The organism is Propionivibrio sp., from assembly GCF_049316945.1.
Taxonomy (GTDB): Bacteria; Pseudomonadota; Gammaproteobacteria; order Burkholderiales; family Rhodocyclaceae; genus Propionivibrio.
Map to the genome: position 1 here is coordinate 1 of NZ_JBMOJE010000024.1, position 49070 is coordinate 49070.

45 protein-coding genes are annotated in these 49070 nt (G+C 58.3%); 32 read left to right on the plus strand and 13 right to left on the minus strand.

Annotated features, from left to right (window positions below; genetic code table 11):
* Positions 1 to 221 precede the first annotated feature (221 nt).
* The 4 genes from ACOYNV_RS07725 to ACOYNV_RS07740 all read left to right on the plus strand — a co-directional run bounded on the left by ACOYNV_RS07725 (position 222) and on the right by ACOYNV_RS07740 (position 6236).
* Positions 222 to 4145, plus strand: a complete 3924-nt coding sequence (locus tag ACOYNV_RS07725; protein WP_422899179.1) for a CHASE domain-containing protein — start codon at positions 222 to 224, stop codon at positions 4143 to 4145.
* 291 nt (positions 4146 to 4436) lie between these two features.
* Positions 4437 to 4751 (plus strand): hypothetical protein, encoded by a 315-nt coding sequence (locus ACOYNV_RS07730; RefSeq protein WP_422899180.1) that lies wholly within the window; start codon positions 4437 to 4439, stop codon positions 4749 to 4751.
* A gap of 492 nt (positions 4752 to 5243) precedes the next feature.
* The gene (locus tag ACOYNV_RS07735) at positions 5244 to 6056 is read left to right on the plus strand and encodes an ATP-binding protein (protein WP_422899181.1); all 813 of its coding nucleotides are present in this window, start codon (positions 5244 to 5246) and stop codon (positions 6054 to 6056) included.
* A gap of 6 nt (positions 6057 to 6062) precedes the next feature.
* On the plus strand, positions 6063 to 6236 hold the full coding sequence (locus tag ACOYNV_RS07740) for a hypothetical protein (protein ID WP_422899182.1): 174 nt from the start codon (positions 6063 to 6065) through the stop codon (positions 6234 to 6236).
* Between the two features lie 12 nt (positions 6237 to 6248).
* Here ACOYNV_RS07740 and ACOYNV_RS07745 read toward each other — a convergent pair whose 3' ends face one another.
* Both ACOYNV_RS07745 and ACOYNV_RS07750 read right to left on the minus strand, forming a co-directional pair.
* Positions 6249 to 6587: a hypothetical protein gene (locus ACOYNV_RS07745; protein ID WP_422899183.1), complete on the minus strand. Its 339-nt coding sequence runs from the start codon at positions 6585 to 6587 to the stop codon at positions 6249 to 6251.
* A gap of 330 nt (positions 6588 to 6917) precedes the next feature.
* Positions 6918 to 7352, minus strand: coding sequence for a Fur family transcriptional regulator (locus tag ACOYNV_RS07750; protein WP_422899184.1), 435 nt, complete (start codon positions 7350 to 7352; stop codon positions 6918 to 6920).
* A 23-nt stretch (positions 7353 to 7375) separates the two neighbouring features.
* Here ACOYNV_RS07750 and ACOYNV_RS07755 point away from each other — a divergent pair, with 23 nt between their 5' ends.
* The 3 genes from ACOYNV_RS07755 to msrA are packed head-to-tail and all read left to right on the plus strand — an operon-like array spanning position 7376 to position 8966.
* Entirely contained in the window at positions 7376 to 7909 is a 534-nt protein-coding gene (locus ACOYNV_RS07755; RefSeq protein WP_422899185.1) for a hypothetical protein, read from the plus strand.
* A 17-nt stretch (positions 7910 to 7926) separates the two neighbouring features.
* Complete coding sequence (gene msrB, locus ACOYNV_RS07760) at positions 7927 to 8340, plus strand: peptide-methionine (R)-S-oxide reductase MsrB (protein ID WP_422899186.1); 414 nt, start codon at positions 7927 to 7929, stop codon at positions 8338 to 8340.
* Between the two features lie 14 nt (positions 8341 to 8354).
* Entirely contained in the window at positions 8355 to 8966 is a 612-nt protein-coding gene (gene msrA, locus ACOYNV_RS07765) for a peptide-methionine (S)-S-oxide reductase MsrA (protein WP_422899187.1), read from the plus strand.
* 381 nt (positions 8967 to 9347) lie between these two features.
* Here msrA and xerC read toward each other — a convergent pair whose 3' ends face one another.
* The 4 genes from xerC to ACOYNV_RS07785 form a co-directional block, all read right to left on the minus strand.
* On the minus strand, positions 9348 to 10247 hold the full coding sequence (gene xerC, locus ACOYNV_RS07770) for a tyrosine recombinase XerC (protein ID WP_422899188.1): 900 nt from the start codon (positions 10245 to 10247) through the stop codon (positions 9348 to 9350).
* A gap of 136 nt (positions 10248 to 10383) precedes the next feature.
* A complete protein-coding gene (locus ACOYNV_RS07775; RefSeq protein ID WP_422899189.1) occupies positions 10384 to 11037 on the minus strand; it encodes a DUF484 family protein in 654 nt (217 codons plus the stop codon).
* Complete coding sequence (gene dapF, locus ACOYNV_RS07780) at positions 11034 to 11864, minus strand: diaminopimelate epimerase (protein WP_422899190.1); 831 nt, start codon at positions 11862 to 11864, stop codon at positions 11034 to 11036. The genes ACOYNV_RS07775 and dapF overlap by 4 nt, the downstream gene beginning before the upstream one ends.
* A gap of 25 nt (positions 11865 to 11889) precedes the next feature.
* A complete protein-coding gene (locus ACOYNV_RS07785; RefSeq protein ID WP_422899191.1) occupies positions 11890 to 12393 on the minus strand; it encodes a GNAT family N-acetyltransferase in 504 nt (167 codons plus the stop codon).
* 200 nt (positions 12394 to 12593) lie between these two features.
* On the opposite strand from ACOYNV_RS07785, the gene ACOYNV_RS07790 reads away from it, so the two are divergent.
* From ACOYNV_RS07790 to ACOYNV_RS07860, 15 genes are all read left to right on the plus strand, one after another.
* A complete protein-coding gene (locus ACOYNV_RS07790; RefSeq protein ID WP_422899192.1) occupies positions 12594 to 13481 on the plus strand; it encodes a lysophospholipid acyltransferase family protein in 888 nt (295 codons plus the stop codon).
* A gap of 185 nt (positions 13482 to 13666) precedes the next feature.
* A complete protein-coding gene (msbA, locus tag ACOYNV_RS07795; protein ID WP_422899193.1) occupies positions 13667 to 15439 on the plus strand; it encodes a lipid A export permease/ATP-binding protein MsbA in 1773 nt (590 codons plus the stop codon).
* Complete coding sequence (locus tag ACOYNV_RS07800) at positions 15439 to 16569, plus strand: glycosyltransferase family 9 protein (RefSeq protein WP_422899194.1); 1131 nt, start codon at positions 15439 to 15441, stop codon at positions 16567 to 16569. Before msbA ends, ACOYNV_RS07800 begins: the two co-directional genes overlap by 1 nt.
* Positions 16566 to 17780 carry a glycosyltransferase family 4 protein gene (locus ACOYNV_RS07805; protein WP_422899195.1) on the plus strand — a complete coding sequence of 405 codons (1215 nt, stop codon included), beginning with the start codon at positions 16566 to 16568 and terminating at the stop codon, positions 17778 to 17780. The genes ACOYNV_RS07800 and ACOYNV_RS07805 overlap by 4 nt, the downstream gene beginning before the upstream one ends.
* A 7-nt stretch (positions 17781 to 17787) precedes the next feature.
* Positions 17788 to 19692, plus strand: coding sequence for an asparagine synthase (glutamine-hydrolyzing) (gene asnB / locus ACOYNV_RS07810; RefSeq protein ID WP_422899196.1), 1905 nt, complete (start codon positions 17788 to 17790; stop codon positions 19690 to 19692).
* Positions 19689 to 20786, plus strand: coding sequence for a glycosyltransferase (locus tag ACOYNV_RS07815; RefSeq protein ID WP_422899197.1), 1098 nt, complete (start codon positions 19689 to 19691; stop codon positions 20784 to 20786). The genes asnB and ACOYNV_RS07815 overlap by 4 nt, the downstream gene beginning before the upstream one ends.
* Positions 20783 to 21592 carry a polysaccharide deacetylase family protein gene (locus tag ACOYNV_RS07820; RefSeq protein ID WP_422899198.1) on the plus strand — a complete coding sequence of 270 codons (810 nt, stop codon included), beginning with the start codon at positions 20783 to 20785 and terminating at the stop codon, positions 21590 to 21592. The genes ACOYNV_RS07815 and ACOYNV_RS07820 overlap by 4 nt, the downstream gene beginning before the upstream one ends.
* Positions 21589 to 22689: a glycosyltransferase family 4 protein gene (locus tag ACOYNV_RS07825; protein WP_422899199.1), complete on the plus strand. Its 1101-nt coding sequence runs from the start codon at positions 21589 to 21591 to the stop codon at positions 22687 to 22689. Before ACOYNV_RS07820 ends, ACOYNV_RS07825 begins: the two co-directional genes overlap by 4 nt.
* Position 22690: 1 nt before the next feature.
* Positions 22691 to 23962, plus strand: coding sequence for a glycosyltransferase family 4 protein (locus ACOYNV_RS07830; protein ID WP_422899200.1), 1272 nt, complete (start codon positions 22691 to 22693; stop codon positions 23960 to 23962).
* Positions 23953 to 25698: a carbamoyltransferase gene (locus ACOYNV_RS07835; protein WP_422899201.1), complete on the plus strand. Its 1746-nt coding sequence runs from the start codon at positions 23953 to 23955 to the stop codon at positions 25696 to 25698. Before ACOYNV_RS07830 ends, ACOYNV_RS07835 begins: the two co-directional genes overlap by 10 nt.
* Positions 25695 to 26423, plus strand: coding sequence for a methyltransferase domain-containing protein (locus ACOYNV_RS07840; RefSeq protein ID WP_422899202.1), 729 nt, complete (start codon positions 25695 to 25697; stop codon positions 26421 to 26423). Before ACOYNV_RS07835 ends, ACOYNV_RS07840 begins: the two co-directional genes overlap by 4 nt.
* Before the next feature lie 9 nt (positions 26424 to 26432).
* Complete coding sequence (locus tag ACOYNV_RS07845) at positions 26433 to 27611, plus strand: glycosyltransferase family 4 protein (RefSeq protein ID WP_422899203.1); 1179 nt, start codon at positions 26433 to 26435, stop codon at positions 27609 to 27611.
* The gene (locus ACOYNV_RS07850; RefSeq protein WP_422899204.1) at positions 27608 to 28933 is read left to right on the plus strand and encodes a glycosyltransferase family 4 protein; all 1326 of its coding nucleotides are present in this window, start codon (positions 27608 to 27610) and stop codon (positions 28931 to 28933) included. Before ACOYNV_RS07845 ends, ACOYNV_RS07850 begins: the two co-directional genes overlap by 4 nt.
* A gap of 92 nt (positions 28934 to 29025) precedes the next feature.
* Entirely contained in the window at positions 29026 to 30189 is a 1164-nt protein-coding gene (locus ACOYNV_RS07855; protein WP_422899205.1) for an O-antigen ligase family protein, read from the plus strand.
* Positions 30186 to 31223, plus strand: a complete 1038-nt coding sequence (locus tag ACOYNV_RS07860; RefSeq protein ID WP_422899206.1) for a glycosyltransferase family 9 protein — start codon at positions 30186 to 30188, stop codon at positions 31221 to 31223. Before ACOYNV_RS07855 ends, ACOYNV_RS07860 begins: the two co-directional genes overlap by 4 nt.
* 348 nt (positions 31224 to 31571) lie before the next feature.
* Here the strand turns inward: ACOYNV_RS07860 and ACOYNV_RS07865 are convergent, their stop codons facing one another.
* Together ACOYNV_RS07865 and ACOYNV_RS07870 are read right to left on the minus strand one after the other, a co-directional pair.
* Positions 31572 to 32180, minus strand: coding sequence for a Uma2 family endonuclease (locus tag ACOYNV_RS07865; RefSeq protein ID WP_422899207.1), 609 nt, complete (start codon positions 32178 to 32180; stop codon positions 31572 to 31574).
* Positions 32180 to 32398 (minus strand): hypothetical protein, encoded by a 219-nt coding sequence (locus ACOYNV_RS07870; protein WP_422899208.1) that lies wholly within the window; start codon positions 32396 to 32398, stop codon positions 32180 to 32182. The genes ACOYNV_RS07865 and ACOYNV_RS07870 overlap by 1 nt, the downstream gene beginning before the upstream one ends.
* A 265-nt stretch (positions 32399 to 32663) precedes the next feature.
* Here ACOYNV_RS07870 and ACOYNV_RS07875 point away from each other — a divergent pair, with 265 nt between their 5' ends.
* From ACOYNV_RS07875 to ACOYNV_RS07920, 10 genes are all read left to right on the plus strand, one after another.
* On the plus strand, positions 32664 to 33002 hold the full coding sequence (locus tag ACOYNV_RS07875; protein ID WP_422899209.1) for an Rpn family recombination-promoting nuclease/putative transposase: 339 nt from the start codon (positions 32664 to 32666) through the stop codon (positions 33000 to 33002).
* A 37-nt stretch (positions 33003 to 33039) separates the two neighbouring features.
* Positions 33040 to 33231, plus strand: coding sequence for a hypothetical protein (locus tag ACOYNV_RS07880; protein WP_422899210.1), 192 nt, complete (start codon positions 33040 to 33042; stop codon positions 33229 to 33231).
* Between the two features lie 163 nt (positions 33232 to 33394).
* Positions 33395 to 34801, plus strand: coding sequence for a Fic family protein (locus tag ACOYNV_RS07885; RefSeq protein ID WP_422899211.1), 1407 nt, complete (start codon positions 33395 to 33397; stop codon positions 34799 to 34801).
* A 145-nt stretch (positions 34802 to 34946) separates the two neighbouring features.
* Complete coding sequence (rfaQ, locus tag ACOYNV_RS07890; RefSeq protein ID WP_422899212.1) at positions 34947 to 36029, plus strand: putative lipopolysaccharide heptosyltransferase III; 1083 nt, start codon at positions 34947 to 34949, stop codon at positions 36027 to 36029.
* A gap of 178 nt (positions 36030 to 36207) precedes the next feature.
* Positions 36208 to 37380 carry a glycosyltransferase family 4 protein gene (locus ACOYNV_RS07895; RefSeq protein WP_422899213.1) on the plus strand — a complete coding sequence of 391 codons (1173 nt, stop codon included), beginning with the start codon at positions 36208 to 36210 and terminating at the stop codon, positions 37378 to 37380.
* 39 nt (positions 37381 to 37419) lie between these two features.
* Positions 37420 to 38745 carry a UDP-glucose dehydrogenase family protein gene (locus tag ACOYNV_RS07900; protein WP_422899214.1) on the plus strand — a complete coding sequence of 442 codons (1326 nt, stop codon included), beginning with the start codon at positions 37420 to 37422 and terminating at the stop codon, positions 38743 to 38745.
* Positions 38742 to 39755, plus strand: coding sequence for an NAD-dependent epimerase (locus tag ACOYNV_RS07905; protein ID WP_422899215.1), 1014 nt, complete (start codon positions 38742 to 38744; stop codon positions 39753 to 39755). The genes ACOYNV_RS07900 and ACOYNV_RS07905 overlap by 4 nt, the downstream gene beginning before the upstream one ends.
* Positions 39756 to 39818: 63 nt before the next feature.
* Positions 39819 to 40577, plus strand: a complete 759-nt coding sequence (locus ACOYNV_RS07910; protein ID WP_422899223.1) for a glycosyltransferase family 2 protein — start codon at positions 39819 to 39821, stop codon at positions 40575 to 40577.
* 178 nt (positions 40578 to 40755) lie between these two features.
* Complete coding sequence (locus tag ACOYNV_RS07915) at positions 40756 to 41490, plus strand: TVP38/TMEM64 family protein (RefSeq protein ID WP_422899216.1); 735 nt, start codon at positions 40756 to 40758, stop codon at positions 41488 to 41490.
* A 5-nt stretch (positions 41491 to 41495) separates the two neighbouring features.
* A complete protein-coding gene (locus ACOYNV_RS07920; protein ID WP_422899217.1) occupies positions 41496 to 43007 on the plus strand; it encodes an ArnT family glycosyltransferase in 1512 nt (503 codons plus the stop codon).
* A gap of 168 nt (positions 43008 to 43175) precedes the next feature.
* Here the strand turns inward: ACOYNV_RS07920 and ACOYNV_RS07925 are convergent, their stop codons facing one another.
* From ACOYNV_RS07925 to ACOYNV_RS07945, 5 genes are all read right to left on the minus strand, one after another.
* Complete coding sequence (locus tag ACOYNV_RS07925) at positions 43176 to 43784, minus strand: hypothetical protein (protein ID WP_422899218.1); 609 nt, start codon at positions 43782 to 43784, stop codon at positions 43176 to 43178.
* The gene (locus ACOYNV_RS07930) at positions 43768 to 45066 is read right to left on the minus strand and encodes a sialidase family protein (RefSeq protein WP_422899219.1); all 1299 of its coding nucleotides are present in this window, start codon (positions 45064 to 45066) and stop codon (positions 43768 to 43770) included. The genes ACOYNV_RS07925 and ACOYNV_RS07930 overlap by 17 nt, the downstream gene beginning before the upstream one ends.
* 196 nt (positions 45067 to 45262) lie before the next feature.
* Positions 45263 to 46981 carry an ArnT family glycosyltransferase gene (locus tag ACOYNV_RS07935; RefSeq protein WP_422899220.1) on the minus strand — a complete coding sequence of 573 codons (1719 nt, stop codon included), beginning with the start codon at positions 46979 to 46981 and terminating at the stop codon, positions 45263 to 45265.
* Positions 46982 to 47147: 166 nt separating this feature from the next.
* Positions 47148 to 47642, minus strand: coding sequence for a GtrA family protein (locus tag ACOYNV_RS07940; protein ID WP_422899221.1), 495 nt, complete (start codon positions 47640 to 47642; stop codon positions 47148 to 47150).
* Positions 47639 to 48856, minus strand: a complete 1218-nt coding sequence (locus ACOYNV_RS07945) for a glycosyltransferase family 9 protein (RefSeq protein WP_422899222.1) — start codon at positions 48854 to 48856, stop codon at positions 47639 to 47641. The genes ACOYNV_RS07940 and ACOYNV_RS07945 overlap by 4 nt, the downstream gene beginning before the upstream one ends.
* Between the last annotated feature and the right edge of the window lie 214 nt (positions 48857 to 49070).

Consider the following 49070-nt stretch of genomic DNA (forward strand, 5'->3'; position numbering starts at 1 on the left):
TGCAAACCCCCGCGGGAGGGGTGCAAACCCCCGCGGGAGAAGGGTGCAAACCCCCGCGGGAGAAGGGTGCAAACCCCCGCGGGAGGGGTGCAAACCCCCGCGGGAGAAGGGTGCAAACCCCCTCTCCCTGCGGGAGAGGGTTGGGGTGAGGGCCAACCACCCGTCAAACCCGCCCTTGCGGTCAATTTGTCGCTATCAACTGTGGTTTTCAGGACTATGAAATGACGCCTCCTCCGCGCATCAAAACAATTACCTTGCTGGCCGTCAGGACGATAATCGGCGTCGGGCTTTGCTTATCGATTCTTGCCAGCCTTTGGGTCAAGCAGCGCATCGATGAAATCGCTGTGGAGCAGTTTTCCCATCAATGCGACGAGGTTGCGCTCACAATCCAGGAGCGCCTGGGTGCCTACGCACTCATTCTGCGTAGCGGCGCCGGCCTGTTCGCGGCATCGAATAGCGTCGATCGCCAGGCGTGGCTAACCTTTGTTGAAACACAGCGTGCCAGCGAAATCCTTCCCGGTATGCAGGGAATCGGTTTTGCCCGGATCATTCCACCGCAGCAACTGGCCGACCACATCGCCAGGATTCGTGGCGAAGGATTCCCCGACTACACGGTGCGCCCCGCCGGCGAGCGCCCGGTGACCACCGCGATCATTTATCTGGAACCGTTTCGCGACCGCAACCTGCGCGCTTTCGGCTACGACATGTTCTCGGAACCCATTCGGCGAGCCGCCATGGAACATGCACGCGACACCGGCGAGGCGTCGCTCTCCGGCAAGGTCGAACTGGTACAGGAGACCGGCAAGGATGTCCAGGCCGGAACGGTGATGTATGTTCCCGTCTACCGCAACGGCGCAACGATGGATACGCTTGAGCAGCGGCGGGCGGCGCTGACCGGCTGGGCCTTTGGCCCGTTCCGCATGAATGACCTGATGAGCGGCATTCTCTCCGCTTGGAGTAACTCCGAAGGAAGATTCACCGATCTGCAAATCTACGACGGTGATGTGGCGTCTCCTGCCAGACTCATGTTCGATAGCCAACCCTCCCATTCACCCCATTTGAATTCCTTGCTCTTTCAGCGACGCTCGATCGACTTCAATGGAACGCAATGGTTGATAGAATTTGATGAAGTCGCGACTGGACCAGGCATCAGCCATGCAGCCGCATGGGCCGTTCTGATCACGGGTCTTTTTCTCACCGGCTTGGTGGTGCGGCGAGAACGGGATACCGCGAAACTCGGTGGCAATATTGCCCAACTCAACCAGCGCCTTACCCTTGCCACTGATTCGGCCCGGATTGGTGTGTGGGAATATTTTGTCCCGGAAAACAAGCTCATCTGGGACAAGTGGATGTATGCGCTTTACGGCGTGCGTGAAGAAGATTTCTCCGGGGCCTATGAGGCTTGGAGGAACGGCCTGCATCCGGATGACCGGGCACGCGGCGACGAGGAGAGCAACCAGGCGCTGCGCGGAGAAAAAGAGTTCGATACCGAGTTCCGCGTGCTTTGGCCAAACGGCGAACTGCGCTACATCAAGGCCACCGCCCTCGTGGTGCGCGATGCCGGCGGCAAGCCGCTACGGATGACCGGGGTCAATTACGATATCACCGAACGCAGGTTGAGCGACCTTGCCCTGCAAAACCGGGACAATCTCCTGCGCAAAAACAGGGCACAACTGCGCCTGCTTCTGGATTCCACGGCTGAAGGCATATTCGGTATCGATAGGGACGGGAAGTGCACGTTCTGCAACGCATCCTGCCTGAACATGCTGGGTTACACGCGTGTCGACGAGTTGATCGGCAAGAACATACACAATCTGATCCACCACACGCATGCCGACGGATGCCACTACCCCGTGGAGGATTGCCGTATCATCCGTGCTTTCCTGAAGGCGGAGACCTTGCACTTTGACGATGAGGTGCTGTGGCGTGCCGACGGCACCTGCTTCGCTGCCGAATATTGGTCACACCCGCAGGTAGTCGATGGCAAGGCGGTCGGGGCTGTGGTGACCTTCATGAATATCAGCGTGCGCAAGCAGATCACGGAGGAACTCGACGAACACCGCCAGCACCTTGAACGAATCGTCTTCTCAAGAACCGCCGAACTGGAAAAAGCCAAAGATGAAGCGGAGGCGGCCAGTGTGGTCAAAGGCCAGTTCCTGGCCAACATGAGCCACGAGATTCGCACGCCGCTCAACGCCGTGCTGGGCTTTGCCAACCTGTGCCTGAATCTCGATATGGCGCCGCGCGAGCGCGACTACCTGGCCAAGATTCGCAGCGCCTCGGAATCGCTGCTGGGTATCGTCAACAACATCCTGGATTTCTCCAAAATAGACGCCGGCATGCTCGTCCTGGAGTCCATTCCTTTCAACGTCGACGAAACCCTGCTGCAAATGGCCAGCCTGTTTGGCCTCGGGGCGCGCAAGAAGGGCGTTGAACTGGTCATCGGCACCTTGCCCGGCGTACCGGAGAGGCTGGTTGGCGATCCTGGCCGCCTGCTCCAGGTGCTGGTGAATCTGATGAGCAACGCCGTCAAGTTCACCAAACACGGCGAGATCAGCCTGACCGTGGAGCCGGTGAGCGTCACCACCGATACCGTCACCTTGCGCTTCGCGGTTCGCGACACCGGCCCGGGCGTGACGCCTGAACAGCAGGCCCGGTTGTTCACCCCGTTCACCCAGGCCGACAGTTCGACCACCCGTAAATACGGCGGCACCGGCCTTGGCCTGGCACTGTGCAAGCAACTGGTGGGCTGCATGGGTGGCCAGATCGAAGTGGAAAGCGAAGCCGGGGCAGGTTCCTGCTTCAGCTTTACCGCCTGCTTCGGCATTGTTGCCGGCGCGGCCACCGCAACGTCCGGCCATCCTGGCCATCCCGGCCTGGTCGGCAAAAAGGTGCTGGTGGTCGATGACAACGCGGCCATGCGCGCTTTGTTGAGCCGCCAGGTGAAGGGCTTTGGCTGTACGGCGGAGACGGCGGATTCGGGCGCGGCGGCGCTGATCCGTTGCCAGTCGTGGGCCGGCTTCGACCTCATTCTGCTGGATTGGCGCATGCCCGAACCGGATGGCCTGGCCACTGCCAAAGGCATTCGCGCCGCCGGCAACCCGGTCCCCATCATATTGATTTCCGGTGACGAGCCCGAGATGGCGCGCTCCCTGATGGAAAACGACGCGATCCAGGCTTACCTGTGCAAACCGGTGCCAACCGCCCTGCTGCGCGAAACCATGCTCAACATCCTGAGTGGGCATACGGTCCAGGTGCGGAAGCTCGACCTGCGCATATCGGCACCCTTGCTGCGCGATGTCCGCATCCTCGTGGTTGAGGACAACGATTTCAACCGCCAGATTTGCCGCGAACTGGTGGAGCTTACCGGCGCCACCGTTAACACGGTCGACGATGGTGCGCAGGCGGTGGCGGCCGTCGCCAACCGGGCCTACGATCTGGTCCTGATGGATATCCAGATGCCGGTGATGGATGGTTACAGCGCCACCCGCATCCTCCGCGAACGCTGGCCCGATCTGCCGATCATCGCCCTGACCGCGCACAGCATCAGCGAGGAGAAAGAGCGCGTGCTGGCCGCCGGCATGAACGACATCCTGACCAAGCCGATCCTGCCCGAAACTCTCTACGCCAAGCTGGTCCGCTGGTTGCCGGGCCGCAGCGGGCCAGCGATGGCAAGCAGCGAGCTAACATTGCCAGCGATTTCTGCGATTTCGGCACCGGCTATTCCGTCAGCGACGCCTGACGAAACAGTTGATGCAGCGGCTGAAGTGCCGGCCGAGGTCTTCGATCTGCCTCTGGCGCTTTCCCGGGTGAACGGCGAGCGCATTCTGCTCGATCGCTTTCTCGGCATGTTCCGCGAGCGCAACGCCGACATCGTTGAAAAGATTTGCGCAGCCTTGGACGAGCAGGATGTGGCAACGGCGCGGCAACTCGCGCATGCCCTCAAGGGCGGCGCCGGAACCATCGGCATGAGCGAACTGCAAGCTGCCGCGGCACGTCTGGAGGCCACGCTGGCCCAGGCGCTGCAGGGGACGGATGATCCGCTGCGCCGCAGCGAGGATTTCACGGCGCTGGAGGCCGCGTGGACGCGAACCCAGGACGCCTTTACCACGCTGCTTGGGGCACCGGAACTGGAAACGCCATGAGGAGCGCGATGATTCTTGAAACTGCGGCTGGATGTGTTGCCAATGCCGCAGGCCCTCATCCCCGGCCCTTCTCCCGCGGGGAGAAGGGTGCAAACCCCGCGGGGAGAAGGGTGCAAACCCCGTGACCGAAGGAAATGTGCCCCGCAGGAAATACCCTTGGGGTGCAGAGCCGGGAGAGGGGTGCAAACTCCCTCTCCCCGCGGGAGAGGGTTGGGGTGAGGGCCAACCACCCGTCAAACCCGGCCTTGCGGTCAATTTGTCGCTATCAACCGAGAATTTCAGGATCATGAAATGACTCATCCTCTGCGCATCCGAATAATTGCCTTGCTGGTTGTCCTGATGTCGCTGATCGTCAATGGACTTTACTGGTGGCAATTGTCCACGGCTGACCACCAGCTACGTTCGGAAACGGTTGCGCAAGCGCAATTACGGTCCAGGCAGTTGAACGGCGCGGTGGCAGACCAGATTGCCCTGCTGATCCGCTATACCGATTTGCTGCGCAAGAACTGGCCGCCAGGTATGCGGGCCAGCCGGAAGAGTTTGACCAGCCTGCGCGCCAGATCGAGCAACGATTTCCGGCCAACTCGCTGCTTCAGATTTCCGTGATTGACGCCAGGGGTTACCTCGCTTATTCCAGTCTCGGTTTCAAGGCGCCGGTGTTCCTGGGTGACCGGGAGCATTTCAAGGCGCACCTGGGCGCTGATAAAGAGCGCTTGTTCATCAGCCAGCCGGTTCTCGGCCGAATTTCAAAGAAATGGTCGATCCAGTTCTCCCGTCCGATCCAGCGCAACGGTCGCTTTGCTGGCGTGATCGTCCTTTCGCTGTCGCCTGACTATCTGCAGCAATCGCTGGCCTCGCTGTTGCTGGGTCCCGATGACTCGATTTCGATTTACCGGCAGAGCGGGGAGTACCTGGCGCGCAATCGGAACAATGAAAATGCGCTGGGCAAGAGTGCGCCCCCCGAGCGCCAGTTTGTCGGCCCGGACGCCGCGCGGAGCGGATCGTTGCGGGTGGTGTCCAATTTCGATCAGATGGTCCGGCTCTTCCAGTGGGAGCGGCTGGAGGATTACCTTCGCCAGCGATGGCCACAAGGCCTTGATGGAAACCACCAAGACCCCCATGCGCGATGCTCACGGGACCTTGGTTGGCATCCTCGGCATTGCCCACGACATCACCGCGCGCAAGCTGGCCGAGGCCGAACTCCTGCGCTCCAACAGCGAACTGGCACAGTTCAGCTACGCCATTTCGCATGACATGCGCCAGCCCCTGCGCATGATTTCCAGTTACCTGCAACTGCTGGAGATGGACCTGGCCGATCAACTCGATGGCGAGCAGCTGGAGTATTTCAACTTTGCCATCGACGGCGCCAAGCGCCTCGACCAGATGATGGTTGGCCTGCTCGACTACGCTCGGATTGGCCACAAGGGCGAACCGGCGGCGTGGATCGAAAGCCTCGCGCTGCTCGATGAGGCGCTGATGTTTCTGCGCCCGGCGATCGCCGAGGCACAGGCCGCTGTGCGCATTGACGGCGAGTGGCCGCGCATCAGGGTCAGCCCGGTTGAAATGCTGCGCCTGGTGCAAAACCTGATCGGCAACGCCGTGAAATTCCGCGTCGCCGGACGCCTGCCGGAAATCACCGTAAGCAGCCAGATCACCGGGGGAAATTGGCGCCTGTGTGTTGCCGACAACGGCATCGGCGTCCTGCCCGAACAGGTCAGCCGGCTGTTTCAGGTCTTCCAGCGCTTGCAGTCACGCGCCGCCTATGAAGGCACCGGCATCGGTCTGGCGCTGTGCCGCAAGATCGCCGAAAATCATGATGGCAAGATCTGGGTCGAGTCGGCGGGTAAAGGACAGGGCTGCCGGTTTTGCGTTGAGTTGCCGATGGCGAATGCGCTCGAGACACCGGCTTGAGCGCAGGTGAAAAAAATCCATTTCAGCCTGATCTCCTCGCTCGTCACCCCGGCGAAGGCCGGGGTCCAGTTCGTCTATCTGATTGTTTTCTTGAATATCAGAGGCACGCACTGGATTCCGGCCTGCGCCGGAATGACGGTCTGGAAGGTTGTGCCAATTAATTCACGACCTGAGCGCTGACCAGGCTGCAAGTTACGCTGTCTTGCGCGATTCAGCTTCTGCCCAAAGGGCCTTGGCAAAAGCTTTCCATGCGACGCCGCCGTGGCTCTCGATGCCAATGCCGGCACTTTCTTCCATGGTTCGCAGCATCATCCCCGCCAGGCCGTAAAGATCGATTTTTGCCATCAGCTGGTGATCAACATGCGTGGAAGCAGCGCGTTTCAAATCCTCCGCCGAGTGCTCCAGCGCCGCGTGGGCCAGGGCGCGCACCTGCGCGTCGTCCTTCCAGTCGATGCCGAGAACGATGCCTTTCCTGACGATTTCCTGTTCGATTTCCTTGGCAGTTGCAGCGTAATCTTCAAACCCGGCCATGCTGTTCTCCTTGGTTATTGGCTTGTATTCCGTTCAGGGCATGGAACCCCGGCTTCATTATCCCGGAAAAAGCAGCCAACGATAGAGACGATGGACTTTGCTTTATTTATCCTTAAAACCTCAGTTTAACCACGGCGAACACGGCGGGCACGGCGAAAAGCTGCTGCGAAGCAAATACTCGTGGGGTGCTCAGGTTTTCAGGATTTCATGGCTTACCCAAAGGGTGAATCATGAAAACATTGCAAGCTCTTGTTTTTCCGTTGTCCCTCTTCAGGGAGGCTTCGCGCTGTTCGCCGTGTTCGCTGTGGTCAACTGCCCTTTTTAGGTTTATTACTTCGACGCGGTGCAGTTGGCACAGCGTCCGCGCAGGTCGAAATCCATGCGCGACAAGGAGAAACCCGCAGGCAGGATCGGCGCGGCAGGCGGTGCGGCATCGAGACAAAATACCCCGCCGCAGTGCTCGCAGCGAAAATGGATGTGCGTCGTATGCTCCCCGGCAGCGGCGGCCGAGAAGCGAAAGACGCGATGGGCGTCGGTATTCTTGTGCGCCAGAGCGCTCTCGACCAGCCAGTCGAGCACGCGATAAAGCGTTACGCGGTCGAGCGCCAATTCACCAAGGACCAGTTCAATCTCGTTGTGCGTCAGCGCCGTCGGTGCCGCACGCAGCAATTGCAGCACCCGGATGCGCGCCGGCGTCGCCCGCGCACCGGTGAGGCGAATGTGCTCGGCAACAACTTCATCGTTCAGGTGAGTGGGAGAAGACAAAAAAGATATCCGGCCAGAGGATTTTGTCTGACGATTTAACCATAGCCAAGCCCCGGATGCCACATTGTTGCAATGATGACCAAAGATCGAGCCAGACTACGGCCAACCAGATCAAAACCTTTTTCTCATCCGGCCTGCAAGCCAATAAATACGGGCATCTTGCGCTTGCCTTGCCGGGAAGCCAATATCCATGCGGCTCCCAGGCCATACCATGCCACATTCGCCTATCGACGCCTGTTGCAGCCCGATGCATTTTGGCGGCGCATGTCGCTGTAAGTATTTCTGCTGTTCGAACGACAAAGATTCGTGGCGTCAATCAGGAGAGCGATATACCGGAACTCGCCGCTGGCTTTGCTGGTTCCGTGCTTCCCGGCTCAAGGGAACTGTCCTGCCGCTTCACTGCCGAACAAGCGCAGGCAATATTGTTGCCTGTTTGTCTTCAACTCGAATATCAACAGCTTTTTTGGAAAACACCATGGATCGTCGTCAATCGCTCAAGTGGCTCGGTGGTTTATCCGCCTTTTTTCTGCCAGTACCGGCAACGCAATTGGCAGTAGCCAAGGAAGATACCAGTATGAAACTTGTCAAATCAAAGGCTGAATGGGCCGCCCTGCTTCCCCAGCCGGCCTATCGCGTCCTCTTTGAGGAGGACACGGAGCGCTCGGGAACGAGCCCCCTCAACAACGAGAAACGAGATGGAACCTTCATCTGCGCGGCCTGCTTCCTGCCGCTGTTCGACAGCAAAGCGAAATTCGAGAGCGGCACCGGCTGGCCGAGTTTCTGGCAGCCGCTGCCCGCTGCGGTCGTAACCAAGACCGATTTCAAGCTGATCTATCCACGCACCGAGTATCACTGCGCTCGCTGTAGCGGACATCAGGGTCACGTCTTCAATGACGGCCCGAAACCGACCGGCAAGCGCTACTGCAACAATGGCGTTGCGCTGCAGTTCGTCGAGCGCGCCGATAAACTGCCGGAGTTGCGGACATGATCAGGAGGATTGCCATGGCTATTTTGTGCTCGCTTGGCGTTGTCGCCAGTGGAACCAACTCTTTGGCTGCAGACGCTTCGACCGCCAAGCCGGCGAATGCTACCAATGCGGCAACCGCGATTTTCGCCGGCGGCTGCTTCTGGTGCATCGAGGCCGATTTCGAGAAGCTGCCCGGCGTCATCGGGGCCGAATCCGGCTACACCGCCGGCAAGAAGGTCGACCCGACTTACGAACAGGTCAGCGCCGGCAGCACCGGCCACACCGAAGCCATACGCGTCACTTACGACCCGTCCAGGGTCAGCTATGCCCAACTGGTTGATTTCTTCTGGAAACACATCGATCCGACGGTCAAGGATCGTCAGTTCTGCGACGTCGGCAGCCAATATCGCAGCGGTATCTACTGGCAGAACGAGGCCGAACGCAAGGTCGCCGAAAGCAGCCGCGATGCTTTGCTGGCCAGCGGCAAGTTCAAGGAAATCCATACCGAGATCGTCGCCGCCACCGCTTTCTATCCGGCCGAGGAATACCACCAGGATTACTACAAGAAAAACCCGATCCGCTACGCCTACTACCGCAATGGCTGCGGCAGGGACAGCCGGGTAGAGTCGCTTTGGGGGAAGAAGTAAGCCGGCTAGTGACCGGGGCTATTTCCTGAGAGGCTGTAAAAAAATGCTTTAACACCCACCGCAGAGCCGCAAAGGCGCAGAGGAAACGCAGAGGAACCCCATTGTTTTTAACCTGGAAAAGGCAGTTGACCACAGCGAACACGGCGAACACGGCGAAAAAACAATGACTTACACTGTTTTCATGCTTCACCCTTTGGGTGAGCGGTTAAATCCTGAAAAACTGTGCACCCCAAGAGTATTTGCTTCGCAGCAGCTTTTCGCTGTGCTCGCCGTGTCGCCGTGTCGCCGTGGTTTGAACTGAGGTTTAAAGGTTTTCTCTGCGAAATCTCTGCGCCTTTGCGGCTCTGCGGTGGATTCTTGATATTTTCACAAGCTCTGACTCTATTTCCGTTTTGCGCGCGGATGCGCTGAATCATAAACCCGGGCCAGATGCTGGAAATCGAGGTGGGTATAAATCTGCGTCGAGGCAATGCTGGCGTGGCCGAGCATTTCCTGCACCGCACGCAGGTCGCCGGACGATTGCAGCACGTGCGAGGCAAAGGAATGGCGCAGCATGTGCGGGTGCACGCTGGTCGGCAGGCCCTGCGCCAGCGCCCGCTGTTTGAGCCGCTCTTCGATCACGCGCGGGTGAATGCGGCCGCCGCGCTGCCCGACGAACAGCGCCGATTGTTCCGTACCGGCCACTTCGCAACGACGCTGCGCCCAGGCCACGACCGCCGCGCGCGCCTTGCTGCCAACGGGAACCAGGCGCAACTTGCTGCGCTTGCCGAGAACGCGAACTTCGCCGGCCTGGATGTCCTCCAGAGACGAAACATCGAGCGCGGCGAGTTCGGCGAGGCGCAGGCCGGAGGAGTAGAAGAGTTCGAACATCGCCTGATCGCGAATCTCCAGCACTTCGTCGCTGGAAGAATCGAGCAGGCGGTTGGCTTCGTCGGGTGACAGCACCTTCGGCAAAGCCTTCGGGCTCTTGGGAGCACGCACGCCTTCGATCGGATTGGCCGTCATTTCACCGTGCAGGCCGAGCCAGCGATAAAAGCCGCGCCAGGCGGAAAGCATGCGCGCCAGCGAGCGACCGCCCAGCCCGCGGGCATGCAACTGGGCGATGAAACGGCGAATGTGGTGCGTCTCGACGGCGTCGATGGTGCAAGCGCCGGGCAACTCGCCGATGAGACTGCACAGAACGCGCAGGTCACGCCGGTAGTTGCTGACCGTATGCGGCGACTGTCGCCGCTGCTGGGCGAGTTCGTCGAGGTAGGTATTAACCGACTCGCTGGAGACCATTCAATAACCCTGAAGAACCAGTTTAACCACGAAGATCACGAAGGCCACGAAGAGAAGAAAAAACCAGAGCTATTTGGTAGTAGTTTTTTCTTCGTGCTCTCCGTGTTCTTCGTGGTTGATTATTGCGTTTAGGAAATCAGCGCAACACCCGAGCCAGTGCGGCCGAGGCCATCTCGCCAAGACGCTCAAGATACAAGGTGCCCATGCCGGCGTAGAAGCGCTGCGCCTCTTCGCTGCCGAGCGCGATCATGCCGATCGTGCCGCCACCGTTGCGCATGGCGATCAGCGCTTGCGAGCGGATGTGCTTTGAGGCATCGCCGAACCAAGATGAAGTCTCAAAGCCGGAAGTCGAACCACAATACGGCTGGGTCAGCGTCTCGGCAAACACCTGCAACTCTTCACTGACATCGGCAAACTCCGGCAATTCTTCCACGTTTTCCGGACGGACCCACAAGCGCAGGGCCACATGCGGAATGGCAAAGTCGTCGCGCAGATGGAAGTTCAGCGTATGCAGCACCGACTGGAAGCTGGCCGCGGCGATCATCGCCACGCCCAGACGATGCATCTTTTCGCTGATCGTGTCGTTTTCTTCGCCGAACTGCAGCAACTCACCCATCTTGCCTTCAAGTTGCTTGTTTTTATCGCGCAAACTCAGCATCTGGCGTTCGGTAATCGAGATCGTTCGCCCGCTGTGCGGATGCGGAATCACCATGCGCGACATCAGATCCGCATGCTCCTCGAAGAACTGCGGATTGTCCTGCAGATACTTGGCGACTTCTTCTGATTTCATAACTTGATTTCTCCGGTAAATACGGTAACAGCCGGGCCGGTCATCAGCACGGATGTGCCGTTGCCGCCCCAGGAAATAGTCAGTTCGCCGCCGCGTGTTGTAACGCACACCGGCGAGTCAAGCAGGCCGCGCGCGATACCCGCCGCCACGGCGGCACAGGCGCCGGTACCGCAGGCCAGGGTTTCACCGGCACCGCGCTCGAAAACACGCAGGCGGATCGCATTGCGGCTGGAAATCTGCATGAAGCCGGCATTGACCCGCTGCGGGAAGCACGGGTGTGATTCGATCAGCGGCCCCTGCGCGGCAACCGGCGCCGCATCGACATCGGCGACCACCTGTACGGCATGCGGGTTACCCATCGATACGGCGGTAATCGCCAATTCCTGATCGCCAATCATCAGCGTCTGCACGAGATCGGCGGTCGGGCTGATGAAGGGAATTTTTTCCGGGAGGAACACCGGCACGCCCATGTCCACGGTGACGCTTCCGTCGGCTTCAAGACGAGGGGTGATTACGCCGCTCATTGTTTCGACACGAATCTCTTGTTTGTCGGTCAGGCCCTGATCATGCACGAAGCGAACGAAACAGCGCGCACCATTGCCGCACTGTTCGACCTCGCCGCCATCGGCATTGAAAATACGATAGCGGAAGTCGATATCCGGGCTAGTGGCCTTTTCAACCAGCAGAATCTGATCACAACCGACGCCGAAATGCCGGTCACCAAGAAAGCGGAGTTGCGCCGGTGTCAGCGCAAGCGACTGGCGAACACCATCGAGCACGACAAAGTCGTTGCCCAGCCCGTGCATTTTCGAAAACTTGAGTTTCATTGTTATCCAGCCTGCCTAGTCGGCATCAGCGCAACGATTTGGCCATTATAAAGTCGTCCATGACGAAATCGTTGCCGATATCGACACGCACGGCATCGCGCACGACAAATCCATGTTTTTTGTACACCGAAATGGCCCGCTCGTTGCGTTTATTGACCGCCAGCATCAGGGTGTCGCAGCCCAGCCCCAAGGCCCGCTGCGATACATGTGCGATCAGGCGTCCACCGAGACCGAGACGTTGCCGGGCCGGATCGACATAAAGCTTGTCAAGCTTCATTTCACCGGCGGCCGTGCCCGGCAGGGTCGAGGCAAAAGCGGCCAGTTCGCCATCGACCGTCGCCTTGTCCCACCAGATATCTGCCATGGCCAATTCTTCGCGCAGACGTGGGGCGTTGTAACGCTGCTCCAGCATGAAGTCGATCTGCGCCTGGGTGATGATTCCCGGATAGGCATCCTGCCAGACGATGCGCGCCAGTGCCGCCACAGCTTCGACATCGGCGCTGGTAACCGGTGAAATCTGGATGCTCATGCAAACTTTACTCAGGCAAGGGTGGTGAGTGGGTGTGAATGGCAATACAATGCCGCGTTACAAATCCGTGACACAACCATGTGAGCAGTCGAACAGTAAACTGCCACCATCCGCTACGCCAGCATGACTATACTTATCTCTTCATTTATTTCAAATGACCTTGGTCCTGCAGATGCGCCCGGCAGCAACTTGCGCCAACCATGCTGAGTCGCATCCTTAGTCAATCCGCAGTCGCCCTGCTCTGGCTGCTGCATTTTCTGCCGCTGCCGATTCTGGCAGTTATGGGCCAAGGCCTGGGTCTGCTGCTTTTTCACCTGGCCGGACGTCGCCGAAAGATTGCCCTGGTCAACCTGTCCTTGTGCTTCCCTGAACTGGGCGATCAAGAACGTAACAATCTGGCCAAAGCCCACTTCAAGATGCTTGGCCGCAGCATCCTGGAACGTAGCATTCTCTGGTGGGGAAGCCGGGAGCGGATGTACCGGCTGATCCAGGTCGTCGGCGAAGAGAAAATGCACGCCTTGCGCGCCGCCGGTCGGCCAATCATCATGCTCGCCCCCCATTTTGTCGGACTCGATGCCGGAGGGATAGGCATTGCCTTGCGTTTTGACTCGCTGACCATTTATTCGGCGCAGAAGAATCCGGTATTCGACCGGGTAGTCTTGCGCGGCCGCAGCCGAATCGGGGACCAGTTGATGCTGTCGCGCCAGGAAGGCGCGCGCGCAACCGTCAAGGCGATGAAGTCCGGCCGGCCTTTCTACTACCTGCCCGACATGGACTTTGGTAGCCGCGACTCGGTATTTGTGCCTTTCTTCGGTGTTCAAGCAGCCACCATCACCGGACTCTCACGCCTTTCCAGAGCGGCCAGAGCCGCCGTCGTACCCTGCGTCACCCGCATGCTGCCAGGCGGAAAAGGCTATGTCGTCGAAATAGGCGACCCGTGGCCCGATTTTCCGACGGCCGACGTCGAAGCCGACACCCGGCGCATGAACGCCTTTATCGAAAATGTCGTGCGCACCATGCCCGAACAGTATTACTGGGTTCATCGCCGGTTCAAGACCCGACCGGAGGGGGAGGGGCGGTTTTATTGAACTTACTTCGAGCCGCTTTTCTGAAGAATCCAATTTCGGCGAATTTCCCGCCCACAGTCTGAGCGGCAGGCAGCCGACCACATTTTACTCGGCACGATGGCTAATCAACTGACAAGTATTGGGGATCTTGCTCGCCTAGTACCCTGACCACCAGTGAAAGCGGGCCGTGTATAATCTCGCCCTCAATGAACAACGAACCCAGCGCCCAACTGACGAGCCGACAACTGTACTTTCGCCTGCTCGGTTACGTACGTCCTTATTGGAAGGCTTTCGTCGTCGCGATTGCCTGCATGGGCCTGTCGTCGATCGTCGAACCAGTATTTCCTGCGATCATGAAAGAACTTCTGGATAACGGATTTACACAAGGCAAAGAAAGTTACAACTGGTTATTCTACCCTCTTGCCATTGTCGGAATTTTCATCGCCCGTTCAATTCTTGGTTTCATTGGTGACTACGCAATGAGTTGGGTCTCGAACAACATGGTTGCGGAACTCCGGCAGGCTATGTTCACGCGCATAGTCAATCTCCCGACCAGCTATTTCAACGACAACACCTCCGGGCGGCTGATGTCACGCGTGGCCTATGACGTGGGTGGCGTTGCCGGAGCAGCGACCGGCGCGGTGACGACACTCGTCAAGGACAGCCTGTCAGTCGTCGGCCTGATTGCCTGGCTGCTCTATCTGAACTGGCAGCTGACACTGGTAGTCTTCGTCACGGTGCCCTTTATCGCAATTGCCGTCAGAGGCTTCAGCGGCCGCCTGCGCAAAGTGGCGCGGGGCATCCAGCAATCGCAGGGAACGATCACCGAAGTATTGCAGGAGGCTATTGAGGGCCACAAGGTCGTCAAGATTTTTGGCGGACAACGCTATGAAGAAAGCCGTTTCTCGGACTGCGTTCAGAAACAGCGTCGCTTCAACATGCGTGGAACCGTTGCCGCAGCCGCACAGGGACCGATCGTTCAATTCTTTTCGGCGATTGCACTGGCAACGATCATGGCAGTAGCGCTCCGGCAGGCGAGCAGCGAGCAAACCACGGTCGGCGGCTTCGTCTCATTCATCACCGCCATGCTTATGCTAATGGCACCCCTGAAGCGATTGACCGACATCAGTGCGCCGATCCAACGAGGTCTGGCTGCAGCAGAAAGCGTTTTTGATGTGATCGACCAATTGCCAGAAGCGGACACCGGGACCGTCGACCTCGGGCGCACCACGGGCCGGATTGAATTCGATGACGTGACCTTCACTTACCCCGGCACCGAGCACCCCGCCCTGCACGGCGTCACCTTCAGCGCCCACCCCGGTGAGTGCATTGCGCTGGTCGGTCATTCAGGCAGCGGTAAAACCACCATCGCCAACCTGCTACCGCGCCTCTATCCGGTCAACGGCGGGGAGATTCGCGTCGATGGAACGCCGCTCCAAGATATTCGCCTAACCAGCTTGCGCAACAATATTGCACTGGTCAGCCAGGAGGTCGTTCTGTTCAACGACACGGTCGCCGCCAACATTGCCTACGGACTGAGCGGCTCGGCAACGCGCGAGGAAATCCGTGCTGCAGCTGTGGCAGCACATGCGCTGGAGTTTATCGAAGAAATGCCCAATGGCTTCGACACCCTGATCGGAGAAAAAGGCGTCAAGCTGTCCGGCGGTCAGCGCCAGCGTCTGGCTATCGCGCGCGCACTACTGAAAGACGCACCGATCCTGATTCTCGACGAAGCCACCTCGGCGCTCGACACCGAGTCCGAGCGGATGGTCCAGCAGGCGCTCGACAACCTGATGCAGAGCAGGACGACACTGGTCATTGCACACCGCCTGTCCACGATCGAGAACGCCGACCGGATCGTTGTACTCAACAAGGGGAATCTCGTCGAAACTGGCTCCCATGACGAATTGCTGGCTCGCGACGGCGCCTACGCCAGGCTCTATCGAATCCAGTACGCCATCGAGTCCCAAGAGGGATAGTGGACATCCCCTTTGCCGAGTCGCTGTTGGCCTGGCAAGTGCACCGGCTAGCCCGACGGCACCCTGTCAGGCCGCTTGGCGAGTTTCAGTTGAAGGAAACGCGGCAGGTATTGGTCACGCTGACAACCGGAATCGGCGATGCGGTTTTCTCGTCCGCAGTTTTTCCGGCACTCCGAACGGCAATGCCGCAGGCTCACATCACCCTTTTTTGCCGGGAAGCATGGCTGGATCTTTTCTCGGACGATCCAGCGATCGACGAAATCATTCCCTACCCCGGCAAGTTCCGGCATTTTTTTTCGACTCTCAAGGCACTTCGCACGTCCCGACCGGACCTCGCCCTCGTGTTGCACGGCAACGATCCGGATATCATCCCGCTGTGTTATCTGGCGGGCGCGCCAACGATCCTGCGCATTCCGGTCCGGGGCACCCGATTCGACTACCTGCTGTCGAACCGGAACCGCACCGAAGACAACGACAGCCTCCCCGGCCTTCACTACGTCGACAACCGGCTGCGTATCCTTGATACGCTTGGCATTTCACAGGCGGGCTACGCACCGCAACTGCACGTCAACCCGGGGCGTCGTAAGCGCATCCTCGAAGAGCTCGAGCCTTCCCTGAAGGGCCGTCCTTACATCGTCATCCACCCACGTGCTGCTGATCGCTACAAAAGCCTGCCGGATGCGCTGCTCGTCGATCTGCTCGCCCAACTCAGAAACTGCCTGCAGACCCACTGTATCGTGCTGACCGGAGGCAATGCAGAACGCGCCGATCTGGAGACACTGCTCGGTCGACAAAACGATCCGCAAGTCTTCCTCGCCGCCGGACGCTGGGGACTGGCCGACACGGCCGCCTGTCTTGCCGGGGCGTCCGCCGTCATCGGCCCGGACACCGGTGTTCTGCACATGGCAGCGGCACTCGACCGACCGGTACTCGGACTCTACTCACCCACGCAGGCGACGCTGGTCGGACCGCGCGCACCCCATGCGCCGGTCACCGTTCTTGAACAGCCGCTGACCTGCACGCCCTGCTATCAGAAGCGTTGCCCGCACCGACCAGTCAAATGCATGGCCCAGTTTGACGCACAAACGGTTACCGGCGCGCTGCTTACTCTCCTAGGACCAGCGCCATGACATCCCCGCTGATTGCCCATCTGCTGCCCAACTACAATCCCTTTCCGCCCATCTACCCAGCCGGCACCGAGCTGCGTGTCGAACAGGTCAGCCTGCGCCAGTCGCGCTATCGCTCGCTTGTCGTCTGTGGCGGTTTTAAGGGAGAGAAAACTGCAGAACAGATCGGCAGTATGCGCATCCGACGGATACGCTTTTCGCCGTTATACCGCCGCCTCTTCCAGAAAATTACGCGACTTGACCCCTTGCCCTACGCCTATCGGATGTGGAAGATCGTCCGCGAAGAAGGCGCCAGCGTCCTGCATATCCACAATGAACCCAAGCTTCTGGTAGGCCTCGCACCTTACCTCCGGAAAAATCCCTTGCCGGTTGTTGTGCACATCGCCAATCACAAACCAATTCCGACCGATGCGATTCCCCTTGTCACCCGCTGGGTGGCATGCAGCCGCTTCATGGCCGACTGGCTCAAGGATTCCTGCAAGGTTCCGGCTGACCGGATCGAAGTGATCTACACCGGCACCGATGTCTCGGGCCGCGCACCCTACTGGCAAGTGCCGGCTGCAGAGCGTCGGCAATTGCGGCAGCGCTTTGGAGTCGATGACGACAATGCCCTCGTTTTTGTTTTCGGGGGACGCCTGGTCAAGGAAAAGGGCGTTGCCGAAATGCTCGACGCCTTCGCGCTGGTGCGCAAGCGCCTCGGGCAGCCGGTCCGGCTGCTAATTGCCGGCAACGTGCGCGAAAGCACGGACAGCAGCAACGAAAAGGCAAGGTACGGACAGGCCATGATCGAACGTATAAGCAGCGCAGCCGACGTTAACTGGGTGGGCAGTCTTAAACCGTCAGACATGCACAATTTCCTGCTGACCGGCGATGCCTTTCTGTTGCCGTCCCTGTGGGACGACCCGTTTCCGACTGTCATGCTGGAAGCGGCGGCGGCCGGACTGCCGATCGTGGCAGGTGCGCGCGGTGGTATCACCGAGTTTTTGCAGGACTGCCCGGGGCAACGTTTCATCGACCCGGCGAAGCCCGAAGAAATGGCAGAAGCCATGCTTGAACTGGCGGCTTCCCCAGCGTTACGCACGGCGGCCGGAAGCTGGCTTCGGGGTATAATCGAGGCCCGTTTTGACTGGCAACGGGTCACCGCCGATTTCGAAGCGATGTATGACCGGATACTGACGCGCCAGTCAATCTCCGGCACACCTTCAACTTCCTGAATTCAATATGTGCGGCATTCTCGGTTACCTACGTCGTCCTTCGGCATCTGCCAGGCGCGCTTTTCATCTCGAGACAGCCGTCTCCAGCCTTTCGCATCGCGGGCCCGACGATCACGGGATCCTGGAGGAAGAGGCTGTCGGACTGGGCTTTGTCCGCCTGTCCATTATCGACCTTTCGCCAGCCGGCCATCAGCCGATGTTCAGCCCGGACGGCCGCTACGTCATCGTCTTCAACGGCGAGATCTACAATTTCCCGGATCTGCGCACCGAACTTGAGGCTGCCGGCGAATCCTTTGTCGGGCATTCGGATACCGAGATTCTCCTGCGCCTCTTCATGCGCCGTGGCTTTGAGGCCTGCCTGGCAGCGCTGCGCGGCATGTTTGCCTTTGCCATCTGGGATCGCCATGAAAAACAACTGTGGCTGGCGCGTGACCGGCTGGGGGTCAAACCGCTTGTTTATGGCGAAACGCCGGACGGATTCGTCTTTGCCTCGGAAATCGGCAGCCTCTTCAACCTCGCACCGGACCTGCCCCGCACGCCAGACTATGCGGCAATCGATCAGTATCTGACTTACCAGTATGTCCCGGCGCCGCTGACCGGTTTTTCGGCGCTGCGCAAGCTGCCGCCGGCCCATGCCATGATCGTGCGCGACGGAAAAATCGAGCGTATCTTCCGCTACTGGGACATTGACCACTCGCGCCGCAGCGAGCTTTCTTTCAACGACGCCTGTGACTCGCTGCGCGAGAAGATTCTCGAAGCAACGCGCATCCGCATGGTCGCCGACGTCCCTCTGGGCGCCTTCCTCTCCGGCGGGGTCGATTCGAGCATCACTGTAGCGGCCATGGCGAGGCTGAGTTCACAACCAGTTAAAACCTACGCCATCGGTTTTGAGGATCGGAAATTCAACGAACTGCCTTACGCCCGTCAGGTTGCCGAATATCTGGGCACCGAACACCACGAGGAAATCTGCCGGCCCGATGCGGTTGAACTGCTGCCCGAACTGATCGGACATCTCGGCGAACCATTTGCCGACAACTCGATCCTGCCGACCTACTACGTCTCGCGTTTTGCCCGTCGCGATGTCACCGTGGCACTGACCGGCGATGGCGCTGATGAGGCTTTTGCCGGCTACCGGCGTCACTACCACATCCGTCGCGTCGAAGCTTTGCAACGCATGGGACTGGTGCCCATCTGGCGGGGCTTGCGCCGCGCTACCGTAGCTTTCGAAGGGCTGGTCCGCCCTGACCGTCGGCACGTTTTCCCCCACACCCAGGCTGACCAGATGCTATCTATGAAGGGTGCTGAGCGCTTCCGGCACCTGGTCGCCCACTACCCGGAAGAGGACAAGGCGCGCCTCGTGCGCGCCGCCTTCCGCGAACATGCGGGAAACACGACGCTGTCTCCACTACGTGAAGCCTGGGAGCGTGGCCAGGGCGCCTCGGACGCACTCAATCGCTGGCTCTATGTGGACGCCACCACCTACCTGCCAAACGACATCCTGGCCAAAGTGGATATCGCCAGCATGGCCGTGTCACTCGAGTGCCGTTCTCCCTTCCTTGACCATCAGGTTCTTGAGTTTGCCGCCAGCCTGCCGAGCACCTACAAGCTGAACGTGCGGGGGCGCAGCAAACACATTCTCAAGGAGGCATTCAAGGACTGGTTGCCACCGGGTTTCCTCGACCGCCCGAAAATGGGTTTCTCTGCGCCTATGCCGACTTGGCTAAGCGGAGATCTGGCACCCATGATGCGCGAAACCCTGCTCGGCAACCCGGTACTCGGCGAGTGGTTTGATCGTGCGGCCATCGAGCGTTTTCTCGACCAGCATGCATCCGGCGAACGATCAAACAGCAAACGTCTCTGGCCGCTACTCTGCCTCTCTATCTGGGCCGACCGGTTCAAGGTCAGTACATGAAACCACTGACCATTCTGCATACGGAGTGGTCTGATGGCTGGGGTGGCCAGGAACGGCGCATTCTCAGTGAAATGATCGGCATGCAGGCACGCGGCCACCGCATGCTGCTTGCCTGCCGGCCGCAGGCGATCCTCAGTGAAAAAGCGCGTGCGGCAGGCATCGAGGTGCACCATCTGCCCTTTGCCGGAAAATTCCATCCGGCGACGATTCGCGGACTACTTCAACTGATCGAGACCCGGCACGTCGACGTCGTCAACACGCATAGCGGCATCGACAGCTGGACGGGGGGCATCGCTGCGCGCCGGGCCGGTGTCCGGCTGGTGCGCACCCGTCACCTCAACCTGCCGCTCAAGCGCAACCTGCTCAATTTTGTGCACTACCTGCCGCATGCCGTGGTGACTTGCGGCATGGAAATGCAGCGCATCCTGATTGAACGGGGCTTCCCGCCGGCCAGCGTGCGCAGCATTCCGACGGGGATCGACTTCAATGCATTCCGGCCACAGCATGAGCGAACCGAGGTGCGTGCGACGCTTGGGCTGCAGCCCACGACGTTTGTCGTGCTGATGGTGGGCATCATTCGCGGCGTCAAAAGGCACGAGATTGCCTTGCGTGCCTTTGCCGCGTTGCGCCGTAACAACCCGGACTGCGCGCTCCTTCTCGCCGGAGAAGGCCCGATGCTGATCGACATGGAGCGTCTTGCCGCAGAATTGCAGCTCGGCGAAAGCATTCATTTTCTCGGACAACGCGACGACGTGCCGGACTTGCTGCAAGCCGCCGACTGCCTGCTTCTCACCTCACGCTCGGAAGGCGTGCCGCAGGCAGTGACGCAGGCGATGGGCTGTGGTCTGCCGGTCGTCGCAACGGCCGTCGGCGGCGTTCCCGAACTGATAAAGGATGGCGAAACCGGCCTGCTAGTACCTGCAGAATCGGTCGAGCTGACCACCAGGGCGCTTCAGGAACTGGTGGGCGATCCCGCACTTTCCAGAAGACTCGCCCTGGCTGGACAGCAGCACGCGACGACGCGTTACAGCATGGACGCCATGCTCGACGCTACCGAATCGCTGTACGGACAACTGCTGGAAGCTGCGGCGTGAACGCCCTGCCGGTACTCATGTACCACCACGTCACACTGAATCCGGGACTGGTCACGGTTGCGCCGGAAACTTTTCGGGCGCATATGTCGTGGCTGTCCAGAAATGGCTGGCAGAGCATTGGCGCCAGCGAAATCGAAGCTTTCTTCCAAGGCCATCCGCTACCGAAAAAGAGCGTCGCCATCACCTTCGACGACGGCTATCTGGACAATTTCGTTCATGCGCATCCGGTGCTTGAAGAATTCGGACTCAAGGCAATGTTATTTGTCGTAACCGGCTGGATCGGCAACGGCGCTGCGCGCAGTGGCGATGTCGACTGCCCCGACCATCGTGAATGCAAGAAGCGTATTGCCACCGGCGAAAGCGACAGCGTCATGCTGCGCTGGTCTGAAATCCAGTTGATGCATCAGGCCGGTACATTCGAATTTCACTCTCACACGCATACCCATACGCGCTGGGACAAGCAACTGCCCGATCGCGCCGAGCGTAATGCAGCCTTGGCCGAAGACCTTCGCCAGTCACGGGCCCGCCTGAACGAACGCCTGGATGAGTCCAGTCGTCACCTTTGCTGGCCGCAAGGCTATTACGACGCGGATTACGTCGAGATTGCGCAACAAGCCGGATTCGACCACCTCTATACGACCGCCAAACGTCCAAATCTGGCTGACGGCGATCCGCTGCACATTGGCCGCGTCGTCGTAAAAGAAGCGCCCGCAGCGTGGCTGGCAAAACGCCTGTTCATTTATCGTTCCGCCCTGCTCAGCAAGGTGTACCTAAAACTCAAGTGCGAGAAGACGTTCCGGTCATGAAGATCTGTTTTTACAACCTGACCGCCGGCTTCAAGACCGGCGGGCTGGAAACCTACTGCTGGGAAGCCGGACGTGCCCTGGCGCGTCAGGGGCATGAGGTACACATCATTGGCGGAGAAGGCGGCAAACCCAGGCACGACGAAGTCAAACTGATCAGCTTTCCTTACACACCCCGCAGCCGTTTTCCGAACCTTGGCACACGCTTCCGGAAATTCTGCGAACGGCTGTCATTCGCCCGCCACGCGGCGGCGGAGCTAAAAAATGGCAATTACGATGCGGTGATTGTTAATAAACCCTACGACTTCCCCGCCCTCTGGTGGCTGAAGCGGCAGGGGTTTTCCGGCGTCACCGCCCTGCGCAGCGGCGGCACGGAATTCTATGCCGGCGACCGTTTCTTCGCGCGGGCAGTTGACGTCTGGCTGTCAACCAGTGCCTACAACGCAGCACAGGTCGAAGGGCGTTACGGCCATCCGGTAGACATCGTGCACAACGGTGTCGACCCGGAGATTTTCAAACCGGGCACGATAGACTCGCGCATCCGTGAACAGTTCAGCATTCCGGTGGAAGCCTCCCTGATCGTCAGCACCGGCCGGCTAATCGGCTGGAAGGGGCTGCGTATCATCATCGAAACCCTGCCCGGCATCCCGAATACCCATTATCTAATCATTGGCGATGGCCCTGAGCGCGAGAAACTCGAACAGCTTTGCGCGCAACTAGTGGTCAGCGACCGGGTGCATTTTGCCGGTGAAGTGGCGCATCGCGATTTGCCCGATCATCTGCGAACCGGCAATGTCTTTGTACAACCCTCGATCGGTGAAGAGGCATTCGGCATCAGTGTCGTTGAAGCCATGGCCTGCGGACTTCCAGTACTGGCATCTGATCAGGGGGGATTACGTGAAATCGTAATCGGCGGCGAAACAGGAGAACTTTTACCAGGCGGTGACTTTCCCCGTTGGGCAAAAGTACTAAAAGACCTTCTTGCGAATTCAGAACGCTGCAAGACCCTGGGCGTAGCGGGGCGGCAGCGAGTACTGGAGAAATTCACATGGGATGGCAATGCCCGCCGGCTAGGTTCAGCCCTTACACAGACGCCCTGATTTGAAGATCCTCTACTTACACCCAAACTCATGGACCGGCGAATATGCCGTTCTGAAAAAAATCGCCGCGTTAGGGCATGAGGTCTGTGTGCTGGAGGAACAACGCCAGCTTCTGGTTGCAGGCAGAAAGGCGATTCGTTCCCATGTGTCTTTTTTTCGACAGAGCGACGACCGGATACACACCTTCTGGCACGATCCCGCCAGGGGTTTCGCCCGGCTAATTACCTGGCCAATCGACAAGTTCTTCAAGCGTTCATTCAACGGCAGGAATCTGGCCCATCGAATGTGGGTTACTTGGCTCGCAGTCCGCTACTTCAAGCCGGATGTAGTGGTCTGTAGCGACGGATTTTCGTATGCCATTCCGGCCGCGCTACTCAAACGCTTTGGTTTCCTGCACAAGCCACTGGTAGTTAGCTACATTGGCGGAGATATTCTGGATTGCCCTGAGGCCGATGTCGGAAAACGTCGCACGCCTCTCGTCACCTACCTCATTCGCCAGCCGATTCAACATGCCGATACGCTACGTGCCGTTTCGCCGCTAATACGTGAGGCGCTGTGCAAAGAACTGGCGGAAAAGTCAAAAATTCAAATATGCCCCAGCCATCTCGTCGCTGACCAGTCAACGCTAAGAGACATAATCAGACAGAAAGCTGAAAGGCGGGAAAGCATAAGAAATCGGTATGGAATTCCGGAAAGCGCAACAGTGATAATCACGCTGTCCGGCAATCAGAAAGGCAAAGGCCTGCAAACCCTTGCTGAATGCTGGGATGAAGTAAAGAGAAGCATTGGCGATTGCTACTGGCTCCTGTGCGGCCCTCAGGATCCATGGCTGGAGCGTTGTGTTCTGCCAAAAATCAGACAATCAGTAAATTCAGGCGCAATCATTCTGAGTGGCAAACTGAATGAAGCAGAGGTCTTCGACCATCTTGTGTCAGCTGATCTCCACGTCAACCCCAGCCTATGCGAAAGCCTGAACATGGTAACCGTAGAGGCAGCCTCAGTTGGAACGTCCACGGTAACCTCGGACGGCGCCGGAGTTGCGGCATGGGTGAGTAAGTTTAATGCCGGTTGCGTAGTCCCGGCAGAAAAAGTCGACAGACTGGCGAATGCTATAATCTCCGGCTTAAAGGACAAAGATCAACTTGCTGCTTGGCAGAAAAACTGCGAACACTTGGCTGCAGAATTCGCCCTTGATCACATCGCCAAACGTTTGATCAATATTTTTAGCTCACCTGGCAAAAGTCAGGTCACGCTGGAGCCAGAATGTCACTAACCTTGGGATTACAAACCGGCCACGAGGCCTCCGCTGCGCTGTTCGATGGTACGCGCCTTGTTGCAGCGATCTCTGATGAAAGAATCACCCGCATCAAGAATGACGGGGGAAAGCTCTCCGCCGTTGCGATTGACGCGCTACTCCGCAACGCAGACATAAACCGCAAGGATATCAGCCGCCTTGCCTTGCTCTACACGTTTTTCCCGGAATCCTATTTTATTCGTGAAAGCTGGACAAAGGAGCTGGAACGTAGATACGTACGCGCACGCAGGGAAAAATCCGGCGAACCGTGCCCTCAGATGCTATTGACCAATTTCCTTCAGCGCCTCAAGCACAAAGGAAAAAAATTCACCGACCATTTCCGACAGGATCGCTTCGTCTCGCAGGAAGGTTTCAACAGCAGTGCGGCAACCAGTTTCTACGATCATCATGACTCTCACGCCCTCCCGGCCGCTTTCTATAGCGGATTTCAGGAATGTGCAGTCGTCACGATGGATGGTGTCGGAGACTGGGGCATTCACCATACGTCGGGCATTTGGCGAGATGGCAACTATGAGCGCACTCATGCCAGTGATGCTCTCGGCGCGTCTGCCGGGATGTTCTACAGCCACGTAACGAAACTGCTCGGTTTCGTCCCGATGCGACACGAAGGGAAAGTGGTCGGTTTGGCAGCGCTTGGCAAGCCGGTGCCTCTTTATGGCGCATTCTCTGAAGCGTTGAAATTGAGCAGCGACGGTTTCACGCTAACCTCGTCGTTTGTCGGCAAATCAAGCCCCGAGGAAGCACGACTAAGCTTTCTCAAGCAACAAATTGTCGGTCACTCCCGCGAAGACATATCCGCCGCAGTTCAGCAGGTGCTGGAAGACGTCGTGGTTGGATTGGTTGAAAAATTCCTGCAGAGCACCGGACTAAAGAAGATCGCTCTAAACGGCGGGGTTTTCGCGAACGTCAAACTCAACCAGCGTATCGCGGCACTGCCTGAAGTCGAAGCAATGTTTGTTTTTCCAGCAATGAGCGATACAGGCAACAGTGTCGGAGCCGTTCTGCTTGATCTGGTGGCCCAGAACCCCGATGCGCTAAAGGATAACGCGCCAATGGAGCACGTTTATCTTGGTCCGGAGTATTCTGATGCAGAAATTGCTGAAGCGCTGAAAACGGCCGGAATCCACGCCCGAAAACTTGACGAATCAGAGCTGGTATCCTCTGCCGCAAGCGCGATTCACGCCGGGCGTGTTGTCGGGTGGTTTCAAGGTCGCATGGAATTTGGCCCGCGTGCGCTGGGCAATCGATCGATGCTGGCCGCGCCGACAGAAACAGAGATCAACGACTGGCTCAATCAACGGCTGGACCGTTCAGAGTTCATGCCATTTGCCCCTAGCGTTCTCGCTGAATTCGCCGACGATATTTTCATCGATGTCGACAAAGCAAGGCATGCCGCAGAATTCATGACAATCACATTCAACGTCAATGACCAATGGAAAGCCAGGATTCCGGCGGTCGTGCACGTAGATGGTACGGCACGACCGCAACTCGTGCGCTCCGATCGCAATCCGCTCTATCACAAGCTTATCTCGGAATATCATCGCCTGTCAGGCATTCCCCTGGTTCTCAACACAAGCTTCAACGTGCACGAGGAGCCCATCGTCTGCGCACCGCAGGAAGCGATTCGTGCTTTCTCGGAAAAAAGAGTCGACTGCCTGGGAATCGGCTCTTTCTGGCTGGAACATCAAGCATGACGGATACAAGTATCCGGGCATTGGCAGACGAAGCCCTTTACCCCGCAGTCCTCAAGATGTGGGGGACGCCCCCCAAAGGTCGCATTCTCGACGTTCCGGCAGGACACGGGGCGTTTGCCCAAGCCTTGCTGCAGCGAGGTTACGACGACATCGACTGCCTCGATATTAACGCAAGCGCATTTCAACTCCACCAGGCAGTCCGATTTCACGAATATAACGCGAACAACCCCCTGCCTTTTCCATCAAACTCGTTTGATCATGTGTTTTCCTTGGAAGGCATAGAGCACTTCCCGTCGCCATGGACGTTTATTCTGGAACTCTGCAGAGTTCTGAAGCCGGGTGGGAAGCTGTATATCAGCACCCCGAATACTTTCTCAGTGGATGCTCGCCTGAAGTACCTGTTTTCAGGGTATTTTCCACGCTTTCGCCCCCTGATGCAGAACCCTTCTTCAGTAATGAATCAGGATGTCGATGATGCTCACATCTGCCCTATCTATTTCTGGCAACTCTACTATTTTCTGCTTCAAGGCAACATCATCATAGACAGGATCGAATCAAACACACTTCTGAAGGCCGAACGGACTTTCAAACGCTGGACGGAGAATTTGATCGCCTCACTCATCAAACGCAACATAAGGCGCCGCAACTTTCCCGACAACGGCGTGACATCGGACGCCGTACTGTTTGGCGATTGCATCATCATCGAGGGTACCAAGCGAATCTAGCGACACGTCGTGAGAATACTGTACCCATTTCCAGAACCCTTTCCGTTACCCAAAGCACGGGGGATTCAGGTCGCAAACACCGTCGACGCTCTTGCCCGGGAGGATATGCACGTCGACTTTGCATATGTGCCAACCAGCGATAAAGAAGATCCTTTTGCTCACTACGGCCTGAGCAAACAAAAAAAAATAACAGTGCACCCCTTTTCCCGTAACCTGCCACGCCCATTGAACTGCTTACCCATTCGCTCGGGTTCGTTATTCCGGTGGCGATTGAACAAATGGATAGAGAGGGTATCCGCGACAAACGAACGCCCGCATGTAGTTCTGGTACGGCATCTGAAGCTCGCTTATGCGCTTCTGAAAACACACCCAGGCTACCCTATCGTCTACGAAGCACACGAAATCTTTTCGGATGGGGCATCCTCGTCAAAAGCAAAGCGACTGGCGCGCATGGAAAAGGAAGTGCTGGAAAAATCTGCAGAGATTATCGTCATCACAGGTGCACTGGGCCGTCTTCTGCAGAAACGCTATGGAATCACCCGCCCAATGACGGTGATTCCCAGCGCAACATCGCGCCCTCAGGCTCTCTCAAACAAGGATTGGGCAAACGCCCGCCAACATATCGTGTACAGCGGCAGCCTGTACGGCTGGAAAGGGACGCAAGATCTTGTCGCCGCAGCACAATGGCTTCCCGGTTACAAAATTACGCTGATCGGTGGCGAGCCGCACAGTATTCAAGCGCTACGCGAAAAGGTACCGCACGGGGGCGCCGAAATCGAATTTTGTGGCCATGTCTCGCACGCCGAAGTACAGCGCCGGCTAGCCGAAGCATGCATCGCGGTACTTCCGAATCGTGCCGGTTCTGTCAGCGCTTTTACGTCACCGCTCAAACTCTTCGAGTACATGGCTGCCGGCTGCGCGATCGTCACAACCGACCTGCCGGTTTTTCGTGAAGTGCTGGCTGAAGAAGATGCCCGTTGGGCGCCCCCGGAACAACCGAAGGCACTGGCTGATGCAATCCGGGCCTGCGTGGAGTCACCCGGCCTGGCGGAAAAACTAGGGAAGCGCATGCACCAGATTGCTGCACAATACACATGGCAAGCCCGCGGCACGCGCCTTCGGGAGGTTCTGGAAAGAGCTGTCGCGAGCCACAGACCGTGCTCATCATTACAAACTGACCCAAGATGAACCCCACACTTCCGCCACTCTGGCCAGCCAGCGCCACACGCCAGCCTATCCATACCCTGCTCTGGGTCGCGCTCGCTGGCTATCTGTGGATTTTGCCCGTAGGCGGAACAATAGCGTTACGCAATCTGTTCTTTGCGGTGATGCTGCTCTGCTTTGTCGTTCTGCAGCGCGACCGATGGCGCCACATCGACTTTCTGCTGTGGCGACAATGGGCTGTCTACGCCGCGGTCATCGCCCTCGCGCTCGGTTACGCCATTGACATCACATACTCGCTTAAAGAAGATCCTTTTGCTCACTACGGCCTGAGCAAACAAAAAAAAATAACAGTGCACCCCTTTTCCCGTAACCTGCCACGCCCATTGAACTGCTTACCCATTCGCTCGGGTTCGTTATTCCGGTGGCGATTGAACAAATGGATAGAGAGGGTATCCGCGACAAACGAACGCCCGCATGTAGTTCTGGTACGGCATCTGAAGCTCGCTTATGCGCTTCTGAAAACACACCCAGGCTACCCTATCGTCTACGAAGCACACGAAATCTTTTCGGATGGGGCATCCTCGTCAAAAGCAAAGCGACTGGCGCGCATGGAAAAGGAAGTGCTGGAAAAATCTGCAGAGATTATCGTCATCACAGGTGCACTGGGCCGTCTTCTGCAGAAACGCTATGGAATCACCCGCCCAATGACGGTGATTCCCAGCGCAACATCGCGCCCTCAGGCTCTCTCAAACAAGGATTGGGCAAACGCCCGCCAACATATCGTGTACAGCGGCAGCCTGTACGGCTGGAAAGGGACGCAAGATCTTGTCGCCGCAGCACAATGGCTTCCCGGTTACAAAATTACGCTGATCGGTGGCGAGCCGCACAGTATTCAAGCGCTACGCGAAAAGGTACCGCACGGGGGCGCCGAAATCGAATTTTGTGGCCATGTCTCGCACGCCGAAGTACAGCGCCGGCTAGCCGAAGCATGCATCGCGGTACTTCCGAATCGTGCCGGTTCTGTCAGCGCTTTTACGTCACCGCTCAAACTCTTCGAGTACATGGCTGCCGGCTGCGCGATCGTCACAACCGACCTGCCGGTTTTTCGTGAAGTGCTGGCTGAAGAAGATGCCCGTTGGGCGCCCCCGGAACAACCGAAGGCACTGGCTGATGCAATCCGGGCCTGCGTGGAGTCACCCGGCCTGGCGGAAAAACTAGGGAAGCGCATGCACCAGATTGCTGCACAATACACATGGCAAGCCCGCGGCACGCGCCTTCGGGAGGTTCTGGAAAGAGCTGTCGCGAGCCACAGACCGTGCTCATCATTACAAACTGACCCAAGATGAACCCCACACTTCCGCCACTCTGGCCAGCCAGCGCCACACGCCAGCCTATCCATACCCTGCTCTGGGTCGCGCTCGCTGGCTATCTGTGGATTTTGCCCGTAGGCGGAACAATAGCGTTACGCAATCTGTTCTTTGCGGTGATGCTGCTCTGCTTTGTCGTTCTGCAGCGCGACCGATGGCGCCACATCGACTTTCTGCTGTGGCGACAATGGGCTGTCTACGCCGCGGTCATCGCCCTCGCGCTCGGTTACGCCATTGACATCACATACTCGCTCGGTGAAATGAGGGCCGAGTTTCTCTACCCATTGTTACTGTTCTGGCTGGGGCTCAACCTCGTCAGAAACGAATCAGACTATTTTCGCTTTATTGCCATCCTGGCTATCGGCAACCTGTTTCTCGTGACTTATAGCTTGGCGATCACTGCACTTGGCTTAACAACCAAGGATGGCTTGGTCGGAACGATCAACACCGGAGTTGGAACCTACAGCACCTATCTGGTCACGGTGATACCGCTCATTGCCCTGTTTTCCCGGCACTGCTTGACAAGCCGACAGAGACAACTTTCGCTAGTCCTAAGCCTACTTGCTCTGGCCGGACTCACCTCGCTTTATTTCACTCAGAACCGTCAAGGAGTGCTGGTACTCATCGTTGAAATTGGCGTTGTGGTTGCGCTGATGAGGGTTTCCGGAAAAACTTCTTTATCAAAATCATGGCCTCTGGCAGTTGCTCTATTACTCGCTACAGTAGCGTTTCTTATGGTGTCCGCGCAGAGAGCTCCAGCGCCAGAAATAAGCGCAATAGTTGGCATGGATTCGGTCGGACAGTCTGTAAAAACTGACGTGCGCTGGCGTTTGTGGCAGTTTTCACTGGAAGAAATTGGCAAATCCCCGATGACCGGTGGCGGCTTTGGTCAGCGTGTGTTCAAACTGAGATTCCCGGATTTCGAGCCAAACTCAATGCTGTGGCACGCCCACAATATGGTACTGAACAAGGGCGTCCAGATGGGCATCCCCGGTATGCTGGCCTTCCTTGTTCTGTTTTTTTCCGTCCCTTGGGCATTGCGAGAGGGACTGAACAGCAATCCGGCCAGCCGTCAAATCGCTGCCGTTGGTATTGCCATAGCGCTCGGAGTTTTTCTCAAGAACATGACAGACGACTTCTTTACCCGCGACTGCGGCTATCTCTACTGGATTATCATCGGCGCAACGCTTGGCTGCATCCGTGGAACAACGACGAACAATAAGGAATCCGCGTGAAGAAATTTCTGGTCATCCGTCGCGATAACATTGGCGACTTGGTGTGCACGACCCCGTTGATCCATGCACTAAGGAAACATTTTCCGGATGCACGCATCGACGCCCTCGTCAACAGTTACAACCAGCCGGTACTGGCCGGCAACCCTGATCTTGATAACGTCTATGCTTACACCAAGGCAAAACATCGCGAGGGGCATGAAACTGTGCTTGGTGTCCACTTGCGGCGCGTCCAGTTGATGCTCGCCTTACGACGGCTTCGCTATGACTATGTAATTCTGGCGAATTGCGGCTTTCACATGCGCCCACTGAATCTGGCACGCTGGGTCGGCCCACAGAACTTCATCGGCTTCGTTCCACAGGGCAAAAAAGTTCCGGCCATCAATACACCGGTCCCGATCGACAACATAGCGCGCCACGAAGTTGAAAATGTTTTTCGCCTGCTCGCACCACTCGGCATCACAGAACCGCCGCCCGCCCTGCAGGTACATGCTACACCAGCGGAAAAGAAGTCGGCTCTGCAGGCCCTTGGCATAAACCAGGACGATCTTGTCAAGCAAACACTTGTTGCCATCCACATTAGCGCTCGGAAGGTGCTTCAACGCTGGCCGGCAGAACGTTTCACAGCACTGATGCGCCTACTCCACCAGAAATGGAACTGTCGTTTCATTCTGCTCTGGTCGCCGGGCGATGAAAAAAACCCCCTGCATCCCGGGGACGACGGCAAAGCGGCAAGCATCATTGCTGCCACCAAAGATCTGCCCGTTTTGGCCTATCCGACAACAGATCTCGGTGCGCTCATTGGTGCCCTCTCAATCTGCCAGGCCATGGTTTGCTCCGATGGCGGCGCCATGCATGTGGGCGCTGGCTTGGGCTTACCGATACTTTGCTTTTTCGGGAATTCGGACGCGAGCAAGTGGTACCCCTGGGGTGTACCGAATGAAACGTTACAAAAACCCAGTCACAACGTAATCGATATTTCGGTCGAAGAAGCTGCCGAAGCCTGTGACCGATTGAAACTGCGTGCAGGTTTTTAAAGCAGTAACAATGGGTGCCATTTGAAACAATAGGGGACGGACTCCTATTGTTTCATGTTTGTCATCTCTAGAATAATAGGGGTCAGACCCAATGGCCTGCGAAAGTGTGTTTATAAATTTTTGGCCTTGGTTTTTCGAATCGTCTACACGCTAGTTACAGCAAGGGTTGCAGCGGTTTTCATTTTGCGAAATTCGGCTGATTTCTGCAAACGAATTTGTTTTTGCAAATGGCGAATACTGCGTATGACATACAGGAATCCGCCGAAACTCACCGATAGTAAAGAGTGTGCGTCGGACAATAATTTCCACCGAATCAGAGCGATTCGGCGGAGCGTAAGAAGAATTTTTTTATGGTTTAAAATTGCTTGATTCGATATTTTCAAGAATGTTTTCGAACATTACATCTTCGTACAGGTCGCATAATTGAAGGGTTACCCCAATGGCTGGCATTTCAATTTTAGAATCAATTCCAATGATATGAAATTCGTCCCATTTTCTATTATCATCACAGCACTGGAAAATAACATAAGGAGCATCTTGGTCTATTAATAAAATGTATTCCACCGAAGCAATCGTTTTGTATTCTTTCGCTTTCTTAAGAAAATCAAAAGTTCTGGTGCTGTTAGATAGCACTTCGACAACCAGAACAGGAGTATTCGAAACCAAATCCTTACCTTTCCCGTCCGCTCTGCCGCAATCAACGCTTACGTCAGGGTATCGAATATTTCCGGCTGGAATTTTTACAGCAAAATCAGACTCATAGGGCTTGCAGGGCTTGCCTTTAAGTTGCGATTTGAGAGATACATAAGTATTTCCCGCAATCTCATTATGAGTTCTGTTGGCTCCACCCATCATCATAGGTTGACCGTCAACTAACTCAAAGCGTTGCTCCTGATTTTGAACCCATCCAAGAAATTCGTCCGGATACATTGTATTTATTGCCAATTTCTGAGCCATTATGCGAATCTCCTTGTTTTTTCATCAATTAATAATTTTTCTATTAATTCTGTTTCGGTTATTGCGCTCGATTTAATTAATACCAACAAAGCCTTGTTAGCCTCGGGAGACAATCGAAAAGTTTTCCGAGCACCACCAGCAGCGGTTAGTGCAGCAGTGGAGGCGGCTACACGTTGGCTGGCGGTAGTTCCTTCTGGATGTATTCTTGGACGTGCCATGAAATCGAAATCCTTACATTGCAAGTTCATGTATCGTAGACGCACACAAAAAAATGTCAAGGAAGTCCCTTTCGGCGAATAATCAAATTAAATAATAGGGGGCAGACTCCTATTGGTTTTTGTTGTCATCTCCGTGCGAATTGCGCTCCCTTCTCAGGCACTACAATCGCCGCCATGGTTCACCTTCACGACACCGGCTATAAATACCTCTTCTCTCATGCCGATCTGGTGCGTGAACTGTTGGGGGTTTTTTTCCCCGCCGGGCGTGGCGGAACTCCTGGACTACGCCACGCTGCGCCCGGAGACCGGCACCTTCATCACCCCGGCAATGAAGAAGCGCGAAGACGACATCGTCTGGTCGATCGAACTCAAAGGCCAACGCATCTATCTTTACCTGCTGCTGGAGTTTCAGTCGTCGATCGACCGGGGCATGCCGGTGCGGATGATGCAATATGTGGCCGCACTCTACGACCATCTGGTGCGCACCAAGGCGATCGACCTGGCCGACGGCCTGTCGCCGGCGCTACCGATCGTGATCTACAACGGCGATGCGCGCTGGAAGCACAGCCTGGAAGAATTAGTATTTCGGCCCGGGCGACAATGACCTGAAGGACTCGGGGCACATGCTCCCGGTGGATGCCATGTTTGTCACGAACAGTGCACGAAAAATTGGACTGGAAGTCGTTGAAATCACGTCCAACAGGCTGGCGGGAAAAAGCCTGTCAAAAGAGCTGATGCGCAAGAAACTACAGGTCAAGCTGCCGGACTATATGCGCAATGCCGCCATGTTCTACGGTGAAGTGGCGATCTACATCCTGCGCAAACCAGCCTAAGCCCTAGCAGCCAGCGATGGCCGGGCGTGACAACTTTCGATTGCGCGACACATTCAAGTTGAAGCGTGACAAATTGTGCGACATAATATTCTCACTCTATTGTCGCGCCTGACGGGGTGCGTGAAAAAAACGTCAAATTGCTCGCACCGAAGGGAGATGTGCCATGACTCGCCACACGTTGACTGAAGACATCAGCATCATTGAAAGCATCATTGCAGAGTTCCCGCAAGGCATCGGGATATCTGCACTGGAAAACGCACTCGCACAACGATCAAGCACAACGCTCAATCGACGAACGCTACAGCGACGTCTGGGGCGTTTGATCCAAGACCAGCGCATTGTGGCTGAGGGTGCAAGTATTGCATTGGTCTACAAGCCCGTCCCCAAAAATAGCCCGACCCAAGCATCTGCCAGTGCAGGCACGTCTGAAGCTGAACTCTATGTACCCGTTTCACCCGAAGGAGCGATCATCCGTGACCGCGTCAGGCGGCCATTGATGCACCGCCGTCCGGTGGGCTATCAGCGTGAATTCCTGCAGGCTTACGAGCCAGGGATTTCCTTTTATCTATCTGAATCTGTCCGTGCCCAGTTGCTCGAACTGGGACGCACGGCTATCGGCGAGCGACCCGCAGGAACTTATGCCCGAGAAGTTCTCAATCGCCTGCTGGTGGATTTGTCGTGGGCTTCATCGCGGCTGGAGGGCAACACCTACAGCCGGCTGGATACCCTGAACCTGATTGAGTTTGGTCAGGTCGCACAAGGCAAGGATGCCCAAGAGACACAAATGATTCTGAACCACAAGGCGGCCATCGAGATGCTGATCGAGGACGTCGACCAGGTGGCATTTGATGCATTCACCTTCCAGAACCTGCATGCCCTGCTCGCGCAAAATTTGATGCGTCAAGAAGAAGCCTGTGGCCGCTTGCGGCGGCGTCCGGTAGAAATCTCGGGGACGGTTTTTCTGCCGATGGCCATGCCTCAGATCATTGAGGATTGCTTTCACATGCTGCTGCAAAAGGCGCAAGCGATTACCGACCCCTTTGAGCAAGCTTTTTTCCTGATGGTGCAGTTGCCCTACCTGCAGCCGTTCGAAGATGTAAATAAGCGGGTTTCCCGTATCGGCGCAAACATTCCGTTAATCAAACATAACCTGTGCCCCCTGTCCTTCATCGATGTTCCTGAGGCGGCCTATATTGAAGGCACCTTGGGCGTGTACGAACTCAACCAGATGGAGTTGTTGCGCGATGTGTTCGTCTGGGCATACGAGCGCTCATGCCAGCGCTACCTGGCCATCACCCAAACCATGGTCGAACCTGATCCGCTGAAAATCCGCTACCGTGAGGCATTGATCGAGGCGGTGCAGGCAGTGATCAAAGGTCTCTTGCCGCCCACTTGGGAAATCATTTCAGGTTTGTCCCGTGATTCAGCGCCAGAGACAGACAGAGAGGCTTTTTCCCAGATGCTTTCAGACGCACTCAGGCAACTGCATGAAGGTAGTGTGGCGCGTTACAAGCTGCGCCGCTCCGAGTTGTTGGCCTGGCAAGTGATAAGGAACACCAGTCCGGAATGAACGCATCGCCGGCAGATGTTCATAGCTTTCGATAATTTCCGAGTCGTGTCATTGGAATTTTTCAATCCCCGCCAGGCACAAGGGTTGCAGGAGGCCTCCCTGAAGAGTGACAACGATCTTCCCCGCGAACAGGTAAAATGCCGGGATGCTCAAGGACTCCATTCCTCTCGACACCATACATCGCGTATTGGTCATCAAGCTTCGGCATCATGGCGACGTTTTGCTTAGTTCCCCCGTCTTTTCGGCACTCAAGGCGCACGCCCCGCAGGTCGGGATTGACGCGCTGGTTTATGCCGATACGGCGGAAATGCTGACACAGCATCCGGCCATCGACAACGTCCATGTAATCGACCGGCACTGGAAGAAACGCGGGCTGCTGGCGCATGTCATGGCCGAGTGGGCGCTACTCCAATCCTTGCGTAGCCGTCGCTACGACTTGATCATTCACCTCACCGATCATCCGCGCGGGGCGTGGATTTCGCGGCTGTGCGGCGCACGCTGGGCAGTCGTGCGCAAGGTTGCCGGACGCGGAGCGTGGTGGCGCAACGCCTTTACTCATTTCGTTTCAAGCCCGCGCAACGCGCTTCGCCACACGGTCGAAGTCAATCTTGATGCACTGCGGCGTATCGGTGTGTACCCGACCCAGGATGAGCGCCGCCTTTGCCTGATCGCCGGCAGCGACGCCGAAGCGCGGCTGGCTTTGCTTTTGCAGCAACAGAATATTGCTTCTACGCCATTCATTCACATCCACCCGGCTTCGCGCTGGCACTTCAAATGCTGGCCCGTCGAAAAAATGGCTGCGCTGATTGACCAACTGCAGGGCGAGGGGCATCGGGTCATTCTCAGTGCCGCGCCAGACGCTTCTGAAATGGCAATGATCGATGCCATTCAGGCGCAACTGAGACAGCCGGCGCTGAGCCTCGCCGGACAACTGTCGCTGAAAGAGTTGGCCGCGCTGAGTGCACGGGCGCGCCTGTTCATCGGTGTCGACTCGGCACCGATGCACATTGCCGCAGCGATGGGAACACCTACGGTTGCACTATTCGGCCCCTCGGGCGACAAGGAATGGGGGCCATGGGCCGTTGCCCACCGTGTGCTAGCCAGCGATGTTCACCCCTGCCGGCCTTGCGGCATCGATGGCTGTGGCGGCGGCAAGGTCAGTGACTGTCTGAGTTCTTTGCCGGTTGATCGCGTCTACCGTGCCGCACAGGAACTGCTGGCGCAATGATCCTTAAAACCTCAGTTGGATGTAATGCCAATGTCGCAAGCCCTCATCCCCGGCCCTTCTCCCGCGGGGAGAAGGGTGCAAACCCCCTCTCCCCGCGGGAGAGGGTTGGGGTGAGGGCTAAACACCCGTCAAACCTGGCTTTGCGGTCAATTAGTCGCGGTCAACTGAGGTTTTTAGGATGATCGAAGGCCAAGAAAACCTGAAATCGGGGATCAGGATCGCCGTCGTTCGCCAGCGCTACAACCCCTATGGTGGCGCCGAACGATTTGTCGAACGCGCACTCGCCGCCCTGGTGCGTGAAGGTGCGGAGGTCACGCTGATTACGCGCAGTTGGGAAGGCGCGCCGCAGGAAGGCTTCCGGCAGAAAATCTGCAACCCGGGCTACTCCAGGTTTACGGGGGGGCGTACGGCACGCGACCGGAGTTTCACCGCTTGCGCCCAGCGCGAAATGGCTGAGGGCGGCTACGACATCGTTCAGTCGCATGAGCGTATTCCGGGTTGCATGATATTCCGCGCCGGCGATGGCGTGCATGCGGCCTGGCTCGATCATCGCGCACGCGGGCAATCTGCCGCCGCACGACTGCTCGCCAGATACTCGCCCTTTCACCGCTATATCCTGAAACAGGAAGCGGCGATGCTCGCCAGCCCGGCACTGAAGGCGGTCATCTGCAACTCGGCTCTGGTGCGCGAGGAAATGCAGCGCTACTACGGCGTTACGGAAAACAAGCTGGTAGTCATCGAGAACGGCGTCGATCTGAAAAGCTATCATCCGCGCCTGGCCGCAGAATGGCGGGAACGCCAGCGATCCGCACTCGGCCTTGAGGCGGACATCCCGGTCTTCCTCTATGTCGGCAGCGGCTTCGAGCGCAAGGGCGTGCCGCAATTACTGGCGGCCTTGGCCATGATGAAGTCCCGACAGGCGCAGTTGGTGATCGTCGGGAGCGACCGGCGCCAAGCCGTTTTTGAACGACAGGCCAGGCGGCTTGGCCTGGAAAATCGAGTGCACTTCGTCGGTCCGCAGCAGGACGTGCGGCCTTATTACGGCATGGCCGATTCTTTTGTTCTGCCCACCCGTTACGACCCGATGCCGAACGCTGCTCTGGAAGCCATGGCCTGCGGCCTGCCGATCATCACCTCGACGACTTGCGGCATCGCCACGCGCGTCACGGCGGGGGAGAATGGCTTTGTCTGCGACGCGCTGGATACCGTGCAGCTCGCGCTCCATATGGACCGGCTGGCAACGCCCGGAACCGCGCACGCCATGCGCGAGGCGGCGCGTGCCGCGGTCCTCGATCTCGACCTGGAAACCATGGCCGGCAAGCTCATCGGCCTTTATCACAGCCTGCTTTAACGATATTCTCAAACACGAAATAAAACCTGGAAAGACACTATGAAAATCACAGTTATTGGAACCGGTTACGTCGGCCTGGTCAGCGGCGCCTGCCTGGCCGAAGTCGGCAACGACGTGCTCTGCGTGGATGTCGATGCGCGCAAGATCGACATCCTCAAATCCGGCGGCATTCCCATTTACGAACCGGGCCTGGTCGAGATGGTCAAGCGCAACGTGGCGGCCGGGCGGCTGAACTTCACCACCGATGTCGAAGCCTCGGTGCACTTCGGCGAGATCCAGTTCATCGCCGTCGGCACGCCGCCCGACGAAGACGGTTCAGCCGACATGCAATACGTGGTTGCCGCTGCGCGCAACATCGGCCGCTACATGAAGTCCTTCAAACTGGTGGTGGACAAATCGACGGTTCCGGTCGGCACCGCAGACCGCGTCAAGGTGGCGATGCAGGAAGAGCTGCAGGCGCGCGGCCTCAGCATCGAATTCTGTGTCGCCTCGAATCCCGAATTCCTCAAGGAAGGGGCCGCTGTTGACGACTTCATGAAGCCCGATCGCATCGTCATCGGCACCGACAGCGAAAAGGCCACGCAACTTCTGCGCAGTCTGTACACCCCATTCCAGCGCAACCGCGATCGCCTCGTGGTCATGGATGTACGTTCCGCCGAACTGACCAAGTACGCGGCCAACGCCATGCTGGCGACGCGCATTTCCTTCATGAACGAACTGTCCACCCTCGCCGAAAAGCTGGGTGCCGACATCGAACAGGTGCGCCACGGCATCGGTGCCGACCCGCGCATCGGCTATCACTTCCTGTACCCCGGCTGCGGCTACGGCGGCTCGTGCTTTCCCAAGGACGTACAGGCCTTGCGCCGAACGGCCCAGGAAAACAATGTTCCATTGCGCGTACTCGACGCCGTTGAACTGGCCAACGAAGCGCAAAAAAGCGTACTGGTCAACAAGATCCAGGCGCGCTTTGGCGACAATCTGAAGAATATGCGCTTTGCGCTCTGGGGTCTGGCCTTCAAGCCAAACACCGACGACATGCGCGAAGCCCCGAGCCTGACCATGATCGAGGCCCTCTGGCGCATGGGCGCCACCATCTCGGCCTACGACCCGGCGGCGATGGACGAAACGCGCCGCATCTATGGCCAGCGCGACGATCTGACGCTGGCGGAAAGCCCGATGCAGGCGCTGGAAGGCGCCGACGCCCTGCTCATCGTCACCGAATGGAAGGCCTTCCGCAGCCCCGACTTCGAGACCATGAAATCCCTGCTCAAGAACCCGGTGATCTTTGACGGGCGCAATCTTTACGAACCACAGACCCTGCGCGCGCAGGGCTTCGAATACTTCCCCATCGGTCGCCGGCCATGAAAATCCTGCTTACCGGCGCGGCCGGTTTCATCGGCCTGCACGTTTGCCGCCGGCTTCTCGAGCGCGGGGACGAGGTCGTCGGCATCGACAACCTCAACGACTACTACGACCCGAGGCTCAAGCAGGCACGCCTCGAATGCCTGAAGCCATACGCCAACTTCCGCTTTGTGCGGATCGATATCGCCGATTCCACGGCCTTGGCCAGCCTGTTCGCCGCCGAGAAATTCAACCGGGTCATCCACCTGGCCGCACAGGCCGGCGTGCGTTACTCGCTGACCAACCCGCAGGCCTACATCCAGAGCAATCTGGTCGGCTTTGGCAACGTGCTCGAAGGCTGCCGGCACTACGGCGTCGAACACCTTGTTTACGCCAGCAGTTCGAGCGTCTACGGCGCCAACACGCGGATGCCGTTCTCGGTGCATGACGAAGTCAACCACCCGGTCAGCCTCTACGCCGCCACCAAGAAGTCGAACGAACTGATGGCGCACAGTTACAGCCATCTGTTCGGTCTGCCAACCACCGGCCTGCGCTACTTCACGGTCTACGGCCCCTGGGGGCGTCCGGACATGTCGCTGTGGCTATTCACCAGTGCCATTCTTGAAGGCCGCCCGATCGACGTCTTCAACCACGGCAAAATGAAGCGCGATTTCACCTACGTTGACGACATTGCCGAGGGCACGATCCGGGCCATGGATCGCGTCGCCGCGCCCAACCCGGATTTTGACAGCGACCAGCCCGACCCCGGCAGCAGCCGGGCACCCTATCGCGTGTACAACATCGGCAACCACCAGCCGGTCGAATTGATGACCTTCATCGAAGCCATCGAAAAGGCATTTGGGCAGGAGGCGAAGAAGAATTTCCTGCCGATGCAGGCCGGCGACGTACCGGCCACCTATGCCGACGTCGATGACTTGCGCCGTGACGTCGGCTTCGAGCCAAAAACGCCGCTCGCCGAAGGCATTGCGCGCTGGGCGGAATGGTTCCGCGAATACACCCGGAATGCAGCGTAATTACCTGATCTTGCGGTACAATCGCCGCGCTTTAACCTTCGGAAAAAGCCTTTCCAAACCTTGATGATGACAAACCAGATCGCCAGCACCCCGGAACAACAGGAGAGAGTGCGCCTTTCCGTGGTCGTACCGGCCTATAACGAAGAAGAAAACATCGTCCCCCTGGCCGAGGAGATCATCGCTGCGCTCGCCGGACTTCCCGGCGGATTCGAGCTGATTCTGGTCGACGATGCGAGCACGGATTCGACGGCGCGCACCATCGAGCAATTCAGGCATCCAAACGTGCGCAGTGTGTTTCATCGCATCAATTGCGGGCAAAGCGCCGCCGTCGGCAGTGGCTTCCAGGCCGCGCGGGGCGAATGGGTCGCCACGCTCGACGGCGACGGGCAAAACGACCCGGCCGATCTGCCAGCGATGCTCGAACAGGCACTGAAAAACAAGGTTGACTGCGTTACCGGCGTGCGCCGGAAGCGGCAGGACACTTTCATTCGCCGCTTCTCGTCCAGGGTCGCCAACGGCTTCCGCAACTGGATCACCGGCGATCAGGTCAGCGATAGCGGCTGCGGCATCCGCGTCGTGCAGCGCGCGGCACTGCGTGAAATTCCCGTTTTCAACGGCATGCACCGCTTCCTGCCGACACTGCTGCGCGGTCAGGGTTTCAGCGTTGCCGAAAGAACCGTCAATCACCGCGAACGGCTGCGCGGAACCTCGAAGTACGGCGTACACAACCGCCTCTGGCGCGGCATCAGGGACTGCTTCGGCATCCGCTGGTATCTCAAGCGTGCCGTACGTTCCGACCGTCTGCTCAAAGCCGGGAAATGAACCTGAAATCCGCAGCTGGTCATGCTGCCAATACCGCAAGCCCTCATCCCCGGCCCTTCTCCCGCAGGGAGAAGGGTGCAAACCCCCTCGCCCCGCGGGAGAGGGTTGGGGTGAGGGCTAAACACGCATCAAATCTGGTTTTTCGACCAATGAATCGCGGTCAACTACGGGTTATCGGATGAAAGGAAAAGCCATCGGGCAGGACATTCCGGACCGGCAAGAAAATGCGCCGGAGGATGAACAGGCTCCCGATCTGGAACAGGTGGCCCAGAACACTTCGCGCAAGTTGCTGACCCTGCTGGCGATCGGCGCCATCCTGCTGCTGGTGATTCATACCACGCCCTTCGGCGAGCAGGTGCGCAACTGGGATTCGCTGGCCGAACTGTTCAAGGCCGGCGGTTTTCAGGCCACGGTTTATTTTGTCCTGATCAGCTCATTCCTGATCATGGTCGGCACCCCCCGCCTGCTTTTTTTCGCCCTTGGCGGCTTCGCCTTCGGCTTCTGGGAGGGACTGCTCTGGTCCTTGTGCAGCAGCCTGATCGGTTCTTTTCTTACCTTCCGTGCCGCCCGCTGGGGAGGCCAGGCATGGCTCAGCGAACGTTTCGGCCAGCGCCGTTTTTTCGGACGCATCGTCCACGCCAAACCAACCATTGCCTCGGTCGCCCTGATGCGCATGCTGCCGGTCAGCAACGTCATCATCAACGTCGGGCTGGCGCTCAGCCATGTCGGTGATCGTGCCTTCCTCCTCGGCTCGCTCGTTGGCTTCCTGCCGCAGGGTGTGGTCGCCGTCATCATCGGCAGCGGCCTGGCGGCAGACGTTCCGTGGGCCGGGGCCGTACAGCTCGGTAGCGCTGGCGTCCTTCTGCTCGGCATCTTTTTCTGGACGTCCAGACACCGGCGCAAACAGACTTGACGAACGTGCCTGAAAAATCAGTTTCGTTCCGCTTCCGGGTGGCCCTGATCTGCCTGCTCGGCAGCCTCATCTTCCTGATCCGCATCTACGGCCCCAGCGATCTGGAAAGTTACGCCCAGGCGCTCAATGTCGGCTATATCCTCGATCTCATGACGCAGGGCCACTGGCTGGTGCAGCACGATCTGGACGGCAGCATCATGTCCAAGCCGCCGCTGCATACCTGGCTGATGGCGCCTTTCGCCGCGATCTTCGGTCTCAACCGGCTGGCGCTGGCCTTGCCGTCTTTCCTTTCGGTGCTGGCGCTTGGCCTGATAGTGCTCGAAGCCGGCCGCCGACGTTTCGGCGAAATGGCCGGAGGATTCGCCGCCATCGCCATCGTTCTGGTGCCGACCATGGCCAAGCAGGTGGCGCTGGTTCGCCCGGATTCCGTGTTCACGCTCACCGTCGCCGTAGCGGCGCTGGCGGCCTTCTTTGCCTGGGAGCGCGGCAAGGACGGGGGAAAGTACTGGCTCCTTTTCTGGCTGATGGCGGCACTATCCACGCTGACCAAAGGCCCGCTCGGTGTCGCTCTGGCAGCCGGGGGATTGCTAAGCCACTTCTGGGAAAAGCGCAGCAACCCCGGCCAGCCCGCCCCTCACGGCGCGCAACCGGGCGGAATCGCCCTGTTTCTTGCGCTGACGCTCAGCTGGTTTGTCGCGGCCTGGATCAGCCAGGGGCAGGCGCTGATCGACAAGCTGCTGTTTGCCGAGTTGTTCGGCCACGCCCTCGGCGAGAACGGGAATGGCTGGCAGTTTGGCAATCTCTTCCAGCCGACATTTTTCCTGCTGCTTCGCTATCTGCCCTTCAGCCTGTTCTTCTTTTTCGCCCTTTGGCGCGTCATTCGCCATCCAGCGACAGACCCCGGCGAGCGACGCTTCGAACGCTTCCTGAGCTGCTGGGTTCTGTCCGGACTATTGCTATTCTCGCTGTCAGCAATCCAGCACGCCGACTATCTTCTGCCGCTGTGGCCGGCCTGCGCACTGCTCGCCGGACGGGAAATGGCGCGTGTCTCGGAGCGCATCGGCAATACCCGATTTGCCGGGATCAGCGTCGTCATCGGCGCCATCCTCATCGGCTCGATCTACGCAGCGGTAAATTCAAGCCAGGCAAACAGCGGCAATCAGGAGCCGAGCCAGGGCTACGCCAGCGAGATGAAACTGGCCACTGACGCCAGACTCGCCGCCGAAGCGTTCATCGCCAGCGGACTCGACGCCAGCCGACTGCAGCATATCGACACACCGGCCACGCTGCAGTTAAGCCTTGGCACCTTCCGCCCCTTCATCGACACGACACAACTCAAACAAATTCTCGCCGAGGCTGACGCCCCGGTTGACGTCGCACTTGGCAAATCCGGCATCGAGGAATTGGTATTGGGATTGGGCCTTGACGAGCGCTTCGCGGCTAGCGCAAGAATTTTCCGCTGGCCGGTGGATGAATCGCTCAAACCGGTTTTTCAGGTCTACCGGATAACTCGATAAGCCGGACAACAGCCCTGCAAGGACTTTGCCTGAAGACCGCATGGATAAACGATCTGCGCGATTCATGCCTGAAGAATGGCTTATTCATTGGCTCTCCAGCCTGTCTTCTTGTAGAACGCCGATCGACGCGGCGTTCAGAGGTGCCGTTGTCGGTTCAAACCGGATTTTTCAGCCGTGCTCTGATCCCCGTTTCCGGCATAGCGAACAGCTCGCCGACAGGCAACCGAAAACCGCATAGATCGCCAGTAGCGGGTCGATCAGATAATCCCAGAGATTACCCGATTCATACCAGCCGATTGTCCAGGCCAGCACGGCAAGGCTGATCGGCAGGGCAACGAGCGGCATGCGCAACGCCACCCCGGCCAATGCCAGCGCCAGCAGCAGGACCAGAAACCATGGCTCGCCGTAACCCAGGCGATAGGGGTCATACATGTCAGCGCCAAGGGCCAGCGGATACAGCGCACACGCAGCGAGCACCAGCAATAACAGCAATCCACTCCGCTGCTGCGCTTCGAGCCTTGGCCAACCAAGCAAGCGATGGCCGTAGACGTAAGCGAGAATGAACAGCGTGGTGACGCTCAAATCACCGATCATGCCGCGCACATAGGCCGCCGGTGGCAATTCCCCAAATGGAACAAGAAGCGCAACAAAGATTGCGCCGGCAAGCAAGGAGGACAGACGCTTCGACACCTGCCGGCGCAGCAGCGCAAGGCCGCTGAGCATCGCCAGCGCCAGCGCTATCCCGCCGAGCCCCGTCAGGTCAGTGAAGTTGGCCATTGGCACGCTCTTTGAAGGTTTCTTTCAGGCTTCGCTCGATCCAGGCGCGGGAAAATTCGACGTGCTTGATGAAGCTGCGGTTCCAGGTGTAAACGAGCTGGGCATCGCCGCCTGCAGTCAGTACCAGATAAGGGTAGGAGAACTCGAAGTTGCAGCGTTGTGCAGCGCACATGTGCTCGACCGACGACGTGGCAAAAGCCGTGGCGTCGACCAGGCCGGCGTCGGTTGCCAACGCCTGCGCCTCGACCGCGGCCGCGTAGGTCGCCCGGTCCGGCTGGCGCTGGCTGAAGGCCAGTTGATCCTCCAGGGTGTAGAGCGTCCGCCAGGTCGCACCGCCATCGTTCGAAGCGACCAGCGACAGCGCATCGCGATTCGCCTCGATGTTGTTGAGCACCGCCAGCAGTTCCCCGCCGGGCAGCGCCACACCGGCAACTGCAGCGTTCGGATTGGCCAGTTCGGTGTTCGCCGGCGCCGTCCAGTGACGGCCGCCATCCGCCGTCGAGCTGCCGATGACGCGGTTCAGGCCGCCTTCGCCGTGACGCATGAGAACCAGCGCGTTTTCGCCATCGCGCACCAGCACGACGGGCTGCAAGGCCCACCGGTCGTGCGTCAGGCGTTGCTTGTCGAGCACCGTGCCGTGGCCATCCAGGCGCAGCAACTCGCCAAACTTGCCGATGAATTCATGATAAACGGGCAGCCCGATGCTGCCATCCGCATAGTGGAATGGCGCGCCCTTGACCAGCGTGCTGATATTGATGAACGGTGAAGTCACCAGGCGCCGGGGCGCGCTCCAGGTGGCGCCATCGTCGGTCGAACTCATGGCGGTGATCGAACTGCCGGCCCAGCCGCCGAGTGAAACGGTCACGTAATACAGGTGCAGCGTGCCATCGGCCGCCCGCTCGGCCACCGGGTTGCCGAGTTTCTTCACGTAGCGCAGCAGGGCGCGCTGCGTGCGCGGCCGGTCGATCACCGTTTGCTCGGCGCCCCATTGGCCGCTGCGCGGATCGAAAACGGCACTGCGGATTTCAACATCCGAGCCCCCCTCGCGGCTCCCGGAAAACCAGAAGGCACGCAGCCGGCCGTCGCTGAGTTCGACGAGCGACGGCGCATGGCGATGCGGGCCGGCTGAGGTGGAAACGAAGCGCGTGCGCAGCGTTGGCGAAGCGTTGTCCTGAGTGGTGATGAGCGGCGGCTTGAAAGGAACCGGAGGCGGGCGATTCAAGGCTTTGGCAAAGCCGGCGATAAAGGCCACCAGCGTCAAGCCGAGCAAGAGCCAGCGCATGCGCTCCGCCGCCATCATCTAAAAACCCGCAGTTGACCGCGACTAATTGACCGCAAAGCCAGGTTTGACGGGCGTTTAGCCCTCACCCCAACCCTCTCCCGCAGGGCGAGGGGGTTTACACCCTTCTCCCCGCGGGAGAAGGGCCGGGGATGAGGGCCTCCGGCATTGACAGCGCATCCAACAGCAATTTTAAGGATCATGGTTTACCGCCCTCGCCCGCCAGCGGTGCTTTGCCCGGCGACTCGATCAGCAGTTCCTTGAGAAAAAGATTCTCGAACACCTTGCCGTGCAGAATAGCGTTCAATTCGGCCGGCGTGTGGCGCCCGCGCAAATCCAGACGCTCCCCGAGAACCCGGCAGCCGGCACAGGCGGCGCTGCCGAGCGGCACACGCACGGCGAACAGCGGGTAGCGCTGCGCCAGTTCGGCAACATCCTGTTCGCGTTGCTCGCGATAGCCCTGAATCCGGGCGCCGGGCAACAGGAATCGATAGGCTTCGAACTTGGCATTGAAATCGTAGGGCACCCACACCTCGGCGCCGACCATGCGGCGCTGCGTCTCGGCGCTGTAATTACCCAGCGTGCCATTAAACGGATGCAGGAAAGCCGCCAGCGAAAGGAATACCAGCAAGACGGCGACGCTGGTGCCCGCTCGCGTCAACGCTGGCAGCCGCATGGCCGCCAGCGAAAAAACCAGCGTCACCGCCAGCAACACCCAGTAGGCCAGCGGATACAGATCGGCCCCCGGCATGGTGTCCTGCAAACGGAACGAAAGATAAGCCAGGCCGGTGACCACGACCGCGCCAGTGACCAGCGTGAGGATGAACCACAGGCGCGCGATGCGCTCCCAGCCCAGCGCACACAGCACCGCCAACGCCGGCATGGCGGCCAGGAGATAGCGGCTCGAACGCTGGCTGGGCAGGCTGAACACGACGAGCATGACGAGCAGCCAGATCCACAGCATTCTTTCCGCGTCGGAAAGTTGCGCACGCCGGCGCACGGCATCGATCATCAAGCCGAATACGGGAAACGCCAGCAAGCCGGCGTTGAGCGGATAGCCGAGCGCCAGCACCCAGACGCTGGAACTGCCCCACAGGAATTTGCCCAGATAGCCGGAACTCTGCGGATCGAATTTCCCGGCGTTTTCCTTGACCACGAACTCCTGCCAGATGGCCTGTGGCTGCGGGTCGAGGACAAACCACAAGCTGAAAATCCCCAGCGAAATCAACGCCACCAGCGCCAGCTTCCAGACATCCTCGCGGATGAACGGAGCCAGCCGGTAGTTACGCTGGCGCAGATACCAGAAGGCCAGGCCCAGCCCCACCGGCAGCAGCAGTGCGAAGGATTTGTAGAGCAGCCCGATGCCGACGGCAACACCGAGCAGGAGCGGCACCCAGCGTGAAAGAAAAGCCGTCGAACGCCAGTAGAGCAGCACGAAAAACGGCACAAAAAGCCAGAATACTTCGGGCGGATTGGTCAGGAACGGCCGGCCGTAGCGATAGGTGCTGAAAAAAGCAAGAAAGGCCAGGGCACCGACGAAGCCTTTGCCCGGCTCGCGCGACAGCCGCCAGCCGAGCAGGAAAACCAGCAGCGCGGTGAGCAGCGTGTAGATCACGCCCGGATAGCGCAAGTGCCACAGCGTCCACTCCGCGCCCCAATGCGTCGTCACGATGCCCTGCCAGAACAGCAGCGGCGGCTTGGTGTTGCGCATCTCCAGCAACTCCGACTGCAGCGGCAGGAAATGCCCGGAAGCGGCGGTCAGGCGGGTAATGTGCGCATACGGATTCTCGTCGCCGTTTTTCGGAATGTGCTGGCCATCGAGATCAAAGAAGTAAACGCCCACCGCCAGCAGCACGGCCAGCCCGTAGAGCAGCCAATGCACACGGGGATTGCCGGTCGCCATAGTAGCGGTGGTCACGTCGGTCTTCATATCAGAGGCTGTGAAGGGTTGCCTGAACACCCACCGCAAAGGCGCAAAGGAGCAAAGGTTTCGCAAAGAAAACCTTTGCAAACAATGGGGTTCCTCTGCGTCTTCTTTGCCCCTTTGCGTCTCTGCGGTGGATTTTTGATATTTTCACAGGCTCTCAGTCTTCAGCCTTTGCGGCAGGTGTCTTGTGGTGGCGGAACGTCCACAGATCGTTGACCAGGTAGTTGAACACGCTGGCGAGAACGATGGACACCGCGTTGGCCACCAGATAATGGAAATAGATCACCAGCAGTTTGGTAAATACGATTTGCAGCGCGATGCCCACCCAGCAGGCCATGGCATATTGGCCGAACTGGGCCAGCCGCGAGCGATGCCGGTGCAGATGCTTGCGATCGCGCCAAGTCCACGCCCGGTTCCACAAGAAGTTATTGGCCGTCGCGAAAAAGATCGCCAGCACCAGCGAAACATTGAGCCGCATGCCTGCGGGCTGGATAAAAATGAACAGGTATTCCTGAGCGAGATATAGAACACCCAGATTGACGAATGTTCCCGATGCACCGACCGTCCCGAACTTGAGGAAACGGTGCCTGAGCAGCCACTGCGCCAACGGATGCGCGTACAGACGGTGGAGCAGACCAAGATTCCCGGTCATGCGCTCAGTCCGGGCGGCAGTGCGAGCATTTCGCGCGCTTTGCCGAGCACTTGATCGGGGGAAATCTGCTTCAGGCACTGATTGTCACCATCGCAAGGCGAAGACCGGTGATTGTAGGCAGTCAGGCACGGCGAGCACGACAGGGCCGAATCGAAGCAGTACGCATTGCTCGACAGGGAGCGATAGAGTTGCGGCGTTTCCGGCCCAAAAAATACGATCGAAGGAATCGGCGTCAGCGCGGCAAACTGGCCGGGACCACCGTCGTTCGTAATGAGCAGTGCCGCGCGATGGAAGAGCGCCAGCAGTTCGCGCACCGTTTTCGTATAGCCGGTCAGGTCGATACACAGCGCACTGGCACATTGCTTGACCAGGGCCTGCCCGAGCGGGCGGTCATCCTTCATGCCGATCACGCCGACCGCATAACCCTCGGCCAACAGCCCGGCACAAAGCGTGGCATACGAAGCAAAAGGCCAGGCACGGATCGGCAGCATGCCGCCACTCGGGTAGACCAGCACCAGTCGCTTGCCGGCAACGGCCGGAAAGTCGGAGTGCAGGCGCACCTCACTACCCCTCAGTTCACCCGCGGCAAAAACCAGATGCGGCGGATCTTTGGGCATCGTTACCGGGAAATCCTTGGCGAGCGGAGAAGTCTTCGATTCAAGCGCCGCAACCATGGTCAATAACTGCAACGTCAAATGCCGGTAGGGGTTGTAGAGCACCGGGCGATTGATGAACGAGCCGCGGTACAAACCTTCCTGTGTATGACGGTGAAAACCGGCATGCAGCCGGGCACCGGAGAGGTAAGAGAATATGCTGCTGACTCGCGAAAACAATTCGCAATCGATTACCGCATCAAGCTTGAGCGCACGAGTACGAACGACGGCACGCAGGCTGTCGGTAACAAAACTGCCCAGCGAGCGGTCATCCAGCGTCAATACGTTGGCGGCAGGAACCACGCCAAGCAAGTCGAGTACCTCGCGGTTTTTGGCAAAAAGCATCACGTGGATCGACGCCTCGGGGTATTTCTTCTTCAGCCGGGCAAACATCGGCTGGGCAAGCACCAGGCTACCCATCTCGGACAACAGGATCACGAGAATGCGGCGCGGCGGGCCGGCAAGGGGCTGCTTCGCGAAAAGCCGGTCGATCAGTGAAAGAAGGACACAGATCGGAACGCCGATGAAACGGTCAACGGCACGCTGGAATTGGATATTCATGGGATCGACAGCGAGGCCAGAAAATTCATGGAAATCAGTAAGGTGCCGAACGAAGCCTCGGGCCTCGCCAGGAAAAGGCCAAGGCGACGCCCAAGCGCTCGCACTATTAACAGAGCATTATCGGCGAATCATCTGCCCGGCGCAATCTCAAGACAGGCGCAGACTCAGATTTCTTCTGTTAGGACCCAATTGGTTTGGCACTTTTCACACCAGC

Bases quoted from the DNA above. Each gene is read 5' to 3' on its own strand.
- ACOYNV_RS07725 (WP_422899179.1), top strand. From the start codon at position 222: ATGACGCCTCCTCCGCGCATCAAAACAATTACCTTGCTGGCCGTCAGG.
- ACOYNV_RS07825 (WP_422899199.1), top strand. From the start codon at position 21,589: ATGAAGATCTGTTTTTACAACCTGACCGCCGGCTTCAAGACCGGCGGG.
- rfaQ (WP_422899212.1), top strand. From the start codon at position 34,947: ATGCTCAAGGACTCCATTCCTCTCGACACCATACATCGCGTATTGGTC.
- ACOYNV_RS07805 (WP_422899195.1), top strand. From the start codon at position 16,566: ATGACATCCCCGCTGATTGCCCATCTGCTGCCCAACTACAATCCCTTT.
- ACOYNV_RS07900 (WP_422899214.1), top strand. From the start codon at position 37,420: ATGAAAATCACAGTTATTGGAACCGGTTACGTCGGCCTGGTCAGCGGC.
- ACOYNV_RS07945 (WP_422899222.1), bottom strand. From the start codon at position 48,856: ATGAATATCCAATTCCAGCGTGCCGTTGACCGTTTCATCGGCGTTCCG.
- ACOYNV_RS07840 (WP_422899202.1), top strand. From the start codon at position 25,695: ATGACGGATACAAGTATCCGGGCATTGGCAGACGAAGCCCTTTACCCC.
- ACOYNV_RS07895 (WP_422899213.1), top strand. From the start codon at position 36,208: ATGATCGAAGGCCAAGAAAACCTGAAATCGGGGATCAGGATCGCCGTC.
- ACOYNV_RS07870 (WP_422899208.1), bottom strand. From the start codon at position 32,398: ATGGCACGTCCAAGAATACATCCAGAAGGAACTACCGCCAGCCAACGT.
- ACOYNV_RS07785 (WP_422899191.1), bottom strand. From the start codon at position 12,393: ATGAGCATCCAGATTTCACCGGTTACCAGCGCCGATGTCGAAGCTGTG.
- ACOYNV_RS07735 (WP_422899181.1), top strand. From the start codon at position 5,244: ATGGAAACCACCAAGACCCCCATGCGCGATGCTCACGGGACCTTGGTT.
- ACOYNV_RS07835 (WP_422899201.1), top strand. From the start codon at position 23,953: ATGTCACTAACCTTGGGATTACAAACCGGCCACGAGGCCTCCGCTGCG.
- ACOYNV_RS07790 (WP_422899192.1), top strand. From the start codon at position 12,594: ATGCTGAGTCGCATCCTTAGTCAATCCGCAGTCGCCCTGCTCTGGCTG.
- asnB (WP_422899196.1), top strand. From the start codon at position 17,788: ATGTGCGGCATTCTCGGTTACCTACGTCGTCCTTCGGCATCTGCCAGG.
- dapF (WP_422899190.1), bottom strand. From the start codon at position 11,864: ATGAAACTCAAGTTTTCGAAAATGCACGGGCTGGGCAACGACTTTGTC.
- ACOYNV_RS07940 (WP_422899221.1), bottom strand. From the start codon at position 47,642: ATGACCGGGAATCTTGGTCTGCTCCACCGTCTGTACGCGCATCCGTTG.
- ACOYNV_RS07930 (WP_422899219.1), bottom strand. From the start codon at position 45,066: ATGCGCTGGCTCTTGCTCGGCTTGACGCTGGTGGCCTTTATCGCCGGC.
- ACOYNV_RS07910 (WP_422899223.1), top strand. From the start codon at position 39,819: ATGATGACAAACCAGATCGCCAGCACCCCGGAACAACAGGAGAGAGTG.
- msrB (WP_422899186.1), top strand. From the start codon at position 7,927: ATGAAACTTGTCAAATCAAAGGCTGAATGGGCCGCCCTGCTTCCCCAG.
- ACOYNV_RS07915 (WP_422899216.1), top strand. From the start codon at position 40,756: ATGAAAGGAAAAGCCATCGGGCAGGACATTCCGGACCGGCAAGAAAAT.
- xerC (WP_422899188.1), bottom strand. From the start codon at position 10,247: ATGGTCTCCAGCGAGTCGGTTAATACCTACCTCGACGAACTCGCCCAG.
- ACOYNV_RS07775 (WP_422899189.1), bottom strand. From the start codon at position 11,037: ATGAAATCAGAAGAAGTCGCCAAGTATCTGCAGGACAATCCGCAGTTC.
- ACOYNV_RS07730 (WP_422899180.1), top strand. From the start codon at position 4,437: ATGACTCATCCTCTGCGCATCCGAATAATTGCCTTGCTGGTTGTCCTG.
- ACOYNV_RS07745 (WP_422899183.1), bottom strand. From the start codon at position 6,587: ATGGCCGGGTTTGAAGATTACGCTGCAACTGCCAAGGAAATCGAACAG.
- msbA (WP_422899193.1), top strand. From the start codon at position 13,667: ATGAACAACGAACCCAGCGCCCAACTGACGAGCCGACAACTGTACTTT.
- ACOYNV_RS07850 (WP_422899204.1), top strand. From the start codon at position 27,608: ATGAACCCCACACTTCCGCCACTCTGGCCAGCCAGCGCCACACGCCAG.
- ACOYNV_RS07925 (WP_422899218.1), bottom strand. From the start codon at position 43,784: ATGGCCAACTTCACTGACCTGACGGGGCTCGGCGGGATAGCGCTGGCG.
- ACOYNV_RS07880 (WP_422899210.1), top strand. From the start codon at position 33,040: ATGTTTGTCACGAACAGTGCACGAAAAATTGGACTGGAAGTCGTTGAA.
- ACOYNV_RS07885 (WP_422899211.1), top strand. From the start codon at position 33,395: ATGACTCGCCACACGTTGACTGAAGACATCAGCATCATTGAAAGCATC.
- ACOYNV_RS07815 (WP_422899197.1), top strand. From the start codon at position 19,689: ATGAAACCACTGACCATTCTGCATACGGAGTGGTCTGATGGCTGGGGT.
- ACOYNV_RS07865 (WP_422899207.1), bottom strand. From the start codon at position 32,180: ATGGCTCAGAAATTGGCAATAAATACAATGTATCCGGACGAATTTCTT.
- msrA (WP_422899187.1), top strand. From the start codon at position 8,355: ATGGCTATTTTGTGCTCGCTTGGCGTTGTCGCCAGTGGAACCAACTCT.
- ACOYNV_RS07905 (WP_422899215.1), top strand. From the start codon at position 38,742: ATGAAAATCCTGCTTACCGGCGCGGCCGGTTTCATCGGCCTGCACGTT.